45 protein-coding genes (2 of these 45 running past the window's edge) are annotated in these 57,671 nt (G+C 40.5%); 31 read left to right on the top strand and 14 right to left on the bottom strand.

Going from position 1 to position 57,671, the window contains the following annotated elements; all coding sequences use genetic code 11:
* Nucleotides 1–492, top strand: the 3' portion of a protein-coding gene (locus tag DBR40_RS07775) for an alpha-galactosidase (RefSeq protein ID WP_199748300.1). It extends 1,713 nt beyond the left edge of the window; 492 of the gene's 2,205 nt are visible here — the last part of the coding sequence; its start codon lies off the left edge, out of view; it ends in the stop codon at nucleotides 490–492.
* A gap of 7 nt (nucleotides 493–499) precedes the next feature.
* Complete coding sequence (locus DBR40_RS07770; protein ID WP_124559182.1) at nucleotides 500–2,854, top strand: family 20 glycosylhydrolase; 2,355 nt, start codon at nucleotides 500–502, stop codon at nucleotides 2,852–2,854.
* Between the two features lie 79 nt (nucleotides 2,855–2,933).
* Here DBR40_RS07770 and DBR40_RS07765 read toward each other — a convergent pair whose 3' ends face one another.
* Complete coding sequence (locus tag DBR40_RS07765; RefSeq protein WP_124559181.1) at nucleotides 2,934–4,361, bottom strand: Gfo/Idh/MocA family protein; 1,428 nt, start codon at nucleotides 4,359–4,361, stop codon at nucleotides 2,934–2,936.
* A 332-nt stretch (nucleotides 4,362–4,693) separates the two neighbouring features.
* A complete protein-coding gene (locus tag DBR40_RS07760; protein ID WP_124559180.1) occupies nucleotides 4,694–7,759 on the bottom strand; it encodes a beta-L-arabinofuranosidase domain-containing protein in 3,066 nt (1,021 codons plus the stop codon).
* A gap of 310 nt (nucleotides 7,760–8,069) precedes the next feature.
* Here DBR40_RS07760 and DBR40_RS07755 point away from each other — a divergent pair, with 310 nt between their 5' ends.
* From DBR40_RS07755 to DBR40_RS07745, 3 genes are all read left to right on the top strand, one after another.
* Nucleotides 8,070–9,647, top strand: coding sequence for a phage tail sheath family protein (locus DBR40_RS07755; RefSeq protein WP_199748299.1), 1,578 nt, complete (start codon nucleotides 8,070–8,072; stop codon nucleotides 9,645–9,647).
* Between the two features lie 29 nt (nucleotides 9,648–9,676).
* Complete coding sequence (locus tag DBR40_RS07750; protein ID WP_124559179.1) at nucleotides 9,677–10,141, top strand: phage tail protein; 465 nt, start codon at nucleotides 9,677–9,679, stop codon at nucleotides 10,139–10,141.
* Nucleotides 10,142–10,406: 265 nt separating this feature from the next.
* Nucleotides 10,407–12,575, top strand: a complete 2,169-nt coding sequence (locus DBR40_RS07745; RefSeq protein WP_124559178.1) for a family 43 glycosylhydrolase — start codon at nucleotides 10,407–10,409, stop codon at nucleotides 12,573–12,575.
* Between the two features lie 35 nt (nucleotides 12,576–12,610).
* Here DBR40_RS07745 and DBR40_RS07740 read toward each other — a convergent pair whose 3' ends face one another.
* Entirely contained in the window at nucleotides 12,611–12,826 is a 216-nt protein-coding gene (locus DBR40_RS07740) for a cold-shock protein (RefSeq protein ID WP_158674008.1), read from the bottom strand.
* Between the two features lie 429 nt (nucleotides 12,827–13,255).
* Here DBR40_RS07740 and DBR40_RS07735 point away from each other — a divergent pair, with 429 nt between their 5' ends.
* From DBR40_RS07735 to DBR40_RS07725, 3 genes are all read left to right on the top strand, one after another.
* Entirely contained in the window at nucleotides 13,256–14,107 is an 852-nt protein-coding gene (locus tag DBR40_RS07735; protein WP_124559176.1) for a DUF5694 domain-containing protein, read from the top strand.
* Nucleotides 14,108–14,261: 154 nt separating this feature from the next.
* Entirely contained in the window at nucleotides 14,262–16,049 is a 1,788-nt protein-coding gene (vgrG, locus tag DBR40_RS07730) for a type VI secretion system tip protein VgrG (protein ID WP_124559175.1), read from the top strand.
* Nucleotides 16,050–16,067: 18 nt separating this feature from the next.
* Nucleotides 16,068–16,367 (top strand): PAAR domain-containing protein, encoded by a 300-nt coding sequence (locus DBR40_RS07725; protein ID WP_124559174.1) that lies wholly within the window; start codon nucleotides 16,068–16,070, stop codon nucleotides 16,365–16,367.
* Between the two features lie 77 nt (nucleotides 16,368–16,444).
* Here DBR40_RS07725 and DBR40_RS07720 read toward each other — a convergent pair whose 3' ends face one another.
* Nucleotides 16,445–17,977, bottom strand: coding sequence for an FAD-dependent monooxygenase (locus DBR40_RS07720; RefSeq protein ID WP_124559173.1), 1,533 nt, complete (start codon nucleotides 17,975–17,977; stop codon nucleotides 16,445–16,447).
* 41 nt (nucleotides 17,978–18,018) lie between these two features.
* Entirely contained in the window at nucleotides 18,019–18,834 is an 816-nt protein-coding gene (locus tag DBR40_RS07715; protein ID WP_124559172.1) for a helix-turn-helix domain-containing protein, read from the bottom strand.
* Nucleotides 18,835–19,041: 207 nt separating this feature from the next.
* Here DBR40_RS07715 and DBR40_RS07710 point away from each other — a divergent pair, with 207 nt between their 5' ends.
* The 11 genes from DBR40_RS07710 (at nucleotide 19,042) to DBR40_RS07660 (ending at nucleotide 35,542) form a co-directional block, all read left to right on the top strand.
* Nucleotides 19,042–19,605 (top strand): RNA polymerase sigma-70 factor, encoded by a 564-nt coding sequence (locus DBR40_RS07710; protein ID WP_124559171.1) that lies wholly within the window; start codon nucleotides 19,042–19,044, stop codon nucleotides 19,603–19,605.
* Nucleotides 19,606–19,680: 75 nt separating this feature from the next.
* Complete coding sequence (locus tag DBR40_RS07705; RefSeq protein ID WP_124559170.1) at nucleotides 19,681–20,847, top strand: FecR family protein; 1,167 nt, start codon at nucleotides 19,681–19,683, stop codon at nucleotides 20,845–20,847.
* Nucleotides 20,848–21,145: 298 nt separating this feature from the next.
* On the top strand, nucleotides 21,146–24,556 hold the full coding sequence (locus DBR40_RS07700; protein WP_158674007.1) for a TonB-dependent receptor: 3,411 nt from the start codon (nucleotides 21,146–21,148) through the stop codon (nucleotides 24,554–24,556).
* A gap of 28 nt (nucleotides 24,557–24,584) precedes the next feature.
* Nucleotides 24,585–26,342 (top strand): RagB/SusD family nutrient uptake outer membrane protein, encoded by a 1,758-nt coding sequence (locus DBR40_RS07695; RefSeq protein ID WP_158674006.1) that lies wholly within the window; start codon nucleotides 24,585–24,587, stop codon nucleotides 26,340–26,342.
* A 194-nt stretch (nucleotides 26,343–26,536) separates the two neighbouring features.
* Nucleotides 26,537–26,719, top strand: a complete 183-nt coding sequence (locus DBR40_RS07690) for a hypothetical protein (protein WP_124559167.1) — start codon at nucleotides 26,537–26,539, stop codon at nucleotides 26,717–26,719.
* A 31-nt stretch (nucleotides 26,720–26,750) separates the two neighbouring features.
* Nucleotides 26,751–27,143: a VOC family protein gene (locus DBR40_RS07685; RefSeq protein WP_124559166.1), complete on the top strand. Its 393-nt coding sequence runs from the start codon at nucleotides 26,751–26,753 to the stop codon at nucleotides 27,141–27,143.
* 711 nt (nucleotides 27,144–27,854) lie between these two features.
* Complete coding sequence (locus DBR40_RS07680) at nucleotides 27,855–28,937, top strand: efflux RND transporter periplasmic adaptor subunit (RefSeq protein ID WP_124559165.1); 1,083 nt, start codon at nucleotides 27,855–27,857, stop codon at nucleotides 28,935–28,937.
* A gap of 23 nt (nucleotides 28,938–28,960) precedes the next feature.
* Nucleotides 28,961–32,131, top strand: coding sequence for an efflux RND transporter permease subunit (locus DBR40_RS07675; protein ID WP_124559164.1), 3,171 nt, complete (start codon nucleotides 28,961–28,963; stop codon nucleotides 32,129–32,131).
* Complete coding sequence (locus DBR40_RS07670) at nucleotides 32,124–33,560, top strand: TolC family protein (RefSeq protein WP_124559163.1); 1,437 nt, start codon at nucleotides 32,124–32,126, stop codon at nucleotides 33,558–33,560. Before DBR40_RS07675 ends, DBR40_RS07670 begins: the two co-directional genes overlap by 8 nt.
* A gap of 334 nt (nucleotides 33,561–33,894) precedes the next feature.
* Nucleotides 33,895–34,347, top strand: coding sequence for a VOC family protein (locus DBR40_RS07665; protein WP_233603829.1), 453 nt, complete (start codon nucleotides 33,895–33,897; stop codon nucleotides 34,345–34,347).
* A gap of 49 nt (nucleotides 34,348–34,396) precedes the next feature.
* Nucleotides 34,397–35,542, top strand: coding sequence for a serine hydrolase domain-containing protein (locus DBR40_RS07660; protein ID WP_124559162.1), 1,146 nt, complete (start codon nucleotides 34,397–34,399; stop codon nucleotides 35,540–35,542).
* A 28-nt stretch (nucleotides 35,543–35,570) separates the two neighbouring features.
* Here the strand turns inward: DBR40_RS07660 and DBR40_RS07655 are convergent, their stop codons facing one another.
* Nucleotides 35,571–36,458 carry an AraC family transcriptional regulator gene (locus DBR40_RS07655; protein WP_124559161.1) on the bottom strand — a complete coding sequence of 296 codons (888 nt, stop codon included), beginning with the start codon at nucleotides 36,456–36,458 and terminating at the stop codon, nucleotides 35,571–35,573.
* Nucleotides 36,459–36,546: 88 nt separating this feature from the next.
* Here DBR40_RS07655 and DBR40_RS07650 point away from each other — a divergent pair, with 88 nt between their 5' ends.
* Nucleotides 36,547–37,488, top strand: a complete 942-nt coding sequence (locus DBR40_RS07650; protein ID WP_124559160.1) for an NADP-dependent oxidoreductase — start codon at nucleotides 36,547–36,549, stop codon at nucleotides 37,486–37,488.
* A gap of 249 nt (nucleotides 37,489–37,737) precedes the next feature.
* Here the strand turns inward: DBR40_RS07650 and DBR40_RS07645 are convergent, their stop codons facing one another.
* Nucleotides 37,738–37,950 carry a DUF3606 domain-containing protein gene (locus DBR40_RS07645; protein ID WP_039472099.1) on the bottom strand — a complete coding sequence of 71 codons (213 nt, stop codon included), beginning with the start codon at nucleotides 37,948–37,950 and terminating at the stop codon, nucleotides 37,738–37,740.
* A 230-nt stretch (nucleotides 37,951–38,180) separates the two neighbouring features.
* Here DBR40_RS07645 and DBR40_RS07640 point away from each other — a divergent pair, with 230 nt between their 5' ends.
* The 5 genes from DBR40_RS07640 to DBR40_RS07620 all read left to right on the top strand — a co-directional run bounded on the left by DBR40_RS07640 (nucleotide 38,181) and on the right by DBR40_RS07620 (nucleotide 41,051).
* Nucleotides 38,181–39,392 carry a glycosyltransferase family 87 protein gene (locus DBR40_RS07640; protein ID WP_124559159.1) on the top strand — a complete coding sequence of 404 codons (1,212 nt, stop codon included), beginning with the start codon at nucleotides 38,181–38,183 and terminating at the stop codon, nucleotides 39,390–39,392.
* 73 nt (nucleotides 39,393–39,465) lie between these two features.
* A complete protein-coding gene (locus DBR40_RS07635) occupies nucleotides 39,466–39,762 on the top strand; it encodes a Dabb family protein (RefSeq protein WP_124559158.1) in 297 nt (98 codons plus the stop codon).
* Nucleotides 39,763–39,892: 130 nt separating this feature from the next.
* Nucleotides 39,893–40,213, top strand: a complete 321-nt coding sequence (locus DBR40_RS07630; protein WP_124559157.1) for a hypothetical protein — start codon at nucleotides 39,893–39,895, stop codon at nucleotides 40,211–40,213.
* A gap of 105 nt (nucleotides 40,214–40,318) precedes the next feature.
* A complete protein-coding gene (locus DBR40_RS07625) occupies nucleotides 40,319–40,516 on the top strand; it encodes a hypothetical protein (RefSeq protein ID WP_124559156.1) in 198 nt (65 codons plus the stop codon).
* Nucleotides 40,517–40,544: 28 nt separating this feature from the next.
* The gene (locus tag DBR40_RS07620; protein ID WP_124559155.1) at nucleotides 40,545–41,051 is read left to right on the top strand and encodes an RICIN domain-containing protein; all 507 of its coding nucleotides are present in this window, start codon (nucleotides 40,545–40,547) and stop codon (nucleotides 41,049–41,051) included.
* Nucleotides 41,052–41,111: 60 nt separating this feature from the next.
* Here DBR40_RS07620 and DBR40_RS07615 read toward each other — a convergent pair whose 3' ends face one another.
* A complete protein-coding gene (locus tag DBR40_RS07615) occupies nucleotides 41,112–43,514 on the bottom strand; it encodes a TonB-dependent receptor (protein WP_124559154.1) in 2,403 nt (800 codons plus the stop codon).
* A gap of 158 nt (nucleotides 43,515–43,672) precedes the next feature.
* Here DBR40_RS07615 and DBR40_RS07610 point away from each other — a divergent pair, with 158 nt between their 5' ends.
* Both DBR40_RS07610 and DBR40_RS07605 read left to right on the top strand, forming a co-directional pair.
* Nucleotides 43,673–44,848, top strand: a complete 1,176-nt coding sequence (locus tag DBR40_RS07610) for a DUF3095 domain-containing protein (RefSeq protein ID WP_124559153.1) — start codon at nucleotides 43,673–43,675, stop codon at nucleotides 44,846–44,848.
* A 79-nt stretch (nucleotides 44,849–44,927) separates the two neighbouring features.
* Nucleotides 44,928–46,076 (top strand): sensor histidine kinase, encoded by a 1,149-nt coding sequence (locus DBR40_RS07605; RefSeq protein WP_124559152.1) that lies wholly within the window; start codon nucleotides 44,928–44,930, stop codon nucleotides 46,074–46,076.
* 60 nt (nucleotides 46,077–46,136) lie between these two features.
* Here DBR40_RS07605 and mgrA read toward each other — a convergent pair whose 3' ends face one another.
* Nucleotides 46,137–47,126, bottom strand: coding sequence for an L-glyceraldehyde 3-phosphate reductase (mgrA, locus tag DBR40_RS07600; protein WP_124559151.1), 990 nt, complete (start codon nucleotides 47,124–47,126; stop codon nucleotides 46,137–46,139).
* A 65-nt stretch (nucleotides 47,127–47,191) separates the two neighbouring features.
* The gene (locus DBR40_RS07595; protein WP_124559150.1) at nucleotides 47,192–49,216 is read right to left on the bottom strand and encodes a beta-L-arabinofuranosidase domain-containing protein; all 2,025 of its coding nucleotides are present in this window, start codon (nucleotides 49,214–49,216) and stop codon (nucleotides 47,192–47,194) included.
* A gap of 256 nt (nucleotides 49,217–49,472) precedes the next feature.
* Here DBR40_RS07595 and DBR40_RS07590 point away from each other — a divergent pair, with 256 nt between their 5' ends.
* Entirely contained in the window at nucleotides 49,473–50,645 is a 1,173-nt protein-coding gene (locus DBR40_RS07590; RefSeq protein ID WP_166211206.1) for an aldose epimerase family protein, read from the top strand.
* A gap of 129 nt (nucleotides 50,646–50,774) precedes the next feature.
* Here DBR40_RS07590 and DBR40_RS07585 read toward each other — a convergent pair whose 3' ends face one another.
* Nucleotides 50,775–51,440 (bottom strand): HAD family hydrolase, encoded by a 666-nt coding sequence (locus tag DBR40_RS07585; protein WP_124559149.1) that lies wholly within the window; start codon nucleotides 51,438–51,440, stop codon nucleotides 50,775–50,777.
* Between the two features lie 210 nt (nucleotides 51,441–51,650).
* Between DBR40_RS07585 and DBR40_RS07580 the strand changes: the two genes are divergently transcribed.
* Complete coding sequence (locus tag DBR40_RS07580; protein ID WP_124559148.1) at nucleotides 51,651–52,274, top strand: Crp/Fnr family transcriptional regulator; 624 nt, start codon at nucleotides 51,651–51,653, stop codon at nucleotides 52,272–52,274.
* Here DBR40_RS07580 and DBR40_RS07575 read toward each other — a convergent pair.
* Together DBR40_RS07575 and DBR40_RS07570 are read right to left on the bottom strand one after the other, a co-directional pair.
* The gene (locus DBR40_RS07575; protein ID WP_124559147.1) at nucleotides 52,271–52,909 is read right to left on the bottom strand and encodes a phosphatase PAP2 family protein; all 639 of its coding nucleotides are present in this window, start codon (nucleotides 52,907–52,909) and stop codon (nucleotides 52,271–52,273) included. The genes DBR40_RS07580 and DBR40_RS07575 overlap by 4 nt on opposite strands.
* 547 nt (nucleotides 52,910–53,456) lie before the next feature.
* Nucleotides 53,457–53,807 (bottom strand): hypothetical protein, encoded by a 351-nt coding sequence (locus DBR40_RS07570; protein ID WP_124559146.1) that lies wholly within the window; start codon nucleotides 53,805–53,807, stop codon nucleotides 53,457–53,459.
* 199 nt (nucleotides 53,808–54,006) lie between these two features.
* Here DBR40_RS07570 and DBR40_RS07565 point away from each other — a divergent pair, with 199 nt between their 5' ends.
* Both DBR40_RS07565 and DBR40_RS07560 read left to right on the top strand, forming a co-directional pair.
* Nucleotides 54,007–55,224: a sterol desaturase family protein gene (locus DBR40_RS07565; RefSeq protein WP_124559145.1), complete on the top strand. Its 1,218-nt coding sequence runs from the start codon at nucleotides 54,007–54,009 to the stop codon at nucleotides 55,222–55,224.
* Nucleotides 55,214–55,906, top strand: a complete 693-nt coding sequence (locus DBR40_RS07560) for a lysoplasmalogenase (RefSeq protein ID WP_124559144.1) — start codon at nucleotides 55,214–55,216, stop codon at nucleotides 55,904–55,906. Before DBR40_RS07565 ends, DBR40_RS07560 begins: the two co-directional genes overlap by 11 nt.
* A gap of 8 nt (nucleotides 55,907–55,914) precedes the next feature.
* Here the strand turns inward: DBR40_RS07560 and pbpC are convergent, their stop codons facing one another.
* On the bottom strand, nucleotides 55,915–57,671 hold the 3' portion of the coding sequence (pbpC, locus tag DBR40_RS07555) for a penicillin-binding protein 1C (RefSeq protein ID WP_124559143.1). It continues 616 nt past the right edge of the window; the window shows 1,757 of its 2,373 coding nt (coding positions 617–2,373); its start codon lies off the right edge, out of view; its stop codon occupies nucleotides 55,915–55,917.

The raw sequence follows: 57,671 nt of genomic DNA, 5'->3' as shown, positions 1-57,671 counted from the left end.
GCAACATTAGAACCATTGGCCGATCATTTAAAAGATTACGAGCAATTAATGATGCAATATTATGGCGCCGGCGTGCAGGCTTGTTACCGTGGTCCACGTTTGTACGATACCGAAGAAACCAAACAAACGGTTGTAAACGTAATTAACTGGTACAAAAAATACCGGAATGTCCTCAATTCGGATGTGATCCATTTACGCCGCGCAGATGGCCGAGATTGGGATGGCATTTTACATGTTAACCCCGATCAGAAAGAAAAAGGTTTGATGATGCTGTACAATCCAACAAAAGAAAAAATAGTTAGAACCATTAAGGTGCCCCTGTATTATACGGGCTTAACCGATATTGCCAGGGTTAAAGAAAAAGAAGGTAGCTTTAAAAACTATAAATTAAACAGAGATTATACCGTCGACCTCACATTCACCATCGCACCCGAAAGCTATACATGGTTTGTAATTGAAGGGGTAACCAATAGCAAACTTTCTGCCTTATAACATATTTATGGAATTAAAAAAAAATCAAAACAAGTACAGCGTAGTAAAAATAACGGGAGCGCTGCTTTGCACACTATTTATTGGTACAGGGGTACATGCACAGGAAGAAGCAAAACTAACCGCTGCCGATACTACAGCATTTAAAGCTGTAATTTCAGGTTTATCGGTTACCGATGAAGTGGCACCAGGTACCCGCCAGTTGGTGCTGCCGAAACCGGCTTCAGGCTATGCACTTTCGCTCTATGGTTCGAGCAGAAAACCTGTAATAGATTTAAAAGGAAAAATTTATCAGCCCTTAACTGATTGCGAAGTTCAGTTGGTATTGAGATTAAGGAATACCCAAAATAACCGTGCTTACGAATTTCCCCAAACTGTTAAAGTAACCGGGAAATACCGCCCACAAACCGGTGTAAATCCACAACCTTTCGTTATTCCTACATTACAGGAGTGGAAAGGTGGTAGCGGACATTTTAAATTACAGGCAAACAGCAGGATAATCATTAGTTCAAAGGCTAAAAAGCTGTTAACACCAGCTGCAGAAATTTTGCTGAAAGATCTGAAGCAATTAACAGGCTTTAGCGCCTTAAGTATTGCCAGTGGTAAGGCAAAAACTGGAGATATTGTCCTCAATATCAATTCAACACAGCAAAATTTAGGAGAAGAGGGTTATGCGCTTAATATCGATCAAACCCTTCAAATTAATGCCCCATACTATAAAGGCGCATTTTGGGCTACCCGAACCATTTTACAATTGTTGGAACAAGATCCTGCGCATAGCCAGATTGTTAAAGGAATAACGCACGACTACCCTAAATACGAAGTAAGGGGTTTTGTACTCGATGTAGGACGTAAATTTTTTACGCTCGATTTCCTGAAACATTACGTGAAAATGATGGCCTATTATAAAATGGGCGATTTTCATATTCATTTGAATGACAATGGCTTTAAGCAGTTTTTTGGAGGCGATTGGAGTAAAACCTATTCGGCATTTCGATTGGAAAGCAGCACTTATCCTGCATTAACGGCTAAGGATGGCTATTATACCAAAGCCGATTTCAGGGAGTTGCAGAAAACGGCACAATTGTACGGGATCCGCATTATACCCGAAATTGATGTGCCTGCCCACTCGCTGGCTTTTACCAAAGTATTTCCTGAAATAGGCAGTAAAGCCTACGGTATGGACCATTTGGATATCAATAACCCTAAAACTTACGAAGTTATCGACAATGTTTTTAAAGAATACATCAGCGGAAAAGAGCCTGTTTTTGTAGGTGCTGAAGTGCATATTGGTACCGATGAATATGCTAAAAAGGAATCTGAGCGCTTCAGGGAGTTTACAGATCATTACATCCGCTATGTAAAAGGTTTTGGCAAGAGAGTACGGTTATGGGGCGCTTTAAGCCATGCCCAGGGTACAACACCTGTAACTGCCGATGATGTTACTATGAATGCCTGGTACAATGGTTATGCAGAACCTAAAGAAATGGTTCGCCTGGGTTACGATCAGATCAGTACACCAGATGGATGGCTTTATATTGTACCGGCTGCTGGGTATTATTACGATTTTTTGAATGTTAAACGGCTTTATGATAGCTGGGAGCCTAATCAGATTGGAAATGTAGTCTTTCCAATGGGGCATCCGAAAATCAGAGGTGGTATGTTTGCCGTATGGAACGACCATGTAGGAAACGGAATTACCATGAAAGATGTACACCAAAGGGTTTTTCCTGCCATGCAGGTCCTGGCAGAGAAAATGTGGACGGGTAAAACCGATCAATCCAACTGGGCTAACTTTACTAAAAATGCAGCAAGTATAAGCGAAGGGCCAGGCCTAAATATGCGTGGTATTGTTCGTGCTAATGGGGCAGATTCACTGGTTTATCAGAATTCATTGGCCACAAAACAGGCTAAACCCTTTCAGTTGCCTTTACAAGAAATTGGCTACCCCTATAGTGTTGCCTTCACTTTGCACACGCCAGCGGCAAGTCCGGATAGTGTTTCCTTGTTTAAATCTGAAAATGCAAATGTTTACCTACTTAATCAGGATGGTTTAAAATTGGGTTTTAGCCGCGAGAATTATACCGATGTTTTCGATTTCACTTTTGCTGCTGATAAAACTTATAAGCTTGTCATTACAGGAAATGAAAAAGGTACATGGATTTATGTAGACGGAAAGCTGATTCAAAAAATGGAAGGTAAAAAAATCAGCTTTACCAATACCGAAGGTAAAATAAGCCGCATGCAAACCCTGGTATTTCCTTTAAATTATATTGGCGATGCAAATAAAGGCAGCTATGGTCTGGTTTCAGGGCTCAAAGTTTACAATAAGCGATTGAATGAAATGACCATTGCAGGTTTATAACAGTGAAGTACATGGTTTCTGATTAGATAAACCAAATAGAAAAGCCTTTAAAGGCTTTTCTATTTTTAATGCATAGCAATTATACTTTGTAATACTGTTCCCATCCCTGGCGTGGCGGTGGGCCAATTAGCAATTCGTTTGCATTTTTACTACTGGTAATTATTTTCTTTTTTCTATCGAACACGATTTTCTCACCTGTCCATTGGGCAAGTACGCCCAGGCAAAATACCTGACTTAACGGACCAGCAATATCAAAAGACGAGCGTGTTTTCTCTTCACCTTTGCAGGCCTTTAGGAAATTGGCAAAGTGGTTTGACGGACTTGGTGGTACAACCGGTAAGCTGGAAGCCATTGCTTTAGCCTTTTCTTCAGGTATAATAGACAAGGTGCTACCATGCGAACCTCCTTTAAAAGTTAAATCTTTGCCATAAATAATCTTGCCTGGGTTTAGTTTAGCTGTGGTAGCTGCGCCGTTGCTCGGTGGCGGGATATTCGGGTCGAGCCCTTGTACACCGTAACCTGCTGGTATTGGCGGAAGATTATCGATACCATCATACCATTTAATTTCGACAGGTGGCATACTGCCGCGTTTAGGAAACTTGAATGATAGGGTAGAAGACATCGGGTAAAAGAAGTTATTGTGCCCTTCTAATTTAACCGGGTCTACTTCGTAAGGCAAGCCCAGATCGAGGAACTGGTGCGAAGTATCGAGGATATGTGCACCCCAATCGCCCAAAGCGCCCATACCAAAATCAAACCAGCAGCGCCATTGGCCATTTACAAAATCTTTGTTATACTCATGTCCCTGGGTTTGCATTTGCCAGATATTCCAGTCGAGTGTTGACGGTGGAGTTTCTGCCGGCGGGAATGAGGTGATTTTGGGATTCCAGCCATGCCAGCGCCGCGGAGAATTCATGTGGGCGGTAATGGCGGTAACATCTTTAATAATCCCGGCATCTACCCAGGCTTTATATTGGAAATAATTAGCTTCAGAATGCCCCTGGTTACCCATTTGAGTTACCACTTTCCGGTTTTTCTTTGCAGCCTTCATCATTAATTCAACTTCGTTGAAAGTGCGGGCCATTGGTTTTTCAACATATACGTGCTTACCCAAACCTATGGCCATCATGGTAATCGGGAAATGTGAAAAATCGGGCGTACCTATAGAAACAGCTTCAATCTGGTTGCCCATTTTATCGAACATCTGTCTGAAATCTTTAAAACGGGGCACATTTGGGAACATTTTTAAGATAGGCAGCGTGTGTGGCGCTTCCATATCTACATCGCATAAAGCAACAATATTGGCTAATCCGGTGTTGTAAAGTTCACGAATAATTTCGCCACCGCGGTTTCCAATGCCGATACAAGCCAGGTTTACTTTTTCACCTGCTGCAAAACGCGGTATAGGTTGACCCTTGGCAAATAGAAAACCTGGCGCAGCCACCGCGGCCGAAGCCAGTAAGGCTTGTGTTAAAAACTTTCTTCTGGAATAATTACTATCGCTCATATTATATGTTGGTTATGGCGTTGAATATAGTAAAAACACTACTGAAATTGATGATAGAAGACTAAACGAGTCACATTCTAATAGTTTGTAAGTAAGTTTTATTTTATTTCAATCGATGGAAATTATGTTTTTGCGCATTCCTGGTCTATGTAACAATTTTAAAGGTAATGGTAGGTGAAGTAATAACCAATAATCAATGTCCAATAATCAAACGGGATTTAAGATAAATTGAGGGAAACCAACTGGCTAATAACCAATATTCAATAACCAATTATCAAACAAGATGTATGTTAAGAGGGATTGGCACCAATGAACCAATAACCCTCCTGTTTTTACTTTAAAGTAACATCCAAATAAACCGAATGTCTGCCATAGGTATTATAAAACGGTTTAAAGTTTACTCCGTCAATGTTGAATTGCAATTGAGCAGGATCACCTTTTATTGATTTACTGATATCATTGGCATCTAGGGTTACTTTGCGCCAGTCTTTTCTTGCCTCAGGCTCCTGGGCAGCAAGCAATACCGGTCCGTAAAATAAACTGGCTATATTTTGTTGATCCATTACAGGATCAAGGTGAAAGGTAAAAGGCATTTTCAGTTCAATAATATCGCCATCCTTCCAGTTGCGGCTTAAGCTAAGGTAAGTGCCTGGTTTAGCCTCAAGTTTTTGTGCCACACCATTTATCTTCACTAAAAAACCTTTGGTAGCCCAACCCGGTACCCGTACATTCACATCAAACTTTCCATTCCCCTGAATGCTGAGACGCGTATGGTCTGCTCTCGGGAAATCGGTGGTTTGCGTTATTTTTACTTTACGTGTAGTCCAATCTAATACAGAAGGGATAAACAGGTTTACATACAGTGCTTTATCATCTTTAGCTTTAAAGTAAATCGAGTTCTGTAGCTTGGTGCTGCTTTCGAGCGCAGTACCATTGCAGCACGTAAAGCCCGTCATATCTGCGTTGCTGAATTGTTTTACCGATCCGGGTCTTAGCGGAATATGGTAAGTGTTTGCCGGACTGTTTTCGGCTACCGATGCCAGTATATCATTGTATAAGGCACGTTCGTAATAATCCATTAATTCGGCCCTCTGATCGAAAAGGAAAAGATCGCCGGTTAATTTAAGCATGTTGTAGGTGGCACAGGTTTCGTTTTGGCCACCTTCCGAGAACCCGTTTTCGTACAAAGTACCCGGTTGGGCAACAAAACATTCAGCATTTGCAGGGTTACGTGCACCCGCAACACCACCAATGCTGTACATGTAATCGCTAATCATTTTATGCCAAAAGTTATCTGCAATTTGGTAATATTCAGGATTATTAGATGCACGATACATTTCGATGCTGCCCACAATTTGGGGAATGTGCTGGTTGGCGTGCAAGCCGCGGAAAATATCAACGTTTTTGGCTAATCCATGAATGTGTGCGGTATCACCAAAAAAGACCTTAACATTATCGAACAGCTGCGCTGTTTTAAGGTATTCAGGCTTTCCGGTAATCTGGTACAAATGGGCCATCGATTCGTTCATGCCACCATACTCGCCGGCAATGTAGGTATTCCACATTTTAATCAGCGTTTCTTGTGGCAGTTTGCTCAAACGCGCATTTACCCAATCGCCCATGTTGGTGGCAATTTCGAGTGCTTTTTTATTGCCGGTTACTTCGTACACATCTATTAAACCTGCCAGAATTTTGTGCAGGGTGTAATAGGGAGCCCAAATCTGGTTTTTCTGACCACCGTATTTTGCGCCCTGCTCCAGCATTATAAATTGATCGGGTGGGTAAGCACTGATAAATCCTTTGCCCCAGTTCCAGTAATCCGTTCTGATCCCCGCTCCACTCAGGTCAGAATCAAAGCTTGCCTTTCCGGGGCCTGCCGGTACAGCTGCCGGGTCAGCAACAAACTGGCCGCCTGTTTTTTGTGGTGCTCCCGATAGTTGCGATAAATCGTAAAGGGTATTTACCATATAATCGATTTTTTTCGCGAAGTTGTCATGAAGCGCAGCATCATATCCGGTGCCGGCGTAAGCCTGGGCAATAGCTGTAAGGTAATGCCCAGTGGCATGCCCTCTTAATTTGGTGTCTTCACTATCCCAAACGCCCAGTGGCTTTGCACGTTCGGGTTGTTTTTGCCCAAAAGCATGCCTGAACATGTACAGAAAGGAATTCGGATCAGTTTTCGCCAGTGTTTCAATAAACTTATCGCGGTTTTTGGTAAAACTTGTACCATGTCCTTCCACATCCGTTTTTAAGGTAACCTGATCTAAATGGAAAGATTCGAGCTTTAAAGCAGGCAAAACAGCTTTGCCAGCTTCCTTAACCGTAACAACTACATTTGCTTTTAAGTTTGTGCCGGGTACCTTACCAGTTAGGGCATATTGTCCGGCTTTTAAAACAGCTGTATTATCTGTAGGAGCAGGCCATATTACCCGTACTTTTGGTCCGCTTTTTCCACTGCGATAAGTTCCCTCAATGTAGACTGGCAAACGGGGTAAATTGCCAACAGTTGTAGCCACTGCCACATCCGCCACACTGGTTAAATAGGTATTGTAGAGTTGGGGTGTAGCTGGCGAAAATTTCTGGAGATTGTCTTCCTTTTTCGCTGTTGTATTTACGGTGCTTTCACTGCCACCTTTAAGGGCATTACGGTAAATGTAACCCACCTGTCTGTAACTCAGCGGCACACGGTAAATTCTGAAATCGTGTATTAAAGCATTTAAATAAGGATCAGTTGGCAAAAGCGATTTTCCGATGTAAAGCAGGTTTTTATCTTTTGATGTTTGCCCGAATACTGTGGTTAAATCGAGCGGAATATCTTTTGTTTCGTTAGCGATTTTGCCATTAATGTAAGTTGTAATCGATTTAGAAGGAATATCCACAACAATGGCCAGGTTTACCCACTGGTTAAGCGCTACAGCGGTTGGTGAGCTAGCGCCTTTAACACCCTTATTAGTGGTAATAAAGGCCTGAAAGCCATCCTTTGCGTTGGCACCTGTTGGGGCGGCAGAAAAATGTTTGGCTGCATCTTGTCCAAAATCAAAAAAACGTTGCCCATGCTGGTTAGACCGTAAATAAATCCAACCGGTGATACTAATCGATTCCATATCGGTTAATACGGCTGCCGGTAGGGTAATAAAAGTATTGGATTCGCCCGAAAGCGATAAAACCGGCCCAAACTGGTTATCATTTACAAATTTGGCTCCGTTACCAAAGAGTTTGCCATGCAGGTTATTGCGCGACCAGTCTTTAGCATCGCCGTTAAATTTGTAGCGTGCACTCATGGCTGTTTCACCAACCCCATCTAAAATCTGATCGCCATTCTGTGCCTTAACACCGGTGTTATGGGTTAAAAAGGCAATAAATAGCGCCGACTGAAGGAATAACTTGTATAATTTCATTCTAATGAGTTGAGGGATGGCAAATAAACAATCTTTTTATGAGCATTTCTGCAGCATACGATTGCTTTTAAATTTCTGCTAAAATTAAAGACAAGCCCCGTGTTTTTATACTTCTTTTTTAGCTAATGGCTACAGGATATTAACAAATGTATCAGGCTAAGGCTTTATTGTAGGTATGGGAGCCTGTATATGGTTAAGCCGGAGGTAAAAAAGGGTGAAAATACGCTCTTTGTTGCTGCAGGCTTTCTGTTTCTTTTTGTTGATATTCGTGCTTAATCAACCTTTGTAAAACCAGCATAGCTAAATTATCATGATCGAATCTAATATTAAAACTCCGGGTGTTTACATCAATGAGCTAAATGCCTTTCCAAACAGTGTAGTTCAGGTAGCTACGGCAGTTCCGGCATTTATAGGTTATACGCCGCAAGCCTTCTACGAGGGTAAATCGTACACTAATGTAGCGACTAAAATTAGCAGTTTTGCCGATTTTATGGCGATTTATGGTTACCCTGATCCGGCTCCTCCAGCCAGCCCGGCGGTACAATATCACCCGCAATATTATCCGGTAAAGCAAAATAGTATACCGGCAAACCAGGATTACGTATTAATTAACAATACCTGTTATGCCATTTTGCCCGATCCCAATACCATTTATTATCTGTACAATAGTATCAGACTATTTTATCAGAACGGGGGTGGCGATGCTTACATCGTCTCGGTAGGCACTTATGGCAAGGAATCCGGGAAGCCCATTGATGTTGGCCAGCAGATTGTAAATCCAAATGTATCGTTGGCCGATTTGGAAAGCGGTCTTGCACTTTTACTTCATGAGCAGGAGCCTACCATGTATATATGTCCCGAAGCTACTTTGTTATCGGTACCTGAAAATGCCCAATTAATGCAAAGCATGCTGGCACAATGCGAAATTATGCAAACCGCCATTAGTATTTTTGATATAATTGGAGGACGCAATCCCGACCCTGTAGCCTATACAAGCGATATTGAAACATTCAGGGGAAATACAGGGCAGCAAGGCTTAAACTATGGTGTAGCTTATTATCCTTTTATTGGTACTACGATAATGGGTAATTCAGATGTTAACTATACCAATCTTTTTGGTGGCCATGTTAAACAACTCGCACCATTACTCAATTCGCCCCAAAACCCTAACCCGACTGTGGCAACAATCCTGCAAAACATCGAAAATCCTGGTGGAACACCTTTAACGATAGCGCAATATCATAACGCCTTAAGCAACGCCAGTAAGGATTATGTGCAAATCCTTACGCATCTGCTGGCTCAGGCCAATACGCTCCCTACCAGCGGAGCCATGGCTGGGGTAATAACCACTACCGATAATCAGGTTGGGGTGTGGCAGGCTCCGGCCAATACTTCAATTGTAGGAGCAGTGTCTTTACCAATCCGTTTATCAGAAAGCCAACAAGGCCCGCTTAACGTAGATGCTGTTTCTGGTAAATCGATCAATGCCATTCGATTTTTAAACGGCATAGGCATTTTGGTTTGGGGTGCGCGTACCTTAGATGGCAACAGTATGGATTGGCGGTACATCCCCGTTAGAAGAACCTTAACCATGATCGAACAGTCGTGTAAACTGGCCTTACAGGCCTATGTTTTCTCGTCAAACGATAAAAATACCTGGGAAGCGGTGAAAGCAATGCTTGGCAGCTTTTTAACCTCATTATGGAAAGATGGAGCGCTGCAGGGGGCGAGTGCTACCGATGCGTTTTCGGTAGACTGCGGATTGGGAACTACCATGACAGCCGATGATATTTTGAACGGATATATGAATGTTGTTATAAAAGTAGCAGTAGTGCGGCCAGCAGAATTTATAGTGCTTACTTTTCGGCAGCAAATGCAAAAGGGTTAATTTAATTTATAAAAGAAAAATATACAATTATGGCAAATGATGGAAAAGCCGGTGGCGAAGCATGGCCGCTGCCAAAATTCAGGTTTGAGGTAGATTTGGGTAGCACATTAAAAGGCATAGCCTTTCAGGAAGTATCGGGACTGGAGGCCGAAAATCAAATTATCGAGTACCGTAAAAGCAATAGCCCGTTATTTTCAACCGAAAAAATGCCGGGACTGGTAAAAAATGGTAATGTAACTTTGAAAAAAGGGATTTTCGTTAACGATAATTCTTTCTGGGATTGGCATTCGGCAATCAGCATGAATATAATTAAAAGAAGAACGGTATTGATTAAGCTGCTTGATGAGGCAGGTAAAACTACCATGCAATGGCAACTGAATAATGCATGGCCAACAAAAATTACCAGTACCGACCTCAAATCAGAAGGCAATGAAATAGCAGTTGAATCGCTCGAAATTGCATTCGAACAGCTTACGATTACCAATGCTAGCTAGTTCGTCATTAAAGTCGATCAAATCAGTGTTCTTACCTCGGCTAATTTGATCGACTGCCTGGTGTAGCCCGAAGATCATCTTTCTTCTTTTCAGTTCTGTTAAAATCAAGGTACATCAGGTTAATATCCATCAACGCTATGCAGGCATTTCAAATCTATCTTTGAGAATAATCAAATCGCAGGGCTGCTATACGCTATTTTTAACTTATAGAGATATAAAATAATGGTTGCTCCATGCAAATTTTTATTGTTTAACAAGGTGTAAAATGAAGAAAAAATACCTGTTGTTTTTAAGGCTCTTCCTATTATTGGCCCTGGCAGCCTGCCTGCTAAAAGGCCTTGAAAAAACACATGCTCAGGAAATAATCCCTCATGCTGCTAGTGCCAAATTAAATCCTTTATTGCCTGGTTATTTTGCCGATCCAACGATAAAGAAATTTGGCGATATCTATTATATCTATTCCACTACAGATAATGTTATGCTGGCCTCTGGAGCACCTACAGTGTGGTACAGTAAAGATTTTGAGAACTGGTACAATTACACCATGGATGTGCCATCATTTACCACAATACCCCTTGTTAATTTTTGGGCACCCGATATTATCGAGAAAGACGGTCGCTATTATCTCTATTTCGGTAACTGCGAAATGGGCTGCAACATTTATGGTTACGTATCTGATACACCGGTTGGCCCCTGGAAAAAACTGAATGAAAACGATAAACCCGTTATTGCCCACAACTATCCGAGGCAAGGTTTCCCGTCATTGGATGCACAGTTTTTTACCGATACCGACGGTAAAATTTATGGCTATTGGGGCACCTGGGTACATTATAATGGTGGTTATGCAGTAGGTGAGCTTAATCCTCAAACCATGAAGGATATGCAGCAATCGAATAACATTCCTTTGGTACAAACGCCGGCGTCTTTCGAAGCCGCATACATGATGAAAAAGGGAAATAAATATATCCTGATGTATTCCGGTGCTTCTTGTCACGATGAAACCTATAATGTGCGTTATGCTTATGCAAATACACCATACGGACCATTTACGCCTGGTGCCAATAATCCAATTCTGAGTACCAATCCAGATAAAACAGTGCATGGTCCAGGGCACCATTCGGTACTGCAGGAGGGCGATGATTACTATATTGTTTACCATAAACACGATTACCCGATGACCCGTGGCGGACTTTCGAGGCAGGTATGTATCGATAAAATGATTTTTGAAAATGATTCGACCATCAAAGCTGTTGATCCCAAAAACACAGGTTATATCAATCCTGCAAAACAAAAAATACCTGTTAACCTTGCGCTAAATAAACCAGCTACGGCATCATCAGCTTATCACTTGCTGGGGCAAAATGTTAATTATACTTACCAGCCAACCCTGGCAACCGATAATAACAATGCCACGCTCTGGAAAGCGGCAAGTAACCGGTTCCCGCAGGATTTAACCATAGATCTCGGAGCAGAAAAACAAGTAAAACGCATATTTACGCAATTCGAATTCCCTACATTTTATTATCAATACATTTTGCAGTACTCCAGCGATGGTAAAAACTGGAAAGTATTTTCAGATCAATCTGCCAATCGTACTCCTGGGAGCCCCATGATTGATGATAATGATGTAAAGGCACGGTACATTAAATTAACCGTAACAGGCACCGAAAAGCAGGGTTTATATGCCGCAGTTTGGAATTTAAAAATTTACGATTCGCTTTTCGAAATTCCGCTTTCCATAAAAAATAAAAACTCTGTAAACGGCCCTGCAGTAAGTAGTAAAAAAGAAATGCTCCTCAATCTGGATGTGGCCAAAGCTTCTGTAACCAAATCAGTTACCACTCTGCAAAACGGGGGTACTTTAGGTGGTTTTTTTAAAAGCATAGGGGAGGTTCCTGTTCAACAAGATGAACTGGGGGTAAAAGCCCTGAAATTTGGTAATGGGTATTTAACCTCCAATCAACCGGTTCCGCAACAATTAGCCTGGAACGGTTCGTATACGGTAGCTACCTGGGTGAAAAACCCCGAGGTAAACAAAGACCGCGAATGTTTAATGTCGTGGTGCAACAGAAATGCCATGCGCCTGGCAAACTCCTATAATGCCATGTACTACAACAGCGCAGGCTATGGTGCTGCGGGGCATCTCGATTATCATTTTGATATGCGTTTTAATAAGCTGCCCAAAGCTAACGAATGGCACCATTTAGTACTCACCTTCGATGGTATGGTAGAGAAGATTTATGTTGATGGTGTGTTGGATAACGAACAAAGTATGACCTTAAGTTCAGCAATTAAGCAGGCGGAATTTATAGTAGGCGCATCAGATGAAGGGGAGAATTATAGCGGATTTATGGCTTCATTAAGGATGTATGATTACGCGTTAATTAAAGCTGATATTCAAAAACTACAGCAGCAAACAAAGCCTGGTAAATAAAAGGTGATTCAAAGAATAAATGTAATAGTAAAGTATTATCCGGCCAAAAGAGGTTCTTGTAACACCAGCGACTGAACATTTGTGGCAAACAAGCCGTTATCGTCAAGTGCGATTTCAAATTCTATCAAAATTCCGGTCCGTAGGTTGCTCTGAGCATCGATAAGGTAAAAGGAAATATCCTGTTGATTTTCGTCTTCGATAAAACCTTTTCCCGATAGTAAATCGATGTGTGTAATAATGCCTTTTCTCATATCTGGTTGCATTGGTGTATTCTAAATTAATTTTTTATTTGGAAATCAATTCTGATTCCGAATTTGTGAATATAACAAGTTTGTTACATAAAAACAATAATTAACTAGTATTTTGAACTTTATTCATTAATAGTTCATCTTACTGCTTGAACCATTGCGTTGTACTTACGTGGGGATTGGCTATGATTGTTCCTTTTTGTTATTTAATGCACAGCTAATAAGACTACATAAGCACATAAATAATATCTCTATGTTGTGAGTTATTGTTTATTTGTCTTATTTTCGCACTTTCTGGCTTCTACTTACACTTTATTGTAGAATGGTACGCACAAGCAGGTTAAAAAAATCTGATATAGAATCTGTTGTATCTCGTATTATCTTCAGCTAAAGAAATCGCCAGATTTTTAATTACAAAACCAGCTCCTTTAAATGCCTGCTCTAAAAAATATATCCCTGATTAACCTTTTGGTGTACTTTTTCTTTTCATCAACCGGCTTTTCACAACATAAAACCAACGTGGTGCTTATCGGTATCTACCATTTTAACAACCCGGGGTTTGATGAAGGGAAAATGAAAGACCGCAATATTTTGAGCGATGAAAATCAACAGGGACTGGATCGGATTACAGGTAAACTGATCAGGAAATATCGTCCAGATAAGGTTTTTGTAGAATACGATGCATCAAAAAACAATAAGCTTAATGCTATGTACTCTCTTTATAAAAATGCAAAACCATTTTATAACGCCGATACCTTAAATGCATTTAACAGAAGGTTTTACAGCGAAAATGAAACTTTTCAGCTGGGATTTAGGCTAGCAAAAAAAGCCAGAAACGATAGTATTTATGCCATGGATTATGATGATGTTCCCATCCGGTTTGATTTGATAAAATCAAAGCTGCAGGCAAACCGCTCTTTTACCTACGCCGATTATCAGGAACAGATTACAGAGCTGGAAGTATTTATGAATGCTTGCCTGAGCAAGCCTAGGCTTGAAGATGTATTGCTTGGTCTCAACTCGCAGGAACAATATCAGTTGAACAAAGGACTTTACATTTCTTTTCTAAACAGGGTAAATCAGCCTGACGATTTTTTCGGATCGGATTTGGTAGCAGCATGGTATAAACGCAATCTCATTATGTATTCCAATATCCAGAATCAGGTTTCGGCTGGTGATAATAATATAGTAATTATTATAGGGGCAGGCCACGCAGCAATTATGGAAGATTTTATTAAGGCCGATAAAAGATTTAACTTGGTAAAACTTAATGGTGTTTTGTAAACTTCTTTGTTTGTAAAGGCGTAGCTCATTTTTCAGCTACTATTTATTCCCCTTAAAAAAGGGTGAAAATACCTTCGGTAGTGTTCATTCCTTTCTGTTTCTTTTGTTGATATTTGGTTTAATCATTTCATTAAAACGATCAATCTCTCAATAAATGACAACACCCGTAAGTATCTCAGGTGATTTAGTTACCTACAGCATTAAGGTTGCAGGCAGCCCTATTCCCGACAGCATAGCTATAAAATCTATCCAGATAGAGAAAAAGGTAAACCGCATTTCGTTAGCAAAAATTACCATCTTAGATGGTGAGCCCGACAAGGGAACATTCGAAGTCAGTTCATCATCTCTTTTTGTACCAGGCAATCTGATTAGCATTGAAGCTGGTTACGACGGTACTAATGCTGTAATTTTTACAGGAATTATTACCGGTCAATCTATCCGTATTGATGAACTTATTGGTTCGGCAATGGAGGTTGAATGCAGGGATGAAGCCATAAAAATGACGGTTGGCCAAAAGAATGCTACATTCTCAGAGCTGAAAGACAGCGATATTATAACTTCTCTCATTGTCAAATATGGGACATTAACTGCTGATGTAAGCAAAACCGCTAAGGTTTGGCCAAGCCAGGTACAATATAGTTTAACGGATTGGGATTTTATGGTATCACTTGCCGGAATGAACGGATTAATTGTTACTGCAATAAATGGTATCGTATCGGTTAAAGCTCCCGGATTTGATTCCAATCCGGTGATGACGGTTAGTTATGGCACGGGGTTACTCCAGTTTAATGCAAATATGGATGCCCTTACGCAGTTAGAAAGCGTAAAAACCAGCAGCTGGGATTACACCACACAAAGCGTTAACAGTGCAACAGCGGCAGGTCATTATACCGGCCCGGGTAATATTTCACCGGCTGCATTGGCACAGGTAATTGGTTTAAACGAATATGAATTGCAAACCACAGCCCGGATGGAAAATGAATCGCTTAACAATTGGGCAAAAGCAAAGATGTTACAGGCTGACTATGCTAAAATCAGGGGAGAAGCTAAATTTCAAGGCACTTCACTGGTCGATCCTGGTAAATTTATTACCATAACTGGTCTCGGCGACAGGTTTAATGGCGATTACATTATTTCGGGCGTAACCCACAACATTATGGAAGGGAACTGGATTACAGAAGTTTCTGTAGGGCTTTCTCCCGAATGGTTGATCGAAAAATCTGATCGCACTGATTCAGGTGTTTTAAGTGCAGGGCGCGGCTTGTTTAATGGCACCGTAAAGCAAATTTACAATGATCCTGAAATGCAATACCGCATTTTGGTTGATGTGCCGATGTTTAATCAGAACGGACAGGGTATATGGGCAAGGTTGGCCAGCTTTTATGCTACCAGTGGTGCAGGTACATTTTTTATGCCCGAAGTAGGAGACGAAGTGGTACTGGGTTTCTTAAATGAAGATTCACGCAGCCCGGTAATTTTAGGCAGCATGTACAGCAATTCAAGACAAACCCCTAGTAATGGCCTTAACCCGAACGAAACAAATGCAATTAAGGCATTTGTTACCAAATCAAATATCAGTATCAGATTTGACGATGAAAATAAAGTCTTAACCATTGCTACTCCGGCACAGAATACGATCATTTTTAACGATAAAGACAAAGAAGTTTCCATTCGCGATGAAAACAGTAACAGCATTACCATGTCGGCAAGCGGGATTAGCATCAAAAGCCCTAAAAACATCAGCATTGAAGCTGGTCTGGGGATAAAAATAGCAGGTGAACAAGGAGCAGCTGTTCAGGCCAACGGGGGAGATGTGAACATTAGCGGCCTCAACATTAAACAACATGCCGATATGGAGTTTTCTGCAATGGGATCGATGACTGCCCAAATTAAAAGTGGAATGGAGTTGACGCTTAACAGCGCAATGATTATGATTAACTAAATAAAAAAGAACTGAAACATGCCACCAGCAGCAAGATTAACCGATTTTCACGAATGTCCGATGACGACCCCGGGCGTAGTACCTATACCACATGTTGGCGGGCCTATTGTTGGGCCGGGCGAGCCTACCGTATTAATAGGGAAGTTACCCGCCGCCAGGGTAGGCGATATGCTGGTTTGCGTAGGGCCACCCGATAGCATTGTTAAAGGATCTGCCACTGTAATGATTGGCGGAATGCCAGCGGCCAGAATAGGCGATCCAACCGCGCATGGAGGAAGAATCGTGATCGGTGCGTTTAGCGTAATGATAGGGGGATAAACCTGTTTTAAACCTGAAGTTAAATCTGCTTTTCTGCAATAGATAAGCAGATTTAATGATATTTTAATCTGGGTAGATCAGAGAAACCATTTTGCTGCTGCCTGCCTGATTGACTTTTCATCAGGTTCGCTATCTGTAGCCCAGGCAACAAAACCATCTGGGCGGATTAGTACAGCGCTTAAACCCAATTGTACTTTTGCCTGGCCCGAAATGTATTTCATTTGGTTGCCATAGGTTTTGGCTAAAGCCTGCAATGAAGTCTGCTGACCAAAATCGAGTAAAATACCCTTGCCATCGTACATCAGTTCGCCAAACCTCGTCCCGTCTGTAAATTCGAAATTGGGTACACTGCAACCCACCAGCGGGTGATTGCCTTCAAGCTCGTATTGCAGGTTAACACCCCAAATGCGCGAAGCCATGTAAGTCGCGCCGTCATGGGTATTCATCAGGTCGCGCATAATGGCGTTCAAGGCCTGCGATTGCGGTTCTGGTTTCATAATGGCCACCTGTGCGCGCGACCATTCCAAAACCTTTATGCCAATCGGGTATCTTTCTGCGTAATAACTGTCTAATAAACCTTCAGGAGCTGATTCTTTAATGGTAGCAGCTAGTTTCCAGCCCAGGTTCATGGCATCGCCCAAGCCCAGGTTTAAACCCTGGCCACCCAAAGGTGCGTGGATATGGGCCGCATCGCCGGCTAAAAACACCCTGCTATTGCGGTAATTGGTGGCTTGGCGGGCACGGTCGGTCCAGGTAGTAGCAATGTGCAGGGTACTAATGGTTACATCGGTATCAGAAATGTGGCGCAGCACCTCTTGCAGGTGTTGAGCGGTTATTGGCGCACCTGACTGATGAAATGCACCTTGGTCAAAATCTTGTATAATGAGGTAACCTGGCTGCGATTGCAGGTACATGCCCCTTGCAGTTACATTTCGGCCCGGTTTAAGCTTTTCGGGATCTAAAATATCAACCTGTGCACTGTAGCCGGTAAAATCTGGCTCGGTGCCGGCAAACTCAAAGCCACCAGCCTTTCGTACCTGACTACGACTCCCATCACAACCAACCAGCCATTTAGCCATAAAAGATTGAGCATTTGCCAATACGGTTACGCCTTCATCAGTTTGCTGAAAGCCGCAAAGGGTTTGACCGCGCCTGATGGTTACGCCTAACGCAAGTGCGCGATGGGTTAGTACCGTTTCAATTTCTTCCATTTCAGAAAGCATAATGGGATCAGTGGCACTTGGCAAACGGTATTTCCATTGCGCGGTATCAATGTGGTCAGCATAAAAAGGAATCCCGGCAAAATGCCCCGCCTGACGGTTTTCTTGTCCCGCATGTGGGTTTTTATAACGTTTATGGATTTCCAGTCCTGATAATAATCCGCGGCGGTAAAGTGCTTCAATACTTGGTGCCGAAAGCCCGCGCATGCCAAAGGGTAGGCGTTTTAGCGGCGTTTCCGGAGTTTCGACTTTTTCTAATATCAGTACAGTACATTGTGCCAGGGCAAGTTCGCAGGCAAGGAAAAGGCCTACCGGTCCTCCGCCGGCAATAATTACATCGTAAATAAGAGGTATGGGTGAGGGTATTTCGTTTTGAATTGTCGTGTTCATATTTGTATCATTTGAACACAAAGTTCTGTAACTGCGGTCGATCAGGCTTGTACAAATGCGACAAAATCGCCCTTAATTACCGTTTTTCCATGCTTGGCTTTTCGTGCAAATGCTGCTGGCGTAGTACCACTGTAATGTTTAAATTCACGGCTTAGGTGAGATTGATCGGTATAACCCAGTTGATAAGCGAGACCTGAAAGGTTTGCATCCGGATGAATCCATAAATGATTGCGAACCTGTTCAAAACGCATCAGGCCCAATACATCCTTAACGGTATAGCCCGATGATTGTTTAAATTTCCGCTCCAGCGTCCGTACAGTGGTGTGGGCAGCGGCAGCAACCTGGCTTACAGGCAAAGTACCTTTTGCCTCGCGCATGGCAATACCCGCTTTAAATAATAAACTGTTTGCCGCAATTTGCGATTTTGCTTTAATAAAGTATTGTTCTACCTCATTAATCGCTTCTTCTATTCTGCCGTTGCGGATATGGGTATCCAATATCGGATGCAAATGTGCTATCGGATGCTCGAGTACATGCAGATGTTGTTTAGCTGAAGGTAGCCCGAGCAAATCAAACACGGTCCAGGGATAGCACCTGATGGCAATAATCTCCAAACAATTTTGGGCATGAAAAGTAATGGGCTGGTTGAGTAGCCCCATCATAAAGGGCGATGGAAGAGGCTGTAAAACTCCATCCTGAAAAGTACTGCAGGAATTTCCAAAATGAAAGATAATTTCGGCATAGCCATCAGGCAAAACCTCAAAAGTTTCAGCTGCTACCGATTCCCTTTTGTTGTACCAAAAACACCTGATGGTATCGCGCAAAGTTTCAGGAGCTTCAAATTCGTGGTGTTGCATGCAGTTGTGGTCTTTTTTGCTTTGATTCTGGTGGAAAATATGGTGTTTTGCCCTAATTGCGAAATTATTTTTTAAAAACAAACGTTTGCGTGAAATTATTGTTTGAAGTTGATTGTTAAAATTATTTATTATTGTAATAAAGTCATTACATCCGGATGCCTCAATTGGATTCATACGGTTAATCGTCCCCTTAATAAGATTGTTGCCATGCGCGATTATAGAAAATTTAACGACGAACAATTGTTATCTTTCTTAAGGGAAGGAAATCATGCTGCATTTACAGAAATTTACAACCGTTACTGGAAAAAGATGTTTGAAATTGCTGCACGTAAGATCAATGATTTAGACGAAGCAGAAGAAATTGTACAGAGCATCTTTGTTTCGCTTTGGCAGAGAAAAACCGAGCTCAGAATTAAAGGCTCATTAAATGCTTATCTGGCTGTTTGTATCAAATATCGCGTAATCAAATTGTTGGATAAAAAAAGACATGAACAAAAATACAGGGATAGCCTGGATAGCCGGATACTTACTGATGCCTCAACTGAAGACTGGTTAAGTTTTTTGGAACTGAAAGACAAACTTGCCGAATTGGTGGCTGTTTTACCTGATAAATGCCAGCTCGTATATAAAATGAGTCGCGAACGCGGAATGCCCCAAAAAGAAATTGCCACAACACTCAATATTGCAGAAAAAACTGTAGAGGCACATCTTGGAAAAGCGCTTAAAACACTAAAAGCAGGCCTCAATCATTTCTTAACAACCTTGTTGTAAAAAAAACAAATATTTTAATAATCGACTAAGGGATTTATCTCCTATAGGGTACATGTAAGTATAAACCTATTGAAGATGAACGATCTCGAATACAATGAAGATTATTATAAAGAACTTGCTTCCAAATGGATAAAGGGAACCATTACTAATGAAGAAGAAGTAAGGTTTTCGTCCTGGTATAATCAGGAAGTTAATCGAGAAATAACAATACCCGAAGAATTTGTCGTAAATGAGGCCGAACATCGTAACCGGATGCTGGCCGAAATTAATAAGAGAATAGGCGTATCTAAAAAAGTGCAGCTATGGCCGCGTTTGGTTGCCGCCGCTTTAATTGGTGTCTTATTTATTTCCGGATTCTATTTAATGATTCGCTCCTTCACAAAAGATGAAGCTGCGATTGCAGTACTGAAGAAGCACGATATACCTGCCGGAAAAAATAAAGCAGTACTTACACTGGCTAATGGCGAGGTGCTTTCACTTTCAGATTTAGCAGTTGGCGAACATAGCCAGCATGATGGAGCCATTATTACTAAAAACAGAGACGGACAGCTTCAATACCAGGTTGTAGATACCGAAAATAACAGTAACGAAATTGCTTATAATACCATCAGTACACCAAAAGGAGGACAATATCAGGTTAACCTGCCCGATGGAACAAAAATATGGCTCAATTCGGCCTCCTCATTAAAATTTCCGACAAGTTTTAAAAAACTCTTTGAACGCAAAGTAGAGCTTGCCGGAGAAGGCTATTTTGAAGTGGCTAAAGATAAAAGCCGTCCGTTCCGTGTAGTTTCCAATCAGCAAACCGTAACTGTTTATGGTACTCATTTTAACATAAACGCCTATAGCGATGAAGCTGAAATGGTAACAACCTTAATTGAGGGGAGTGTAGATGTAAACCATGTGCTCCTCCGTCCAAATGAACAATCGGTAATTAAAGATAATCAGATTAAAGTACAACCAGCCGATATTGAATCGGTAATTGCCTGGAAAAATGGCTATTTCAGGTTTGAAGAAGAGCGTTTGGATGTGATTATGAAAAAGGTATCGAGATGGTATGATGTAGATATAGAATTTGCTGACCCAGCTTTAAAGGAACTGGAATTTGGGGTGGTAACCAGTCGTTCAGGAAATCTTTCGGGCATACTTAAAATGCTCGAAATGACCCATGAGATTTATTTTACACTTAACGGCAGGAAAATTACAGTGCTGAATTATACAAAGGAAAACAATGCCCGTTAACCATGAGGGCAACCTAAATAAACCAATTTTAAATTTTAAACAAACTAACCAAATTAAGATGGAAAAAAATCAAACTTAACCCTGGATCTATTAGAAATCCGGGAGCATCTCACTGCTCCCGAAAAAGTTCTAATGCCAAAAAAACAATCGAATCAATTTATTTCTTAAACATTTCGCAAAGTGATCTAAGCATGCGACCGCTGGCACTTTGTCGAATTAACAGAACAATCAAATGTATAAAAATTATACTAAAAATTTTTGTATGCCCCCGGGCTACGCCTTTAAATTAAGTTTAGCTATGAAATTAGCAGCGGTGTTGCTCGTCGTAACGATTATGCAGGTTGGTGCAACCGGATTTGCACAGAATATCAATTACCAAAAGAAAAGTGCCTCTCTTAAACAGGTGCTCAACGAAATCAATAAGCAAACAGGATATAGTATTGTGTGGTCGGCAAAAAAGGCCAAGAATTTACTGTTAACTGATCTCTTTTTTAAAAATGCGACTTTGGAAACCGTACTTGAAAAGTGCCTTGAAGGGCAGCCACTGTCTTATGCTATCGAAAACGGTATCGTTGTAATCCGCACAAAATTGCCACCGGTAACACGTACTACAGAATCAGCAAATGCCTTTATTGATTTGAAAGGGCAGGTAGTTGATGAAAATGGTGTTCCGCTACCTGGCGCGAGTATCAAGCTTAAAAATGGAACTAAACAAACCATGTCTAGCCAGGATGGTAGATTTGCCATGGTTGGGGTTGACCGCGGAGATGTACTTTTGGTTAGTTATATTGGTTATCAGGAGAAAGAGGTAAGCGTAACCACGTCAGATATGATAATCCGCTTAACCGCCAAATCTGCCGAACTCAACGATGTGGTGGTAGTAGCCTATGGCAGTCAATCGAAAACAAGGCTTACAGGCGCAGTTGCACAGGTAAGTGGCAAAGATTTGCAAAACAGGCCAATTACCAGGATCAGTCAGGCACTTCAGGGGCAGGTAGCTAACCTGAATATTGGTGCGACTACGGCTGGTGGGGCACCCAATTCTACCCAAAGCTTAAATATTCGTGGTTATACCGGACTTGGAACTTCTGGTGGACCGCTTATTGTAGTAGATGGTATTCAGGGGGTAGATATCAATAGTATTAACCCTGATGATATAGAGAATATTAGTGTGCTAAAAGATGCAGCTTCAGCAGCCATTTATGGATCGAGTGCACCATATGGTGTTATACTGATCAGTACTAAAAAAGGCAACAAAGCCGCTGCGCCAACCATTTCCTATAACAACAACCTTTCTGTTTCAGAAGTAATTAACCTGCCAAAAATGGTCAATTCACTTGAGTTTGCAACCATTTACAATGAAGCTTTTGCAAATGCACAACGGGCAGCTTTTTTTGATGCACCAACCATCCAACGCATTAAAGATTACCAGGCCGGCATACTTACTACCGAAACCATTAAAAATCCGGCGCCAAATACCAACGAATATTTTTCATGGAATGCCTCAAATGCCAATAACGATTGGTTCAAGATTTATTATAAGGATCATGCTTTTAGCCAGCAGCACAATATGAGTGTAAATGGTGGCTCTAATTCATCAAACTACTTTGTTGGGGCTGGATATAATGACAGGAACGGAATGTATAATTATGGTAACGATAGCTATAAACGTTATAACCTGAGGGCTAACCTGAGCGCTGATGTAACCAGCTGGCTTATCTTCAATTTACGAAGTAGTTTCTCCCGTCAGCTGTTTAATTCTCCAAACTTATATCCTGGCCAAACCGGTGGTGGCGACCAGGCCTACATGCACCAGATTGCCCGTAAATTTCCTACCGTTGCCGTATTTAACCCTGACGGACGGTATTCCGATTCAAGCAATATCTTACTGCATGAAGAAGGAGGACGCAACAACCAGACTACCGACCAGGGCTTGCTAAGTGGCGAACTTAATTTTAAGCTGGCCAAAGGGTGGACAGCTACCGCTAACTATACCTTTGATGCCCAGTATTACGATGAAACCTCACACCTGAAAACACTATTCTCTTTTCTCCCAGATGGGTCTCAGAGCACGGTAGGCGGTACTACGCCAAATTCATTTAGCCGTTACAACGAACGCAACCAGCATGAGGTAGTAAATGTATTCTCTAAATATGAGAAGCAGTTTCAGGATCATTATTTTAGCATACTAGGTGGTTATGTAAGCGATTATGTAGGTTTTCAGTCCTATTCAGCCAGCAATAGTAATCTTTATTCAGATAATATTCCATCGCTTTCTACAGCATACGGCACAACACCATCTATCTCTGATTTGATTCGTAAACTGAGTTCGCAGGGAGCTTTCGGGAGGATTAATTACAATTACAAAGAAAAGTACCTCTTAGAGCTTAATGCCCGATACGATGGAACTTCGCGCTTTTTAGAAGATGTTCGCTGGAAACTTTATCCAGGTGTTTCTGCAGGCTGGAATATTGACAAAGAGTCGTTCTTCGAGCCAGTAAAAAAATATGTAAACACCTTTAAATTCAGGGGATCTTATGGGCAGCTTGGCGATCAGGTATTTTTAGGAAACAGCTATTATCCTTTTTATCCAAGCTTAGGTACCTCAAGACCAACATCTACCAGTTGGTTGTTTGGTGGTACACAACAGGCTTCAGTAACATTACCAGCTCTGGTTAATGATCAGTTAACCTGGATTACCAGCTCTACATTAGATTTTGGAGCCGATGCAACATTTTTCAATAACAGGTTAAGCGCTTCATTCGATTGGTATATCAGAAAAGCGACTGATTTTGCCGGCCCTTCGGCGGCATTACCAGCCATTTTGGGTACAACCCCACCTAGTGTAAACAACTCTGCAATTAAAACTAAGGGATGGGAACTTTCATTGGCATGGAGAGATAAAATTGGTTCGGTTAGTTACGGTTTGAAAGGAGTATTGAGCGATTATACCGCCAAAGTAACCAAATATCCAAACCCAACCGGACTATTAAATACCTGGTACGAAGGATTGGATATGGGTGAGATATGGGGTTATGAAACCGTAGGCCTATTTCAAAGCGCAGCCGAAATTGCCGGTGCCCCATCACAAAATCTGATCTATAACGGTCCGTTAACACCTGGCGATGTTCGCTATGCAGACCTTAATGGTGATGGTATAATTAGTCCGGGAGCTTCTACTGTATCTAACCCCGGCGACCGCAAGGTAATTGGTAATTTAACGCCAAGGTACAGTTACGGTGTTACAGCCGATGCCAGCTGGAATGGTTTCGATGCCATGATTTTTGTACAGGGCGTAGGAAAACGTGATGTAGCGATAGGCGGTAACTATTTCTGGGGAATTGTAGGCGATGAGTGGCAGAGCTCGTTGTTTACCACCCATTTAGACAGATGGACGCCACAAACACCTGATGGTTATTACCCGAAATATTACATGAGTGGTGAAAACAGTAAAAATCAGCAAACCCAAACCAGATACCTGCAAAATGGCGCCTATTTAAGGTTAAAGAATGTGCAGTTAGGCTATTCGCTGAACAAAAGCTTAGTCGAAAAACTGAAACTGGGGCGTGTGAGATTTTATCTGAGTGTAGAAAACCTGGCCACCATTACCAAATTTACCAAAGCGCTTGATCCTGAACTTTTCCTGTCATCAGGAAAGGTGTACCCGATGCAGAGAACTTATTCTGCAGGATTGAATGTTACTTTTTAAACCAATAAAAATATTAAAGGATACAATCATGCAAAACAGATTATATATCATTATCCTCACCTTAACCATGTTTCTTGGTGCCTGTAAAAAGGATTTCCTAGACAGAACACCCGAAACAAGTATCAGCGAGGCCGAGTTCTGGAAAACACAGAACGACTTACAGCTATATGTCAATAATTTTTACACCGCATTCCCTTCAACAATAGGAGCCTTTGGTACAATTGGGCCATACGGCCTGGATGCTGATGATGGTAGCGACAACATGATTACCATGTCGGTAAATAGCAATATGAATGGGGTACGTACCACACCGAGTTCGGGTGGCGGATGGGCTTATGGTGATTGGAATACGCTCAGAAACATCAACTATTTCATGGTAAACTACAATAAGGTAAATGCCAGCTGGGAAAATCAAAAAACGTATGTGGGCGAAGCCCTGTTTTTTAGGGCCTGGTTCTATTTTAGCAAACTGCGCCAGTTTGGCGATTTACCGTGGGTAAATCGTCCACTGGATATTACTTCTGGTGAGCTTAAAACACCGAGATTATCAAGGTCGGTTATTGTCGATTCTATCATGAACGACCTGGATCGTGCAGTACAATACCTGCCCTCAAAAACATCAGCACAGGCTTCGAGGGTAAATAAACAGATTGCCCAGTTGTTTCAGGCACGAATTGCACTTTTTGAAGGTACCTGGGAGAAATACCATACCGGTACACCTTTTGGTGTTAATGGTGCCGATGGGACTAAATTCTTGCAAAAGGCGGCAACAGTTTCAGCCGATCTTATTGCCAATCCAGGTGGCTATGCTTTAGTAGCTACACCTGGTACAGATGGATACTGGAGAATATTTAATCAGATCAACTACAGCTCAAATTCTGAGGTAATGTTATGGCGACAGTTTGATCTGAATATTAATGGCGGACATTACTGGCACAGGTACACCAATACCGGCGCAGGAAGGGGAATAACCAAAAACCTGGTTGATTATTACCTCTGTACTGATGGTAAGCCCATTACCGGAAATGCTTTATACCAGGGCGATGCAAGCTTGTTAAATGTGATTAAAAACCGTGACCCACGGATGGTACAAACCATATACATTAACGATGGCAATCATATTGTAACCAATAACAGACCTAACGGTGCAGTGCCAAATATTTTTGATGCGCCAACTTTTTCGGCAGCAAACGAACAGAAACCAGCTACGGGTTATCAGGTTTATAAAGGTCATGACCCCGATTACAACCAGCAACAAGATCGCGGAACATCAGGTTATATTATTTTCCGATTTGCCGAGGCATTGCTTATTTATGCTGAAGCAAAGGCCGAGCTGGCTACCATTACCCAAAACGATTTGGATATAAGTGTGAATAAACTAAGGGCAAGGATTGGAATGCCAAATATGCAACTGGCTTCCATTACAGCCGATCCAAAATGGGAATTCCCTGCTTTGAGCCCTGTAATTAACGAAGTACGCCGGGAAAGAAGGGTAGAGCTGGCTTGTGAGGGCTACCGCAAAGATGATATATTCAGATGGGCTGCTGCCGATGAACTGATAGTAGGCTGGAAACCAAAAGGAGCAAAATTGGCCCAATGGATTGGAGTGGTGGATTCAAAGTACCTCACCAGCTATCCCGTTGATGAAAATGGTTATATCGAGCTATTTAAAACTAACCTGGCTACAGGATATAAATTCAACTTGCTGCGCGATTATCTCTCACCAATTCCGACAGATCAGATGGTGCTTAATCCGGATATTAAGCAAAATCCGGGTTGGCAGTAAGGGCAGGGGCATCCGGTTAGTTCGTAACCGGAATGCCAGAAACGAAAAAACCTTAATGGGATAAGGTTGATTAGTTAGTGTCTCCGGTTTTTCGGAGGCACTTTTTTTATGTAAATTGCTACGAAGGTTAAAACATTTCTTTCCAAATTTCCACATAGCTTGCGATTACAAGCAGCATTTCATAGTTTTGAAACATGCAGGAGCTTTCGATGTCGTTACAGATAGATTTGATGGAACTTAAAGCCAGGTATAGCTTTATTATGGAAGAACTCGATGCACTTTTTGCCGATGCTTACCTATCTAAAATCGGGGCCAAGCAAAAACTGGCCGATCAGATGCTGAGGGAAATTGAACGCATATTGAGCCAGGCTGAATAATTGCCAATCCCTATACTCAAATCTATTTGCCATGATAAAATATAGCTACACCATTTTATATGTTGCCGATGTAGAAAAATCTATCCGGTTTTACGAAGAAGCATTCGGTTTCCAAAGAAAATTTATTACACCAGAAGCTGATTATGGCGAATTGTTAACAGGCGATACCACACTCTCTTTTATTACAAAAACACTCGGAAATGCCAACCTGAAGAACGGTTTTTTAGAAAGCCGTTTAAGTGAAAAACCATTCGGCATTGAACTGGGCTTTGCCACACCAGATGTTGATTCTGTAATAAAGCAGGTAATACTATCAGGTGGTACGCTTTTAGAAGAAGCAAGGCAAAAGCCATGGGGCCAAACCATTGCCTATGTGCGCGATTTGGATGGCTTTTTAATCGAAATTTGTACCCCTATGTCCTAAAATAATTCCTTTTACAGCTTAGGTAACTTTATAATAAAGCCCCAAAAAAGTGTTCAGCTTTTTTGGGTTTTTAGTTAAGATTTGAAATGATTTTTCATAAGAAACACCAGATGACAGTACTATTGACGTTCAGCAGTTGGTTTTGATCGTTTGAGGTGCAGTTCTGATAAAGTAAAGTGCAGTTCTGATCATTTAAGGTGCCCATATGATAAATTACGGTGCGGTTCTGATCATTTAAGGTGGGGCAGTTCAATAAACTGTGTCAAAAAAAATATCCTTAGAAAAGCTGTTCTAAAATTAAAATTGAGTTAATCTTTTGTCAATTTACAGTTAATTAAAATATTTTATACTCAGATTAAAATGAACTTAAAAACTAAAAAATAACCTGTTTGCCGTTCGTTTTCTGGTAAATAGAACACTAATCCATTTATTTTGATCGTGTTTTAGCTAAAATCATGATCAAATTTCCAATATATAGCCCTAATCTTTCCTTTTTAGTATAAAAGACAATTCTGGTAAGTCCAAATCTGAATTTCAACTTCATTTAAACTTCATAAATCTGTATTTATTTCGCTATCGAATTAAATCATTGCGTAACCCTGAATTATTGATCCACCATTGTGCTGTTTAGCAGCATATTAATGATGAACCGGTTGGCAAAGGAAAACTAATGAAAAAAAATAAATCAGATAACTAGTCAAAAAAACAAAGATGAAGAGAAATGTAATGTGCCTCGCTTTGAGTGCTTTGCTTTACCTAACAGCGTGTACATCCAAAAAAGAAGAAAAAGAAGAAGTAGCCACTTATGCGGTAACCAGTCCGATAAGAATGGATACATCGTTTACCAAAGAATACGTTTCGCAAATTAAATCTGTGCGGAATATTGAAGTAAGAGCTCAGGAAAAGGGTTATCTTCAGAATATTTATGTGGATGAAGGCCAGCATGTTAAAGCTGGTCAGCTTTTGTTTAAGATTATGCCTAAAGCAGCACAGTCAGAGCTGGCAAAAGCACAGGCAGAAACAAAATCGGCACAAATTGAGCTGGAAAACACCAAATTGCTGTCTGATAAAAATATTGTTTCCAAAAATGAACTGGCCATGGCCAAAGCTAAACTGCAATCTGCCAATGCCGAAACCTCACTGGCAAAATTTCATTTATCCAACACCGAAATCCGTGCACCTTTTGATGGTACCATCGATCGCATTCCTTTAAAATTAGGTAGTTTGGTTGATGAGGGCGCTTTGTTAACCAGCCTTTCTGATAACAGCCAGGTGTTTGCCTATTTCAATGTATCGGAGCCTGAATATCTTAATTACCAGAGTGCTGCCAAAGTAAAGGGCCAGCAAGAGGTTAGCCTGTTATTGGCCAATAACGAACTGCTAAAAGCCAAAGGTAAGGTAGAACTGATCGAAAGTGAATTTGATAACGAAACCGGAAACATTGCCTTCAGGGCCAGGTTCAACAATGCCGATAATCTGCTTAGAAACGGCGAAACCGGTAAAATACAAATGGTGGTACCTTTAAAAAATGCTTTGGTCATTCCACAAAAAGCTACCTACGATATTCAGGATAAAACCTACGTTTTTGTGATCGATAAAAACAATAAAGTACACTCAAAAGCCATTACCATAGCAGGCGATTTGCCCGATTTATACATTGTAGGCGATGGCATTACGGTAGGCGATAAGATCTTACTGGAAGGTGTGCAGAAGGTTAAAGATGATGATAAGATCGCTTTTAAATTCCAGCAGCCTCAGGATGTGATGAAACAATTGAGACTGAAAACAGAATAATCTAAATCCTCCATACTTATTTTATGTTTAGTAAATTCATACAAAGGCCCGTCCTTTCTATCGTAATATCGCTTGTTATTGTGTTTTTGGGTGTGTTGGCCATTAGCTACCTGCCTGTTACGCAGTTCCCTTCTATTTCGCCGCCTAAAGTAAATATTACGGCCGAGTATCCGGGGGCTAACAACGAGCTCTTAATTAAATCGGTGGTTATTCCCTTAGAGCGTGCGCTTAACGGCGTACCCGGAATGAAATATATTGCATCCGATGCCGGTAATGATGGCGAGGCCTCTATTCAGGTTGTATTTAACCTGGGTACCGATCCCAATCAGGCTTCGCTTAACGTGCAAAACAGGGTAGCAGCCGTAACCAATAAACTTCCTCCTTTGGTGGTTCGCGAAGGGGTAAAAATTACCCGTGAGGAGTCTAACATGTTAATGTACATCAACCTGTACAGTAAAGATCCTAAAATGAACCAGAATTTCCTGTATAACTATGCCGATATCAACCTGCTTTCAGAGTTGAAAAGGGTAGATGGGGTAGGTTTTGCCGATATTTTGGGCGACAGGGATTATGCAATGCGCATCTGGTTAAAACCAGATCGCATGCAGGCATATAAAATCTCGGTTGATGAGGTAATGAAAGCGCTTGATGAGCAAAGTTTAGAAGCCTCGCCGGGTAAAACAGGTGAGAGCTCGGGTAAACGCTCCCAAGCGTTCGAATATGTGTTAAAATATTCGGGCCGTTTTAATACCAAAGAAGGTTATGAGAATATTGTACTAAGGGCAAGTGCCAACGGCGAGTTACTTCGTTTAAAAGATGTAGCCGATGTTGATTTTAGTGCAGCGGCTTATAATTTGTACTCTACCTTAAACGGAAAGGCATCTGCCGCAATCGTTTTAAAGCAATCGTATGGTAGTAATGCCACTCAGGTAATTAAAGATGTAAAAGCCAAAATGGCTGAAATTAAAGCCAGTTCATTTCCGAAAGGACTGGATTATGAGATCAGTTATGATGTGTCTAAATTCCTCGATGCCTCAATTGAAAAGGTAATCCATACGCTGGTAGAAGCTTTTATTTTGGTAGGCTTAGTGGTATTCCTGTTCTTGGGCGACTGGCGTTCAACACTGATTCCGGCTATTGCGGTTCCGGTATCGTTGATTGGTACTTTCGTTTTCATGCAGTTCTTTGGTATTACGCTCAACTTAATCACTTTGTTTGCTTTGGTACTGGCCATTGGGGTAGTAGTAGATGATGCCATTGTGGTAATTGAGGCGGTGCATGCCAAGATGGAGCACAACAGAAGGCTTTCAGTACTAAAAGCTACGCAACAGGCCATGAAAGAAATTGGTGGGGCAATTATTGCCATCACCTTTTTAATGGCATCGGTATTTATTCCGGTAGCATTTATGTCGGGTCCGGTAGGTATTTTTTACCGTCAGTTCTCTATTACCATGGCAACGGCCATTATCCTTTCGGGTATTGTGGCTTTAACACTTACCCCCGCATTGTGTGCCATCATGCTAAAAAACAACCATGGTAAAAAAGGTAAGAGAACCATGATCGATCGCTTTTTAGATGGCTTTAACAATGGTTTCGCTAAGCTTTCGGGCAAATATGAGCTTGTGCTTAGCAAAGTGGTAAGCCGCAGAATATTAACGTTTGGTGTTTTAATTGCCTTCTGTTTGGGTGTTTGGGGCTTAAGTGGTACAGTACCATCAGGCTTTATTCCGAATGAGGATCAGGGTATGGTTTACGCCATTATCCAAACACCTCCGGGATCTACTTTAGAACGTACCGATCAGATTGCAGAAAAACTACAGAAAATGTGCGAGGAGATTGACGGTGTTAAATCTGTTTCATCGTTAGCCGGATATGAGATTCTTACTGAAGGTACAGGTTCTAACTCAGGTACCTGTTTAATTAACCTGAAAGACTGGAACGAACGTAAACATTCTGCTGTAGAGATTATCGAAGAACTGGAAGAAAAATCTAAATCTATCCCGGGAGCAACTATCGAGTTTTTCCAGCCACCAGCGGTGCCGGGTTATGGTGCAGCAGGCGGTTTCGAACTTCGTTTACTGGATAAAGCAGGTAGCGGCGACTATAAAAAAATGGAAACTGTTGCTAACGATTTCGTAAAAGAGCTCAATAAACGCAAAGAACTGTCGTCGGTATTTACTTTCTACAGTGCCAGTTTCCCGCAGTATATGCTCAACGTAGATAATGATATTGCCCAACAAAAAGGCGTGAGCATTGATAATGCTATGAATACGCTTTCTACTTTTGTGGGTAGTAATTATGAAACCAGTTTTATTAAATACGACAGGCAGTATAAAGTAATTGTGCAGGCCTTGCCACAATACAGGGCCCTTCCGGAAGATATCCTTAAACTATCGGTAAAGAACGATCGCGATGAAATGGTACCTTTTTCTGCCTTTATCAAGATGCAAAGGGTTTATGGTCTTTCGGAGATTACCCGACACAACATGTACAACGCTTCGGAGATTAGTGGTCAGTCGGCTCCGGGCTATAGCTCGGGTGAAGCCATTAAAGCCATTACCGAAGTAGCCAAGAAAACATTGCCAAGGGGATTTGGTATCGATTGGGCTGGTATTTCTAAAGATGAGGTATCGAGAGGTAATGAAGCTATATACATCTTCCTGATTTGTTTGGGTTTCGTTTATCTGGTGCTTGCGGCACAATACGAAAGTTTCATTTTACCACTTTCGGTAATCCTTTCATTACCTGCAGGTATTTTCGGAGCCTTTGTATTCCTTAAGTTATTGGGACTAGAAAACAACATTTATGCTCAGGTGGCAATGGTTATGCTCATCGGTTTGCTGGGTAAAAATGCGGTACTGATTGTGGAGTTCGCTACGCAGCGGCATGCCCAGGGTGCATCCGTATTTAAGGCTGCCATGGAAGGTGCTACAGTGCGTTTCCGTCCGATTTTAATGACCTCTTTCGCTTTTATTGCAGGTTTAATTCCTTTAATGATCGCCAGCGGACCGGGTAAAATCGGTAACCGTACCATTGGTTCGGCTGCAGCAGGAGGTATGCTTTTCGGAACCATATTTGGGGTAATCGTAATACCGGGCTTATACTACGTATTCGGAACAATTGCAGCTAGACACAAGCTGATTAAAATTGAAGAAGAACATCCGTTAACAGAAGAAATAGAAAACAATGTTTAGGAAAAATATATATAAAAGCGTTGGATTGGTGTTGATATGCGCTGCATATACCGCCTGTAAGTTACCAGAAGTAGCCCAACGTGCCGAAAATAAAAACGTACCTGCCGCCTTTAACAATGGCGGGCAGGATACGGTAAGCACTGCAAGTATACAGTGGCGTAAGTTTTTTACCGACCCAAATCTGATAAACCTGATTGATACAGCCCTTAAAAATAACCAGGAGCTAAACATTACCCTTCAGGATATTGAGATTGCCAAAAACGAAATCAAAGCCAAAAAAGGAGAACTTTTACCAAGTGTAAGCTATGGTGTGGGCGCCGGTTTTGATAAAGTGGGTCGTTACACCAGTTCGGGAGCAGGCGATGCCTCTACCGAAATTACACCCGGTAAAGAAGTGCCAGAAATATTACCCGATTATAAATTTGGTTTACAAGCCAACTGGGAAGCCGATATCTGGCATAAACTGCGTAATTCGAAAAAAGCTGCCATTAGTCACTATTTGTCTACAGTTGAAGGTAAGAATTTCGTAATCACCAATTTAATTGCCGAAGTGGCTAATTCTTATTACGAATTGCTGGCTGCCGATAACCAGCTGGAGATAGTGAAAAAGAACATTGAGCTGCAAAGCAACGCACTGGAGCTGATGAAAATACAGAAACAGGCTACACGGGTTACCGAGCTGGCTGTACGCAAGTTCGAGGCTGAGGTGTTAAGCTCTAAGAGCCTTGAATTTGATATTCAGCAGAACATTACCGAAACTGAAAATAAGATCAATTTCTTGTTGGGCCGTTTTCCGCAAACCATTATCAGGGATAAATCTAATTTTACGGATTTAGTGCCGCCAACTGTTCAAACTGGCTTGCCAGCGCAGTTATTGGCTAACCGCCCGGATATTAAACAGGCAGAATACGAATTGGCAGCTGCCAAACTGGATGTTAAAGTTGCCAAGGCACAGTTTTACCCATCGCTGGGCATCTCGGCAAGTATTGGTTACCAGGCTTTCAATCCATCATATCTGTTAAGAACTCCCGAATCGTTGATTTACTCTTTAGCAGGAGATTTAGCAGGACCGTTAATTAACCGTAACGCCATAAAAGCCGAGTATTTAACTGCAAATGCCAAACAGTTGCAAGCCGTTTACGATTACGAAAAAACCATTTTAAACGGATACATTGAGGTAGCCAATCAAATGTCGAAAATCAGTAACCTGCAAAAAAGCTACGATTTGAAATCGAAACAGGTAACAGCCTTAACACAATCCATTGATATTTCTAATGATTTATTTAAAGCAGCAAGAGCCGATTATTTTGAGGTTTTAATGACCCAGCGCGATGCCTTACAATCGAAACTGGAATTGATTGAAACCAAAAAGCAACAGTTAAATGCAGTGGTAGATATTTATCACGCCCTGGGTGGAGGGTGGAACTAGGTTTAACCTTTTCCATTTAAGATAACATTCAAGTCAAATCCTTATAAGTACAGGCTGCTCCGGTTTTGGAGCAGCCTTTTTGATTTTGTCATTCTGAACGCAGTGAAGAATTTCTCTGCGCTAATTTCTAGCCACGGATGTACGGAACCCACGGATTCCATGGTTTGTCACGCTGAGCGGAGTCGAAGCGCCTTAAGCTAATTCGTCATTTCTAGCGTAGCCGAGAAATCTGTTTTAACCATCTATTTCCCGCTAACCAACGCATCATTTGTAAATAAGCCATGACGGGATCACTTTTATTAAAAATAATCAGTTATAAGTCCCATATTTAAACATGAAACAAATCTTCCTGGGCACTGCTATTCTATTTTCTATTATTTTTCAAAAAGCCATGGCGCAAAACAATCCTCCTGCTGTTTTAAATCACATTGCGGTTTATGTAAGCGATTTAAAACAATCGACTGATTTTTACGAAAGTGTTTTTAACCTGAAAATCATTCCCGAGCCTTTTCACGATAACCGCCATACCTGGTTTACGCTAGGGGCAGCCGGACAGTTACATTTAATTCAGGGTGCGAAAGGCACTCAAAACTTTGATAAGAATGAACATTTATGTTTCAGCGTGCCTTCGGTTGATGAATTTGTAAAAAAGCTGAACACCAAAAAGATCAATTTCGAAGACTGGGCAGGGAAGGAGAAAGGCATAACCTTGCGTGTTGATGGCGTAAAACAAATTTACTTTAAAGATCCCGACGGGCATTGGCTCGAAGTAAACGACGCGAAATAATTTTTAGCTCCGGCGTATTATCCATTTTTTTTGTCCTTATCCTGAACTGATGAAACTGACTTTGCCAAAGCATTTACTGAAGCTGCTTTTACTCACGCTGATACCTGTACTATCAAAAGCACAAAATAACGGGGTAGAAGCCGATTTGAAGCAAATTATGGAGAAATATAGTGCCGTAGGTACTGCTGTTGCTGTGGTTAAAAATGGTAAGGTTGTTTACACGAAGGCTTTTGGTTTAAAAGATCTGGAGAATAAAGTACCACTTACCAATAACGATATTTTCAGGATTGCCTCTATTTCCAAATCCTTTTCTGCCACGGCAATCATGCAATTGGTTGAGGCAGGAAAGATTAGCCTCGATGATGATTTTGGAGACTTAGTGGGTTTTAAAATCAGAAATCCCAAATTTCCTGAGCAGAAAATTACCCTGAAAATGGCTTTATCTCATACCTCAGGTTTAAACGATTCGCAAGGATATTTAAACCTCGATGTGATTAATCCTGACAAAAATCCAGATTGGGCCAAATGTTATAATGATTATTTGCCGGGCACAAAGTTCGATTATTGTAATCTCAATTTTAATCTCATTGGCATAATTCTCGAAAAGCAATCGGGAGAGCGCTTCGATCGTTATATCAAGAAGCAGATATTAAAACCACTGGGGCTTTATGCAAATTACTGTGTCGATTCGTTAGATAGTACACGTTTTGTAAAATTGTATGAGTACCATGCCGATAGCAGAACCTACACACCATCGCCAGCTGCTTATGCACCACGAAGAACCGAAATTGCCAATTATGTAATGGGTTACAGTACACCTGTTTTTTCGCCAACTGGCGGAATGAAAATTTCGGCAGGTGATTTGGCTACCTACATGATCATGCACATGAATTACGGGAAAGCTAAGGGTATTCGTATCATCTCGAAAAAAAGTGCAGGGCTAATGCAAACAGCTTTGAGTGCCGACGAAGGCTATGGTTTTGCATTGCGCAGCGCCGATAATTTAATTCCCGGCGTTAAGTTAAAGGGACATACCGGCTCTGCATATGGATTGTATAGTACCATGTTTTTTAACCCGAAAGATAAGTTCGGATTTGTAATTATCACCAATGGCATTAATGCAACCTACACAGATGGTTTTCCCGATTTTAGCCGTGCAGCTATTAATTGTTTGTACACGCATTTTGTGAAATAGAATTCCGGCATGCTGTAGTTTACGCCATTTAAGCTAGTAAATCTGCTTTTTCGAGACTTTGTGTATCAACAGCTGTTTTTTGTTGTACAAGCTTTCTAAATGCCTTAGGGCTATTGCCTTTTTGTTTCCTGAAAAATTTATTGAAATGGCTTTCATCGGTAAAACCAAATTCACTGGCAATTTCATTTAAGCGTTTGTCGCTAAACTGCAAACGATGCTCAATAAGTTTCGTTTTGTAATTGGCAATATACTGTTGCAATGTTTCATCAACATGTTTTTTAAAGTAACGGCCCAAATAAGCTTCAGAAATGCTAAAGTTACTGCTGATGATATCGGCCCTTAGTTTTTCGGGGTAATAAATATTGCGTTGTACATATTGTAGCATATCCATCGCCTTTTCTTCGGTACCTACATTGGCCTGTTCGGGAAGGTATTTGGCAATATTGCGGGCAACAATAATAATAAGTGTGTTAACCAGTTGTTGCACCAGTTCTTTATTGTACAGGTCTTTTTCAGCCTGCTCTTCAATAATATTCCAGATAAGCGATCGTACAATCTTCTTGTCGCGGGTGTTTTTTAAAATACAGCCTGGCTGGTGGTTGGCATTTTGGAGGATGTACTCCAGTCGCTTAATATTTTCAGTCTGCAAACCTCCGTTTTTTAAATAAATATCATTAAAGCGGAGGAAAAACAATTCTGATGTTTCTTCAATAATCAGCTCATGGCAATCTTCGGGGGTAATTAAGAACATATGCTCCGCATGGTAATTAAACCTGCTGTTATTTATGCATTGCTTTCCTGTGCCATTTAACACAAAAACCAGTTCAAAAAAGTTATGTTTATGTGCCTGTTTGGAGCACTCGTTTAAGGTAAGGTGCGCAGTTGAAAAAGGCTCGTACAGATTTTCTTTTAGCATGAGGCAAAAATACCAAATTATAGAAACAATATACCAATATATTTAATTTTATTGGTATAATTTTGAATCGTTAATTAAAGATAAAAAAATGAAAGCGATAATATTAAAAGATTTTGGCGGGGTAGAAAACCTCGAATTGACTGAAAAACAAATTCCTTCACCTGGAGCTAATGAGGTGTTAATTAAATTAAGTGCCATCAGCATTAACCCTGTTGATGTGAAAACCAGATCAGGCAAAGGTATTGCGGGCTTAATTAAAGACCAGTTGCCAGTAATTTTAGGTTGGGATATTTCGGGTACCATTACTGAAATTGGCGAAGGTGTAACCCGGTTTAAAACTGGTGATGAGGTATTTGCTATGCTGGCCTTTCCGGGTTTGGGTAATACCTATGCCGGGTATGTGGTAGCAAAAGCAGATGAACTTGCCATTAAGCCCGAAAACGTAAATCATAACGATGCGGCTGCGGCAAGTCTGGCTGCATTAACCGCCTGGCAGGCACTTACCTCACATGCCAATGTACAAGCCGGGCAACGTGTTTTAATACATGCTGCTGCTGGTGGGGTCGGGCATTACGCCGTACAAATGGCTAAACACCTTGGGGCTTATGTTATTGGCACAGCCTCCGCTGCAAACCGCGATTTTGTACTTCAATTGGGTGCCGATGAGCATGTTGATTATCGGGTACAGCCATTTGAAGAAGTAATTAAGGATATTGATTTTGTGCTCGATTCGATGGGGGGCGACTATATCGACCGTTCGTTAAAAGTAACGAAGAAAGGTGGTACTATTATCAGTATCCCTTCAGGTTTAAATGAAACCGTAACCGAAAAAGCAAAAGCGCTGGGCATAAATGGCTATACCATCAGGGTTAAACCAAATGGAAATGATATGGGACAAATAGCGGGCTTGTTGGCTGATGGAACAGTTCGTTCTCATGTATCTGCAGTTTTTCCGTTTGAAGAAATGGCTGTTGCGCACCAGCAAATAGAAACAGGCCGAACAGTTGGGAAAGTAGTCTTAACGTTTTAACCAACAGACACAAAATTATACAGGCCCGGCAAATATGCTGGGCTTTTTTTGTTGAACAATGCCATCAAAGCAGATTAATAAGGCCGTTTTTAGGAAAAAAAACACTCAGGATCCTGATACAGGCTTTAGGATTCGTAACAGCATTTCCTGTAACCTTATCATTAAAAACAGCCTTTGTTGCTGGCAAATCGATCAGATGTGCACAATCGGTAATGGGCTTTTCGTACTTAATTTTCACAAGAATATCAATTATTGCGGATTGACGAAACGTTGATAAGTACTAGCTTCCTTAATTTTTTCAAGCATTAAATAATCCTTCAGTTTCGAAAATTCCATACTCTGGATTGCTTTAACAACTGATTTCAGCTTTTCGCTGCTCACACCCAAACGGGTAGCCCAGTACTGGCGGTCTTGTTCGTCAGCAATGTCGATAAATTCTTTCCTGGCATTTATCGAGTTCATTTGATATTCCATTGATTTATAAATTGGTTAAGGAATAAACACCTCAGAAAAGGATTTGGTTTTTGTGTTTTGTCAACTAATTTTCATTTAAGCCAACACACTCCATTAACCAGTATGGGATATTTTTTGATATTCGTCAAATATTTCCAAAAGGAGTATTATTTTCTCTACAAAATAGTTGGAAATGTGATTTTTGCTTAATATTATTGTATTGTAATGTATTTTTTACAATGACTAATTATTCTAACCCCATTGCACCCGGTGGCTCAGCCAGCAAAAGATTTTATCAGGAAAATCGTTTCGTATTGCTTTTATGGGTGCTTGTAACACTCATTTTTGTAATCGATTCGTGGGTTACACACCGGTTTAATAATTACCTCATTTTCGAAAATACTTTCAGGAACCTGATTCACGAACGTTCCTTGTATGCACCTTATCCTAATTTCCACGACGACGCAAATCATTACGGGCCGGTATTTAGCGTTTTAATTGCGCCATTTGCATTAATGCCAAATAGTATTGGTTTATTGTTCTGGAATTTATTTAACTGTTTCCTGCTGTTTAAAGCCATTCAAACCTTGCCGGTAAGCGACGATAAAAAGGTAATTATCGGTTACATTGCCATTCCCTGCCTTATCGAATCGATGCTGAACCAGCAATTTAATGCCGGAGCAGCAGCATTAATTATTCTGAGTTTTACGCAATTGAATAAGAGCAATAATATTTGGTCGGCTTTTTTTATTGTGCTGGGCACTTTTATTAAACTTTATGGCATTGTAGGCCTGGTTTTCTTCTTCTTTGTTAAAAAGAAACCCCAGTTTATCCTTTGGCTAATTATCTGGTCGTTCATTATCCTCGCTGCTCCCATGTTGTTTGCATCGCCCGGTTTTGTGTTGCATGCTTATCTGGATTGGAAAAGTTCGCTGATCGGAAAAAATGAAATCAACGTTCTGGGTGGGGGCATCGATATTTCGATTATGGGATTCTTCAGGCGTATTTTAAACCAGCCAGAAATTCCTAACCTGCTTTTTCTTTCACTTGGTGCATTGATTTTTATGCTCCCCTTTATTCGCATTGCCCGTTTTTCGAAACCCAAATTCCAGCTGATGATATTGGCTTCCGTACTGCTTTTTCCGGTGTTATTTAGTACCGGTGCAGAAGATTGTACCTTTATCATTTCAATTGTAGGTGTGGGAATCTGGTATATCTTCGAAAACAATCGCGCAATGAAAAAAGTATTGCTACCTGTTTTGCTTGTAATTGCCTGTAATTTTCCTTTACTGCTGTTTCCGGTATATGCCAAAGCGCACCCTTTATCGCTTGCCGTTATTAGTTTGCCTTATTTTCTGGTGTGGTTAAGAATCATTTACAATGCCACCAAAAGCAATATGGCATATGCAGAAGACACCAGGCCTGAACTGGCTGGTGCGTTAACCAAATGATGAATTGAAACAGGATTTCGGATAAAAATGTTGAACTGTTAGGGCTTTCCTTATATTTGGGAAAATTTATATCATGATTGCACACCACGTTTTATTCTGGCTTAAGGCCGATACCACTGAAGAGCAAAAACAGGCTTTTCGTAACAGTTTACAAAATTTAGAAAACATCGAAGTAGTTAAAACCTTCCATATCGGCGTACCTGCACCTATTGAGCGTGCAGTTGTAGATACTACTTATACTTTCAGCTTACTTTTGTTATTTGAAGATTTAGCTGCACATGATGTTTATCAGGTTCACCCTTTGCATAAAGCATTTTTAGATGAGTTTAGGGTTTATTTTGATAAGGTTGTGATATACGACGCAGAATAGTAAAATGCCAGATGTAAATCTGGCATTTTTTTTACACGCTTATTAAGTAAAATTGAGTTTTGTTATTTGGAATTGTTCTAAATAATATGATATTTGTTAATTCCTATTGATAAATATTAAAGGCTACTTTATGTGTAAAACTACAATACTGGCTCAAAATGAAAACATTACCATTGCGCAATGCAAAAATTGCAGGGTTTTAAATATATGGCGTGCCGGCGTTTTAATGAATTTCTCTTTCGATCAGTTCGATGCTTTTTATATCGCTACCAAAAAACTGGCTTTTGATGATTTTCTCGAGTATGCTCCTGATGGGAGAGAGGTTGTAATCCTGTCTACGCCATTTCCAGATATTAGTTTGGTATTTACACGCATGGAGTGGCACGAATTTTTTATTAAGGTAGAGGAAGCGTTATACATGAAGCGCGTGTATGAGCTCGTTCATTACTAATTAAGTTTACGTATATGTAGTGTGGTTTACTTAATTATAAGTATTTTTATCAGCTACGAATCCAAAGCTTTTTGGATTACGTAAATACGGTAAAAAGACAATCTCATGGAAAAAACCGCTACATTAATTAAAAGAGCAGCAACCAATATACATCAGTTAGATAGTATTAAAATAGGTGACTTTTTAGCTGATGAATACGGTAAATCTGGTAAAGTGTGCGATATCGAAATCATCAACCGAAAAGGTGAGTGTCACTACTACTTTAAACTGCTCAAATCAGGTACAATTTTGATTATTGTATAATTCTTTTTTACTGATTAAATTAGGGGTAATGAGACGATATCTGATTACAACTAGTTTGTTGCTCCTGATTCATTGCTGTGTTTCAGGCCAAACCATAAAAGGCAACTACGCAATTAAAAATGTAGAAACCGGTATGCTTTTACGTATTAAAGATGCCAGTAATAAAAACGGAACACCATTGGTAGCTTACCCAGCCCAAAACTGGAAATGCATGACCTGGAATTTTATTTCGGCGGAGGGCAATACTTATCAGTTAAAGAATTTGCTTACCGGTAAAACATTTCAGCCAAAAGCAGGTGATGATGCTACAGAAACTGTTTTAGAAGAACAAGCCCTTAGCCCGGGAAACACCACTCAGCAATTTGATTTTGAACCAGCCGGTAAAAATATTTATTGGATTAAACTTAAAGGAACGGAACTCTATTTAACTTCTGGCGATAAGAAAGGAACAATAAATTTGCCGGTTATCCTTAACAGAAAAAATGGCACCAAGGAGCAGCAGTGGAGCATATACGAGCAGGCACCAACCATGTAAAAATAAAACGGGCGGGATTTGATTAAATCCCGCCCGTTCTGTTATAATTAATGTAACTAATTAAAATTTATAAGATAAGGTAGTTACGAACTGACGTGGCGCTATTGGATTAACACTGTAGTTTTCGTGAACAAAATAGTTCAGCTCGTTGGTAATGTTCGAAACTTTTGCCAGAAGCGAGAATCTTTTCCAGCTATATCCTGCAGAGAAATCTATTGTAGTAAATGCGCTTAAAGGAATTAATCTTAAAGTTGGTGCATTTTTAGCATCGTTCCAACCGCCATTACGTTTACCAGTATAGAATGCTGATGCACCCAGTTTAAGTCCTTTTACCGCTCCATCCTGGAAAGTATAAAACAAAGTTGCATTGGCTGTATTTTTGGTTGAACCTACTACACGAACATTTTCAATCATGCCGGTTACATCTGCAGTATTGGTGTAACGTCTATAGTTGTATGCATAGCCTAATAAGAAATTAAGTCCTTTCGCAAGTGTTCCGTTTATATCCAACTCCACACCATCGCTTGTTTCTTCACCATTTAATTGCTTAAATACAGTACTAGACGTCCCATCTGGAAGTATAGCTGCCTGAGCCACATTATTGTTTATTGTTTTGTAATAGGTTAGGTTGGCAGATAATTTTCCACCAAAGAAATCGTTTTTAACGCCGGCCTCATATTGATCAAGTATTGATGGCTGAAGTGCATTATTGTTAATATCTACACCTGTATTCGGACTGAAGTTATTGGCATAACTTATATATACTGAAGTGCTTTTAAGAGGCTGATAAATTAATCCCAATTTAGGTGAAAATGCATCATCAAATTTGGTTGCACCAGTTGTCGTAATGCCTGTTTCTAAATTCAAAGCTCTGGAGCTTGCATTTTTCTGATCGGTGTAACGCAATCCGGCTAATACTTTAAATTGTTCGGTAACTTCGATTAAATCTTGCACAAAAGCACCGTATCTGTAGATAGGGGCAAGTGTTCTTGTTGTACTGAATGCCTCAGGCATTATTCCAGAACCGTAATAGGTAGATTCGTCGAATACGTTCACATTGCCATAGTTGAAAGTTGTAATGTATCCTCCTTGGGCATTTTTACCGTAAGCAAAGGCATTACTGGTTACTCTCGATTGATCTGCATCTACACCGAATAATACCGTGTGTTTAATGCTTCCTGTATTAAAACTACCGTTAATATTAATTTGTTGGTTGTAGGTATATTCTTTACTCAATGCTCTCGAAAGGTTTCGGGCCGAAATACCTGCTGTATTTGCCTGGATACGGTCTGATCCATAATAATTACGATTATAGGCCTGGAACGATCCAATGGCACTTAATTTCCAGTTCGCATTAAAATTATGTGTTAAATTAGCCTGTGCTGTTGTGGTGTTTGTTTTGTTGTAAGCCCATGGTGCATTAATAAATTTATCGCGTCCAAAATCTACAATCTGGCTGTTAACTGATCCCACACCAAAATCTGGGGTATAGTCGCTTTTTAAGTAATCTCCCTGAACTAAAACCTCGGTTTGATCACTAATTTTATATAGTAATGAAGGATTAATGTAGAAACGTTTTGATTTTACATAATCTCTAAAACTTCCGGCATTTTCGTAGGTTCCAATCGCTCTAAAAGCAAGTTTCTTAGAAATTGGTCCGTAAAGGTCGATAGTTGGTTTATATTGATCATAACTACCGGTTCTCATGCTCACTTCGCCGCCATTTACAAATTTAGGCTTTTTAGTTACCATATTTACCACAGCACCACCGGTTACACCTCCATAAAGTAGGGCGGCACTTCCCTTTAAAACTTCTACAGATTCTAAAGTGCTAGCCTCAGGACTACCACCAATGGTAGTTCTTGCACCGTTTTTGAAAATGTTATTGCTACCTAAGCTGTATCCTCTGGCAAAGAAGTTTTCGCCAACACCACCGCGATTAGCACCCAGGGCAACACCATTAATGTTTTTCATTACATCGCCAAGACTATTAATCTGTTGATCGGTAATTACCTGATTGCCGATAACTTGTACCGCTTGTGGCAAATCCATTGGGGCAATGGCTATTTTACCAAGGTTTACCGGTTTACGGTTCGGGGTTTTATAACCGTTAACAGCAATTTCATCTAATTGTGAAGAAGACTGAGCCAAAGAAAAATCGGCGCTGGTACTTTGGCCAGCAGTAATTGTTACCTGTTTTTCTTGTGCTGATATGCCAACGGCAGATGTTTTTAAGGTATAAGTACCCGGAGCTACATTTTTAATGGTGTAGTTTCCTTTATCATCTGTTTGGGTAGTTTTTGTTGTGTTTTTTAAACCAACACTTACATAAGCAGCGGGGTTACCATCGCTGGTTTTTATTGAACCTGATATCGATCCGTTTTTAGATTGGGCCATGGCATTGCCAGCAAAAAGCAGCACTACAACCACACAAGTTAATAGTTGGGTAATTTTTTTACTCATCTTTATTTAGATTAATTCTTAGTTGCCGCAAAGGAACTAAATCTACATTAGATTACCAAAATTATTTTTATTTATTCTAAATAAGGTTTGTGTTGAGTTGCTTTTTGGAGATACACATCGCTTTCAAATCCGTATATTTAGCTTGTTAAGCCAATTCTATGTCAGATAATACCAATCATTTTTACGCTAACCTGCCGGTTAATAAAATAGCTTTGGCGCAACTGCTGCTGCACAATGATTTGTTTAAACCAGTACCAGGGGATTGGCAGGTAATCATTACCGACATTAAAAATTCTACGGCAGCGGTAAAGGCGGGACAACATGAAAATGTAAACCTTATAGCCACCGGGAGTATTGTTGCTGTGCTTAATATTGCCTTTAAAGCCAATATCCTTGTCCCGTTTTTCTTTGGTGGCGATGGGGCAACGTTTATCGTGCCTCCTGGGATGGTATCGGAGGTTATGAAATCTTTATTAAAATACCGCGAAAATACGTTGAAAGCTTTCAATATCGATTTGAGGGCGGGTGTAATGGCCGTTGATGAAATTTACAAAGCAGGTCATCAGCTTCAAATTAGCCGGTACAGTAGCAGCGAAACATTTTCAATTCCCATTGTTTTAGGTGATGGGTTGGCTCATGCCGAACAGTTAATTAAAGGCGAAAACTACCTGCTATCAACACGGGATACATTGGCTAATGAAATCGATTTAAGTGGCATGCAATGTCGCTGGGATAAGATTGAACCACCCGAGAACAGCGAAGAGGTGGTAACTTTAATTGTAGTGGCACAGCAATGCGAACAACAAGCTCTGGTGTTTAGCAAGGTAATACAGCACATCGACCAGATTTACGGTGCACCTGAAAAAAGACAGCCCATTTCGGTACCTAAACTCATCTTTAAAACAAGTTTTAACAGCTTGAGCAAAGAGGTGAAACATCGCTTTGGCAAAATCAGGTTATTTGAATTCATTAAATCGTGGATCATTAATATGTATGGCTATATCTATTTACGTACATCAAGCGGCAAAAAATACCTTAAACAACTGGTAGAAATGTCGGATACACTTGTAATTGATGGCCGGATAAATACTGTAATTACCGGAACAGCAAAACAACGCTTAACCCTGCAGACAGAGTTAGATAAGCTGGAACAAAATAATGCGATTTTATATGGTTTGTATGTAAGCGGCGAGTCGATTATGTCGTGTTATGTACGCGATTTAGAAGACGACCATATTCATTTTGTGGATGGGGCTGAAGGAGGCTATACAAACGCTGCGGGTGTATTAAAGCAGAAAATACGAGAAAGACTTACTCCATATGGTAGTATTTAACCACTTGCTCAAACATTTAAATGTATTAGTTGTATGATTAATTGAAATACTAATCAACAATGCAATAATCTTCTTATACATGAGCGTACATTCAAGAGTTTTAGATAGTACCCAGCTTTTAGAGATTCTTTCCTTATCTAAAGATGCTACGGCTATTTACACCTCTGAAGATATTGTAATAGAAATGGCCAACGACGCCATGATTGCTTTTTGGGGCAAAGACCGCTCTATTATTGGCAAACCTTTGCAAGAGGCAGTTCCCGAATTGATAGGGCAACCCTTTATCAATATGCTAAAGAATGTTTTGCTAACAGGGATAACCGATAGTGGAGACGCCATCCCTGCAGAAACCATGCGCGATGGAAAATTGCAAACGGCTTACTACACTTATGAGTACAGGGCAATTAAAGATGAATCGGGCCTGCCATATTGCATCATCCACACCGCTAGTGATGTTACAGATATGGTGAAGGCCAGACAAGCCATTAAAGAAACACAGCTGCAACGCGATGCCCTGGACCAGGAACAGGTTTTAATCAACATCAAAGAGGAACAGCAGAAACATGATTTCATCAGTATGGTAAGCCATGAGCTGAAAACGCCTTTAACCTCAATTAATGCCTACATTCAGCTGATGCAGTCGAAAAGCTCATCTGACCATTTTATGGTAAACACTTTAGATAAGGTGCAGAAACAGGTGAGGAAAATGAGTACCATGATTAACTCTTTTTTAAACGTTTCCCGGCTCGAATCGGGTGAAATCCATTTGCACAAAACAGAATTCGAGCTGGATCAGGTAATAGCAGATGCTGTAGAGGATGCCAAATTCATTTATTCATCTAATTTTATCGATTTTACAACTAATGGTGCCAAAGTAACGTACGCTGATAAAGAGAAGCTAACCTCGGTGGTTGCAAACCTGATCAGCAATGCCATAAAGTATTCGGATTATGGGAGCGCTATTGTGGTGCGATCGGAAATTGTTGGCGACAAGGTACAAGTGAGTGTGACCGATAATGGAATTGGGATTAAAGAGCATGAATTGGAAAAGCTCTTTGATCGGTTTTACCGGGTAGAAAGCACTCAGACTAAAACTATATCGGGCTTTGGGATTGGATTGTACTTAAGTGCAGAAATTATACACTTCCATAACGGAAAAATATGGGCAGAAAGCACTTATGGATCAGGATCTACCTTTTATTTTACGCTCCCGTTAGTTGCTAATTAAATCCTCTCAGGAGAATAGAATAGCCCCTTGCCTTTATGTTCGGTAAGGGGCTGTTATAGCTTATTTTAATATTTCGTCAATCAGTTTTATTTCTGTTTCGCTAAATTCAATATTATCCAAAGCTTTAATTGAATCAGTTATTTGTTCTGATTTACTGGCCCCTATAAGCACTGTAGTAATTCTTTTATCTTTCAAGATCCATGATAGGGCCATGTGTGCCAGTTTCTGGCCGCGCGATTGAGCCACTTCGTTTAGTTTACTAATCACTTCCACTTTCTCGGGCGTAATATTGCTCTCTTTTAAGAAAATACCACTGGTTGCCACGCGTGAATCGGATGGGATACCATGCAGGTATTTATCGGTAAGGAGGCCTTGCGCCAATGGCGAAAAAGGAATACAACCTACACCGTTGTTTTCTAAAACATCGAGCAAGCCACCTTCTACCCAGCGTTCAAACATCGAATATTTAGGTTGGTGGATTAGGCAAGGTGTACCGTTTTTGCTTAAAATTTTTATCGCTTCTGCTGCTTCCTCTGCCTGGTAGTTCGAAATACCTACATACAAAGCTTTTCCCTGTTGCACCAAAAGGCTTAGGGCAGCCATCGTTTCTTCAAGCGGTGTTTCCGGATCGGGGCGGTGGTGATAAAAAATATCAACATAATCCAGCTTCATTCTTTTTAAACTCTGATCTAAACTAGAAACCAGGTACTTTTTCGAACCCCAGTCGCCATAAGGACCATCCCACATGGTGTAACCGGCTTTGCTCGAAATAATCATCTCGTCGCGATAACCTTTAAAATCCTCGTGCAGTATTTTGCCAAAAACTTCTTCGGCCGAACCTGGGGGCGGACCATAGTTGTTGGCCAGGTCGAAATGTGTAATGCCGTTGTTAAAGGCTGTATATATTAAGTTTTTGCTGTTTTCAAAAACGTTTACATGTCCGAAATTATGCCATAAACCTAACGAAATTGCAGGTAATTTAATGCCACTGTTTCCGCAACGGCGGTATAACATTTTATCGTAACGATCGGTTGAAATGTGTTGATTCATAACTGGGGTTTGATTGGTCGCAATATTAATCAGTTTTAACGGATTTTACTTCATCATACGAAAGATTATCTGCCCACCAATGGAAATTGCGAAATGCGCAACCTGGTTGATCCATAAGGAACCAGTGTAATTTCTTCAGTTTCTTTGGCTGTTTCCAACTGATAGGTAATGCTATACGGAATCGGACCGGCCATTTCATTGTATAATTTCCATGAAGGGATGCGTTTGGCCTTTGTTTTAATCTGTATGGGCGCATTTTCGAGATTCCAGGGATAATTACTTATTGGTGCAGCTTTTTCTACAGTGAATTTTTCTTCCAGTTTATTGTTTGGAAAATCAAAAAGTCCATAACTCCAAGGCGTAGTGGGGTGAATTTCGTCGAAAGCATCACCGTTATCAATTGGATCAATCGTGTTTTTAACCGGTTTTACGGCTTCGCCTATTTTTAAGGCATAGGTAATTGGACCTCTTTCTACCGAAACAGAATTTTCGAACCAGGTATTTTTAAAGATGTGCATAGGCAATTGTAATTCAACCACATCACCCGATTGCCAGTTGCGGTTAATTTTAACTATCGCATTTCCTTTTGATGTTTCTACAGCAGTGCCATTTACTTTAACTGTAGCTTCTTTACACCAGGCTGGTATTCTTAAATGAAATGGGAAGTTAATCGCTGTTGACTTTTTAGTAAAGCTTAAAGTAAATTTGATCGCTTCCTCGAAAGGATAATTGGTTTCCTCTTTGATCATTATCTCTTTACCATCTGCCACTTGTAGTTTTACTTCACTAGGCGAATATACTAAAGCTGCCACACCCTTATCAGCCGTAGCGTACCAGAGATTCTGCGTAAATTTTGGCCAGCCCTGGTGCATATTCGAAGTACAGCAAGGGTAGCCCGAAAGTAAGCCATAACATAAATCGGCACCGTGGTGGTTAACATCGAAATTGTGCATCTGCCTGCTAATCATTACCTGGTTAGCCTGCTGAAAATACTGTCTTGCCATATAATCATCTGATGCCTGGGCAGGTAGGGCATTAAAGGCAATTTTTTCTAAGCGGTCGGCGTAATCTACGTCACCGGTAATTTCTAAAGCAGTTTCTAAGGTAAACATCATTTCAACTGCAGTGCACAGTTCAGAACCCTGGGTAGGGTTATTGCCGTGCAGCGATTCGTCGCCACCAAACATGCCATTGGCAAAGCCATTGTATTTATCCAGGTCTTTAAAGCCCTTTTTCAAGGCGTCTAAGTATTTTTGCTCGGGGTGCTGCTGGTAATAAACTAAAGGTTCTTTCATACCCTGAGCCAAATTTACAGCGTGCACACTGCCAAATCGGGTAAGCATTTCACCTTCGGCAAAAGCATTGGTGAAATCGAAAGTCTGGCGATGAATCAGGTCGGCCAGTTCAAGTAAAAACTGGTCGTTGGTTTTATTATACAGCCAATAAACCACTGCTAAATTATCGCCGGCGCGGTATCTGGCCCAAAACGACCAATGGTCTAGTGGTTTTGAGGGCAACTCTTTCAGCTGATACTTAAAATAATTGGTCATGAGCGTAATCACCCGTTTATCGTTGGTTGCGGTATAGTATTGTTTTAAAATTTTAAGCATCACCATTTTTGGCCACCAATCACGGCTATTGTCGCGTTGAAGGCCTGGCTCGTTGCTGTAATCTTTAATGGGGCCAAAATAACCGTCAGGCTGTTGGCTTTTTATGGCCCATTCTACCCATGGTTTGGTTTTGGCGATCAACTCCTTGTCTTGCAAAATATAAGCCAATGGCAATAAACCATCAACCCAGTAGGGGCCGCGTTCCCATTGATCGCCATCGCCGCCTAACCAGCCATTGCGGCCACCCATAACTGAAGGGTAAAGTTTATCCAGGTTTCCGGTTGAACCAGTCTTTTGCCTTACCAGCATTTCTTTTAGCCAGCCCCCGGCTTTAATGGCACCAAGTGGCAATTCGAGGTAAGGATTTTTACGCAATGCAGCCTTCTGTAAGGGTACGGCAGACTGTCCGTTTTGGTTTTGTGCAAAGCTTGCTGTAGTTAGGCAAAGCAAGGCAATGTTTAGTAAATTTTTAATCATCATTTGTGCTTTTGGTTAGAAAATTAACTTTCTTTTTTGCGTTATACTTTTCAATATTTCCGCATTGGTTCAAAAAAAGGTAACGGATTTATACATTTTGTTATCATCATTTCTACATATCGTCTCATTGATGGTAATTGACCTAAAATATGCTGCAATATATTGTTTTGAATTGTTCTAAATCGTTTTATTTGTAAAATTAAGTGATATGCCTATATTTAAAAACTTAATTAAAACGCTAAACCAAATATTCATTTCTATGAAATTAAAAACATTAACGGGCCTGGCAGTTGTCGCTGCAATGGGAATTGTTTCCTGCCAATCTGGAACCAAAAATGCTTCATCGGCCGATAGTTCAAAAAAGGATTCGGCTGGAGTTGTTAAACTAGTTGCCGATTCGTTTAAAAAAGAAATTGATGGTAAACAAACAGCTTTGTATACCTTAAAAAACAAAAACAATGCGGAAGCCGTTTTTACCAATTACGGCGGGAGATTAGTTAGTTTACTGGTACCTGGTAAAGATGGTAAACTGGTTGATGTAGTAGTAGGATTTAAAAGTGTAAGCGATTACGAAAAATCAACCGAACCCTATTTTGGGGCAACTATCGGCAGGTACGGAAACCGCATTGCTAAGGGTAAATTTACTTTAGAAGGTAAAACCTATACGCTATTTACCAATAATGGCCAAAACACGCTTCACGGAGGTAAAAAAGGTTACCAATATGTGGTTTGGGATGCAGAACAACCCAATGCAAACACATTGGTATTACATTATTTATCAAAAGATGGCGACGAAAATTTTCCAGGCAATTTAGATGTTAAAGTAACCTATACTTTAACTGACGATAATGAGCTTAAAATGGATTACGAGGCTAAAACAGATAAAACTACAGTGGTGAACTTAACCAATCATGCCTTTTTTAACCTAAATGGCGATGGAAGTGGCGAAATTTTAAACCATGAAGTACAAATTTATGCTGATGAATACACGCCGGTAGATTCGACACTGATCCCGACCGGAAAGCTGGAAAAAGTAGCTGGAACACCTTTTGATTTTACCAAAGCAACTGCAATAGGTGCACGTATTAATGATAAAAACGAGCAGCTAACTTTTGGTAAAGGTTACGACCATAATTATGTGCTAAATAAAACCAAAGGCTTAGGTATGTACCATGCTGCTACCGTTAAGGGCGAAAAATCTGGTGTGGTAATGGATATTTATACACAGGAACCAGGCCTGCAGTTTTATAGCGGTAATTTTATGCAAAGCAAAAATACTTTTAAAACGGGTGCAAAAGACGATTTTAGAACGGCAATTGCTTTAGAAACACAACATTTTCCCGATTCTCCAAATCAACCGGCATTCCCCTCAACGGTATTAAAACCAGGGCAGCTTTACAAAACAGGTTCTATTTACAAATTCAGTAAATAGTTCAGGCAACATGCAATTGTGCTCGTCATTCCCGCGTTCGTGGGAATGACGAGCATTTTTTTATTGGATTATCCCATTGGTGACAACACCCGAGCAATTATTTATAGTAATGTTTAAATGCAGACTGATTTAAAAAAGCTGCTGCAAGGCGGGGTCGGTATAATCTTTTATAAAAGCAATAATGTTCGGGTTATCGTTAAATTCTGCTTTGGTATGCATGGTGGTTAGCACCACACAAGGCATGCCAGCGTTAAGCGCCGCTTCAACACCCTTTGGAGCATCTTCAAATACCACACATTCGTTTGCGGCAACACCTAAAATTTCGGCACCTTTGGTAAAGGTTTCGGGATCGGGCTTGCTGTTAGTCACATCTTCGGCGCTTACAATGGCTTTAAAAAACGAGCGGATTTTTAAATTATCCAGTACAAAATTAATGTTGAAAGGAATAGCGGCCGAACCAATGGCCATTTTAATACCTGATGTCTGCGCCTGATTGAGGAAATCGCCCAGTCCGGCAATTAGTGTTAAATGCTTTTTATAGGCAGCCTGATAACGATATTCTTTTTCTATCGATATCTGATCAATCTGTTCCTGAGAAAAATGACCTACACCAAAAACTCGCTCCAGTAAATCCTGGTTTTTACCATACATCTGCTTTTTTACAGCATCAAAGCTAATTTTAGCGCCTAAATCCTGCGTTAATATATTGTGCCAGGCATGATTATGAAAAGCCATATCGTCAATCATCGTTCCGTTAAGATCGAAGAGAAAAGCTTTAGGTTTGTGATTCGTCATGGTAGCAAAAATATCAGATTTTTTTTATCCTAATGTTAAAATACAATCATTAAACAGAAAATTAACAAATCGCGCACAGTTAATAAAACAAGGTTTTAATGGTTAAAAAATAAAAATGAGCTCTACTGTAATTTTTTTGCTATTTGATACGTTTTGGTATTTGGAAATCACGGACACCATGCATACATTGCAGATTAAAAACCGGATTAAATGATTATGGTTGCGGCTAGTCACGAAAGCGATCCCCTTATTCAGTTCTTAAACTCATTACAGCCACTAAGTGAAGAATTGATTGAGGGGGCGAGGAAAGAAACTTTTAAAATTTCTGTGCGTAAGAATAACATGCTGCCACCCTTTGCAGAGTTGGTTACAGAAGGTTGTTTGTTTTTTGTTGTTAAAGGGCTTGTCAGGGCTTTTGTAGTGGATGAAGGAAAAGATATTACTACCTGGTTAACCGATGAAAATGATTTTATCGGTAATATCAGAAATCCAGGAGCCTTTAAGCCAACTTTTGAAGAGCAATACCAGGCGCTGGAAGATTCGGAATTGCTTGTGCTACCTTATCGTATTGTTGATGATATGTATGCTCAGTTTCCTGAAGCTAATGTATTAGCCCGAAAATTACTGGCTATTCAGTACCATATGTCGCAGGAGCGCTCCATTCTATCGCGCATTCCATCGGCCGAAGCCCGTTATAAACAATTTAAGATCGGGCATCCTACTATTAAATCGCGGGTACCTTTAAAGTTTTTGGCAAGTTACCTGGGGATGCGGATCGAAACGCTTAGCCGGATCAGAAAAAAAACTAAAATTGAAGGATTACCCCAAAATTAGACTGTCTTATTCCTGAAATAATAATAGCATAGCGGAAACAGGCAGATTAAGCCAAGTAAGAAACCACCCACAGTATCTGTAAACCAGTGTGCGCCCAAATAAATCCGTGATGGGGCAATGGTGATGATTAGAAATGCCGACAGGCAGGTGAAGGCTATACGTATTGCTTTTGGTATACCTTTTAAAGTGTTCATTAAAATAATCAGAAAACCGAAAAACAGTGTGTAAGAAAGCACATGTCCGCTCGGGTAGCTCTGAAATCTGTTTACTTCTACCAAACGAACATAAAAAGCGGTAGGCCGCGGACGGTTAATGATGTTTTTGATACCCAGAATAATCAGGCCCGAAAGCAAAACTGTTGCCATGTATATTCCTTCGCGTTTGTATTTTTTCCAATAAAATATGGCGGCTACAATAACTACAGATAATAGTGAATAGGGGAGTTCTCCAAAAAAACTAATGGCAAGCATCACTTTATCCAGCCAGGTTGCCTGATAGCTTTGAAGGAGCAGGGAGGTTTTAATATCGAAATCCCAGATAGGATGTTGGGCTACAAAAAAACTTAAGTAGCTAAAAACCGCGATGAGAAAAATGAGTATAAAAAATAAAGTACTTCGTTTTAATGGCGTAGACATAGGCGGATCAGAAAATCAAAACTAGAAATTTTATGCGAATTGCAGTAGAAATATTGCACTTTTCATGTTTAGGCAGTTGCCAGAGATGAAAAATTCTTTTAGTTTTATCACTATTCTGAGATAAAAATAATATAGGCTGAATCCTGTTTAAATCAGGTTTTTTACGACTAAGCATTAAGTTCATCACGGAAACAAAACGATTCATCACGGAAATGTACCTTTATGTGTAATGGGTTTTGAAAAGTTAAAATGAATTCCAACCTTCGTCGTAGATAATAAGGATATCTATGCTTATGAGGTTGGCAGGATTAATTCCTGCCGACTGAAAAGGCACCCTCACTGACAATTTATTTTACAAATTATACTTTTTGTATTAACGCTCCGACCGAAGCTATCCTCCTTTAATTGGGGAGGCAGCTTGGTTGATTTCGAAATAACTCTTCTTTCCTGTTTTACAGGTAATTGCCCTTCTAAGTTTATTGAATAAGTTTTCTTTGTAAAGAATAGCTGAAACTTAAAGCATTGATTAGCTAAGGGTTATGCTGTTTTATTTAACCACAATTTGTTTTGGGTCGGTAACTACAATTTGTTTTTTGCCTTTAAAATCGGTTATCGTTCCGGTAACACATATCTTATTCCCCATAAACATACTGGATGGTTCGGACGGGAATTTAGCCTGGTCGTCTTTATTAATCACTACGGTAAGCAGTTCTTTAGGGTATGCACCACCTAAGTTGATTAATGTTAATTTATCTAATGCTTTTGCGCTGTAAACTGAATCGCAGATGGTTACGTTTTTTCCGACATATTGTGCCACATCTTTTGCCAGAACCAAAGTTTGACTTTTTGCGTAAAATGCCGGAGCAATAAGCAATAAAAGCAGTGATAGTTTTTTCATGATGCGGGGATGATTGGTGAACTTAAAGTACAGGGCTTCAAAATCGGCGCTGGTATATCAAAGGTAGGACGAATTTTGGTCTGCGCAACACATATAGCCAAAAAAGCATAAATATTACACAAACTAGATTTTATCTTAACACTAATATTCGCTAAATTGTAGTGTAAAAATACTAACCAAATAATATTTTTTGCCTCCTATGAAAGTAGACTACATTGCTTTGTCTGTACCTGTTTTTTTTATCCTTATTGGGATAGAACTTGCCTATAATTTCTACAAAAAATTAAATTATTACAGGCTAAACGATAGTATTGCCAATTTGAGTCAGGGAATAGGACAGCAGCTTACCGGAATATTTATGAAAACTGCGCTGTTTTTTGGTTATAAGTACATTTTTGAACACTGGCGTTTGTTCGAATTACCAAAAACCATTTGGGTGTGGATCTTTTTGTTTATTGGTGTCGATTTTTTCTATTATTGGTTTCACAGGATGAGCCATGAGGTTAATGCACTTTGGGCTGCTCACATTGTGCACCATCAGTCTGAAGAGTATAATTTAACTGTAGCTTTACGTCAGAGCTGGTTTCAGGGATGGTTTAGCTGGGTGTTTTACCTGCCTTTGGCATTTGTCGGTTTCGATCCCATAATGTTTTTAACATTAAGTTCTTTTAATACCCTATATCAGTTCTGGATCCATACCAGGGCCATTAAGAATATGGGCCTTTTAGAATATATTTTCAACACACCATCGCATCATCGGGTGCACCATGGCTCTAACCCTAAATACATCGATAAAAACCATGCCGGTACGCTAATTATCTGGGATCGGTTATTTGGTACCTTTCAAAAGGAAGAAGAAGAGGTTTATTATGGCATTACAAAGCCGCTGGCCAGCTGGAATCCTGTTTGGGCAAACCTACATTATTGGGATGATCTGGTTAAGACTGCCAGGCAATCCCCAAAAATAACAGATAAGATTAAGGTCTTTTTAAAGCCACCAGGTTGGTTTCCAGAGCATCTTGGTGGTTTTCAGCAAGCGCCGGAAATAGATGTTGACCGGTATCAGAAATATAATCCAACTTATCAATCGAAACTTAATGGTTATGTACTGGTTCAGTTTATTGTGGCTTTAACTGCCGGATCTGCCATTTTGTTTTCCTATCATAAGATGGAAACAGCAGCCTTAATATCCGGAACGGTATTTACGTTGTTTACGCTAATTACCTGCGGTGCACTACTTGAGCAGAAACAATGGCTGGTAAAATTCGAATATTTCAGGCTGCTGTTGGGGATTCTGTTGGTGTTGTTTTTAAAATTCCCTGTCGGATATCAGGTGATTTTTGTGGGCATTCAGTTAATATCCGTAATTTGGTTCTTTAATTTGCAAAAGGCAAATCCCATCACTAATGAAAACTAAACTATTCTCTTTCGTTTTTGCACTCGTGTATATTGTTCAGTTATATGCCGAAACATCTGGCAATGTATCATTGCTTAATTTTTCTAAACCTTTAATTGCCATTAGCTTAATGCTTTGGCTTTACAGCAGTACTAACTTAAAGGGAAGGTTTCATAAACGAATTTTTGTCGGGTTGGTTTTCGCTTTAGCAGGCGATGTGTTGTTGATGCTTCAAAACGGCAGACCGGGCTTCTTTATTTACGGATTAATTGCCTTTTTTATTTGCCACATATTTTACATCAGGGCTTTTACTTTAGATCATAAATCGAACCCAAAGCACAGAACACCCAATTTTTTATGGTTTGTTGGTGTGTTCGCAATATTCTGTTCCGGTTTGTTCTTCTATTTACAACCTAAACTGGGAGCTATGCAGTTTCCGGTTTTAATGTATGCTATTATCATTACGGTAATGGCAATAATGGCCGTAAACCGTTACGGAAAAGTTAATATTTTTAGTTTTAAGCTGATTTTGTACGGGGCCTTGTTCTTTCTCCTGTCGGATAGTGTGCTGGCTGTTAACAAATTTGCACAACCCATTCCACAAGCCGGTGTACTGATTATGGCCACTTACATGATTGCGCAGTATTTAATTGTTTACGGAACAATTTCGCGGCAATTGGTGGTAACCAGAACAGAAGTATAAATTAACACTTATTTCTTTTCCTTATCTAAAACAGTAAAAACCTGAACTAATCTTTCTCCATTTTCATCTACAAGGGTTAGCGTATGTTTTCCGGGTGGTGGACTAATGGCGAGCTGGTGGAAATTAGTAGTAGTCGCTATGTACTCATTATCAATGTGCCAGTATATCCTGGAGTGCTGGTTTCTGTGTGCCGCGTTAACAACGATTTTCCCCCTTGTTCCATCCAGTTCTAATGGAATGTAAACAGTAGCATTGTTCTTTGGATAAATGAGTTCCATTACAATGTTGCCACCCGAAATATCGCAGCCGTTTTTAAAGGGAGGTAAGATTTTGTAATCACTGTTTTTAATTTTGTAATAATACTCCATTGCCGGTGGTAATATGAACCAGCTTTTGTGCTGCATGTTGGCTACACTTTCGCACAAATCGGTAACTCTGTAAGCCCCGGTTTTATCTAAATGCATCAATTTATGATATGGACATATTGCTGTCTTTTCTCCGGCAACGGGTACCATTTCTTCTGTTACGTTTTCGCAATACTCGCCAGCTTTGTAGCCGCTTTGTTTGCAGATTTTTAGCTTTTTTAATTTGGTTGCTGGGGTTTCGAACCATTTTCCATTGGGTAACAGTCTGAAAATATCAAACATCACTGGTGCAGCCGCCTCAATGCCCACCAAACCAGGCCTGCCTTCGCCATCGGCATTACCAACCCAAACGCAAACTACATAGTCGGGGGTTAAGCCTACAGCCCAGGCATCGCGGAAGCCAAAACTGGTACCTGTTTTCCAGGCAATCCGCTGCGAAGATGAAAACTGCTCCCACAAACCTTCATCACCAGGACGCATTACTTCTTCCATGGCATTAAATGTGGCCCATATCGAACCGTGATCTAAAAATGAGTTTCGCTGATGATCGGTTTCATCTTTTCTGTTATTCCGGATATAGCTAGCCTGCAGGTAATCGTTAGGATTGTATAAGCCTTTGTAGGTATTAAAATGGTTTAAGGTGCGCGCCATGCCCATGTAGGTGTTAGCCAGATCCCACATCGTTACTTCGCTACCACCCAAAATGAGCGATAAACCATAATGATCGGCCGGTTGGTTGAGGGTGCTAATGCCTATTTTTTTGAGTTTATCGTAAAACCTTTCATACTTGTATTGTTGCAACATCTTAACCGCCGGAATGTTAAGCGATCTACTCAGCGCTCTGTCTGCGGCAATGGCACCATCGTAACCTAAATCGTAGTTTTGTGGCGAATAACCTGCAATTTGTGTGGGGATATCGGCAATTAGTGTATGGGGCAATATAAAACCATCATTCATCATACTGGCATAAAGCAATGGTTTTAGTGTACTACCTGGGCTGCGTAAAGCTTTAATCATGTCTACATGACTTTGCAGGTCAGTATTTTCGGGTTGATAAATATTGCCGGCATAACTTACCACCTCGCGGGTTTTGACATTCAAAATTAAGGCTGCAATATTGTTAATGTCGTTTGCCCTGTATCGGTTGTTATAGCGCTTTATTATGGCATTTACTTTTAGCTGGATGTTTTCATCAAGGGTTGAAGCAATCCGGGTCGATTTAACCTCCAGCTTTTTCCTTTCTGCCTTAAAGCGATTTAATAAATGTGGTGCATTTTGTGGTAGGGGTAAAGGTTTACCTGGAACAGGTTCGAGTTTGGATAAATTAGCGGTAGTCTGGTCGATATATTTCAACTTAGCCAGTTTATCTAACAAATCGTTTCTTTTTTTGATCAGTTTGC

It is taken from the genome of Pedobacter sp. KBW01 (assembly GCF_003852395.1).
Classification (GTDB): domain Bacteria; phylum Bacteroidota; class Bacteroidia; order Sphingobacteriales; family Sphingobacteriaceae; genus Pedobacter.
This window is presented reverse-complemented; position numbering and strand designations above follow the sequence as displayed.

What these genes read in the sequence shown, in the direction of transcription:
- DBR40_RS07705 (WP_124559170.1), top strand. Translation starts at nt 19,681, where the DNA reads ATGAACGATCTCGAATACAATGAAGATTATTATAAAGAACTTGCTTCC.
- DBR40_RS07575 (WP_124559147.1), bottom strand. Translation starts at nt 52,909, where the DNA reads ATGTCTACGCCATTAAAACGAAGTACTTTATTTTTTATACTCATTTTT.
- DBR40_RS07570 (WP_124559146.1), bottom strand. Translation starts at nt 53,807, where the DNA reads ATGAAAAAACTATCACTGCTTTTATTGCTTATTGCTCCGGCATTTTAC.
- DBR40_RS07625 (WP_124559156.1), top strand. Translation starts at nt 40,319, where the DNA reads ATGGAAAAAACCGCTACATTAATTAAAAGAGCAGCAACCAATATACAT.
- DBR40_RS07695 (WP_158674006.1), top strand. Translation starts at nt 24,585, where the DNA reads ATGCAAAACAGATTATATATCATTATCCTCACCTTAACCATGTTTCTT.
- DBR40_RS07750 (WP_124559179.1), top strand. Translation starts at nt 9,677, where the DNA reads ATGGCAAATGATGGAAAAGCCGGTGGCGAAGCATGGCCGCTGCCAAAA.
- DBR40_RS07610 (WP_124559153.1), top strand. Translation starts at nt 43,673, where the DNA reads ATGTCAGATAATACCAATCATTTTTACGCTAACCTGCCGGTTAATAAA.
- DBR40_RS07740 (WP_158674008.1), bottom strand. Translation starts at nt 12,826, where the DNA reads ATGAGAAAAGGCATTATTACACACATCGATTTACTATCGGGAAAAGGT.
- DBR40_RS07725 (WP_124559174.1), top strand. Translation starts at nt 16,068, where the DNA reads ATGCCACCAGCAGCAAGATTAACCGATTTTCACGAATGTCCGATGACG.
- vgrG (WP_124559175.1), top strand. Translation starts at nt 14,262, where the DNA reads ATGACAACACCCGTAAGTATCTCAGGTGATTTAGTTACCTACAGCATT.
- DBR40_RS07690 (WP_124559167.1), top strand. Translation starts at nt 26,537, where the DNA reads ATGCAGGAGCTTTCGATGTCGTTACAGATAGATTTGATGGAACTTAAA.
- mgrA (WP_124559151.1), bottom strand. Translation starts at nt 47,126, where the DNA reads ATGAATCAACACATTTCAACCGATCGTTACGATAAAATGTTATACCGC.
- DBR40_RS07650 (WP_124559160.1), top strand. Translation starts at nt 36,547, where the DNA reads ATGAAAGCGATAATATTAAAAGATTTTGGCGGGGTAGAAAACCTCGAA.
- DBR40_RS07700 (WP_158674007.1), top strand. Translation starts at nt 21,146, where the DNA reads ATGAAATTAGCAGCGGTGTTGCTCGTCGTAACGATTATGCAGGTTGGT.
- DBR40_RS07605 (WP_124559152.1), top strand. Translation starts at nt 44,928, where the DNA reads ATGAGCGTACATTCAAGAGTTTTAGATAGTACCCAGCTTTTAGAGATT.
- DBR40_RS07755 (WP_199748299.1), top strand. Translation starts at nt 8,070, where the DNA reads ATGATCGAATCTAATATTAAAACTCCGGGTGTTTACATCAATGAGCTA.
- DBR40_RS07590 (WP_166211206.1), top strand. Translation starts at nt 49,473, where the DNA reads ATGAAATTAAAAACATTAACGGGCCTGGCAGTTGTCGCTGCAATGGGA.
- DBR40_RS07640 (WP_124559159.1), top strand. Translation starts at nt 38,181, where the DNA reads ATGACTAATTATTCTAACCCCATTGCACCCGGTGGCTCAGCCAGCAAA.
- DBR40_RS07630 (WP_124559157.1), top strand. Translation starts at nt 39,893, where the DNA reads ATGTGTAAAACTACAATACTGGCTCAAAATGAAAACATTACCATTGCG.
- DBR40_RS07580 (WP_124559148.1), top strand. Translation starts at nt 51,651, where the DNA reads ATGATTATGGTTGCGGCTAGTCACGAAAGCGATCCCCTTATTCAGTTC.
- DBR40_RS07645 (WP_039472099.1), bottom strand. Translation starts at nt 37,950, where the DNA reads ATGAACTCGATAAATGCCAGGAAAGAATTTATCGACATTGCTGACGAA.
- DBR40_RS07585 (WP_124559149.1), bottom strand. Translation starts at nt 51,440, where the DNA reads ATGACGAATCACAAACCTAAAGCTTTTCTCTTCGATCTTAACGGAACG.
- DBR40_RS07565 (WP_124559145.1), top strand. Translation starts at nt 54,007, where the DNA reads ATGAAAGTAGACTACATTGCTTTGTCTGTACCTGTTTTTTTTATCCTT.
- DBR40_RS07560 (WP_124559144.1), top strand. Translation starts at nt 55,214, where the DNA reads ATGAAAACTAAACTATTCTCTTTCGTTTTTGCACTCGTGTATATTGTT.
- DBR40_RS07735 (WP_124559176.1), top strand. Translation starts at nt 13,256, where the DNA reads ATGCCTGCTCTAAAAAATATATCCCTGATTAACCTTTTGGTGTACTTT.
- DBR40_RS07710 (WP_124559171.1), top strand. Translation starts at nt 19,042, where the DNA reads ATGCGCGATTATAGAAAATTTAACGACGAACAATTGTTATCTTTCTTA.
- DBR40_RS07760 (WP_124559180.1), bottom strand. Translation starts at nt 7,759, where the DNA reads ATGAAATTATACAAGTTATTCCTTCAGTCGGCGCTATTTATTGCCTTT.
- DBR40_RS07660 (WP_124559162.1), top strand. Translation starts at nt 34,397, where the DNA reads ATGAAACTGACTTTGCCAAAGCATTTACTGAAGCTGCTTTTACTCACG.
- DBR40_RS07770 (WP_124559182.1), top strand. Translation starts at nt 500, where the DNA reads ATGGAATTAAAAAAAAATCAAAACAAGTACAGCGTAGTAAAAATAACG.
- DBR40_RS07715 (WP_124559172.1), bottom strand. Translation starts at nt 18,834, where the DNA reads ATGCAACACCACGAATTTGAAGCTCCTGAAACTTTGCGCGATACCATC.
- DBR40_RS07675 (WP_124559164.1), top strand. Translation starts at nt 28,961, where the DNA reads ATGTTTAGTAAATTCATACAAAGGCCCGTCCTTTCTATCGTAATATCG.
- DBR40_RS07665 (WP_233603829.1), top strand. Translation starts at nt 33,895, where the DNA reads ATGAAACAAATCTTCCTGGGCACTGCTATTCTATTTTCTATTATTTTT.
- DBR40_RS07595 (WP_124559150.1), bottom strand. Translation starts at nt 49,216, where the DNA reads ATGATGATTAAAAATTTACTAAACATTGCCTTGCTTTGCCTAACTACA.
- DBR40_RS07655 (WP_124559161.1), bottom strand. Translation starts at nt 36,458, where the DNA reads ATGCTAAAAGAAAATCTGTACGAGCCTTTTTCAACTGCGCACCTTACC.
- DBR40_RS07745 (WP_124559178.1), top strand. Translation starts at nt 10,407, where the DNA reads ATGAAGAAAAAATACCTGTTGTTTTTAAGGCTCTTCCTATTATTGGCC.
- DBR40_RS07670 (WP_124559163.1), top strand. Translation starts at nt 32,124, where the DNA reads ATGTTTAGGAAAAATATATATAAAAGCGTTGGATTGGTGTTGATATGC.
- DBR40_RS07635 (WP_124559158.1), top strand. Translation starts at nt 39,466, where the DNA reads ATGATTGCACACCACGTTTTATTCTGGCTTAAGGCCGATACCACTGAA.
- DBR40_RS07615 (WP_124559154.1), bottom strand. Translation starts at nt 43,514, where the DNA reads ATGAGTAAAAAAATTACCCAACTATTAACTTGTGTGGTTGTAGTGCTG.
- DBR40_RS07685 (WP_124559166.1), top strand. Translation starts at nt 26,751, where the DNA reads ATGATAAAATATAGCTACACCATTTTATATGTTGCCGATGTAGAAAAA.
- DBR40_RS07765 (WP_124559181.1), bottom strand. Translation starts at nt 4,361, where the DNA reads ATGAGCGATAGTAATTATTCCAGAAGAAAGTTTTTAACACAAGCCTTA.
- DBR40_RS07680 (WP_124559165.1), top strand. Translation starts at nt 27,855, where the DNA reads ATGAAGAGAAATGTAATGTGCCTCGCTTTGAGTGCTTTGCTTTACCTA.
- DBR40_RS07720 (WP_124559173.1), bottom strand. Translation starts at nt 17,977, where the DNA reads ATGAACACGACAATTCAAAACGAAATACCCTCACCCATACCTCTTATT.
- DBR40_RS07620 (WP_124559155.1), top strand. Translation starts at nt 40,545, where the DNA reads ATGAGACGATATCTGATTACAACTAGTTTGTTGCTCCTGATTCATTGC.